The 57,671-nt window shown below is 60.2% G+C and carries 50 protein-coding genes and 2 pseudogenes (2 of these 52 cut by a window edge); 27 read left to right on the forward strand and 25 right to left on the reverse strand.

What is annotated here, in order from left to right:
* The 4 genes from creC to QFW87_RS27120 form a co-directional block, all read right to left on the reverse strand.
* Positions 1-142: the 5' end (the start) of a two-component system sensor histidine kinase CreC gene (creC, locus tag QFW87_RS27105; RefSeq protein WP_283189283.1), read on the reverse strand. Its footprint begins 1,277 nt before the window's first position; only the first 142 of its 1,419 coding nucleotides appear in the window; its start codon is at positions 140-142; the stop codon falls past the left edge of the window.
* Positions 142-822, reverse strand: a complete 681-nt coding sequence (gene creB, locus QFW87_RS27110; RefSeq protein ID WP_150658457.1) for a two-component system response regulator CreB — start codon at positions 820-822, stop codon at positions 142-144. Before creB ends, creC begins: the two co-directional genes overlap by 1 nt.
* 74 nt (positions 823-896) lie before the next feature.
* Positions 897-1,403, reverse strand: a complete 507-nt coding sequence (locus QFW87_RS27115; RefSeq protein ID WP_283189284.1) for an ATP-dependent zinc protease — start codon at positions 1,401-1,403, stop codon at positions 897-899.
* A gap of 176 nt (positions 1,404-1,579) precedes the next feature.
* Positions 1,580-2,137 (reverse strand): DUF2780 domain-containing protein, encoded by a 558-nt coding sequence (locus QFW87_RS27120; RefSeq protein WP_283189285.1) that lies wholly within the window; start codon positions 2,135-2,137, stop codon positions 1,580-1,582.
* 215 nt (positions 2,138-2,352) lie between these two features.
* On the opposite strand from QFW87_RS27120, the gene QFW87_RS27125 reads away from it, so the two are divergent.
* The 4 genes from QFW87_RS27125 (at position 2,353) to QFW87_RS27140 (ending at position 5,645) form a co-directional block, all read left to right on the forward strand.
* Positions 2,353-2,943: a fasciclin domain-containing protein gene (locus QFW87_RS27125; protein WP_283189286.1), complete on the forward strand. Its 591-nt coding sequence runs from the start codon at positions 2,353-2,355 to the stop codon at positions 2,941-2,943.
* Positions 2,944-2,996: 53 nt separating this feature from the next.
* Positions 2,997-3,632, forward strand: coding sequence for a sigma-70 family RNA polymerase sigma factor (locus QFW87_RS27130; protein ID WP_283189287.1), 636 nt, complete (start codon positions 2,997-2,999; stop codon positions 3,630-3,632).
* Positions 3,629-4,303: an anti-sigma factor gene (locus QFW87_RS27135; RefSeq protein WP_283181955.1), complete on the forward strand. Its 675-nt coding sequence runs from the start codon at positions 3,629-3,631 to the stop codon at positions 4,301-4,303. The genes QFW87_RS27130 and QFW87_RS27135 overlap by 4 nt, the downstream gene beginning before the upstream one ends.
* 161 nt (positions 4,304-4,464) lie before the next feature.
* A protein-coding gene (locus QFW87_RS27140) for an IS3 family transposase (protein WP_283180883.1) occupies positions 4,465-5,645 on the forward strand; the annotation gives its coding sequence in 2 pieces (ribosomal slippage) (positions 4,465-4,720 and positions 4,720-5,645; 1,182 coding nt in all).
* Between the two features lie 154 nt (positions 5,646-5,799).
* Here QFW87_RS27140 and fdhA read toward each other — a convergent pair.
* The 9 genes and pseudogenes from fdhA to QFW87_RS27185 form a co-directional block, all read right to left on the reverse strand.
* The gene (fdhA, locus tag QFW87_RS27145; protein ID WP_007947729.1) at positions 5,800-6,999 is read right to left on the reverse strand and encodes a formaldehyde dehydrogenase, glutathione-independent; all 1,200 of its coding nucleotides are present in this window, start codon (positions 6,997-6,999) and stop codon (positions 5,800-5,802) included.
* A 217-nt stretch (positions 7,000-7,216) separates the two neighbouring features.
* Positions 7,217-8,074, reverse strand: a complete 858-nt coding sequence (gene purU, locus QFW87_RS27150) for a formyltetrahydrofolate deformylase (RefSeq protein WP_283181956.1) — start codon at positions 8,072-8,074, stop codon at positions 7,217-7,219.
* Between the two features lie 227 nt (positions 8,075-8,301).
* On the reverse strand, positions 8,302-8,934 hold the full coding sequence (gene soxG / locus QFW87_RS27155; protein WP_134420538.1) for a sarcosine oxidase subunit gamma family protein: 633 nt from the start codon (positions 8,932-8,934) through the stop codon (positions 8,302-8,304).
* Between the two features lie 156 nt (positions 8,935-9,090).
* Positions 9,091-12,108 (reverse strand): sarcosine oxidase subunit alpha, encoded by a 3,018-nt coding sequence (locus QFW87_RS27160; RefSeq protein WP_283189288.1) that lies wholly within the window; start codon positions 12,106-12,108, stop codon positions 9,091-9,093.
* Positions 12,105-12,434 (reverse strand): sarcosine oxidase subunit delta, encoded by a 330-nt coding sequence (locus QFW87_RS27165; protein WP_283189289.1) that lies wholly within the window; start codon positions 12,432-12,434, stop codon positions 12,105-12,107. Before QFW87_RS27165 ends, QFW87_RS27160 begins: the two co-directional genes overlap by 4 nt.
* A gap of 14 nt (positions 12,435-12,448) precedes the next feature.
* Positions 12,449-13,699 carry a sarcosine oxidase subunit beta gene (locus QFW87_RS27170; RefSeq protein ID WP_038981138.1) on the reverse strand — a complete coding sequence of 417 codons (1,251 nt, stop codon included), beginning with the start codon at positions 13,697-13,699 and terminating at the stop codon, positions 12,449-12,451.
* A gap of 23 nt (positions 13,700-13,722) precedes the next feature.
* Positions 13,723-14,976, reverse strand: coding sequence for a serine hydroxymethyltransferase (glyA, locus tag QFW87_RS27175; RefSeq protein ID WP_283189290.1), 1,254 nt, complete (start codon positions 14,974-14,976; stop codon positions 13,723-13,725).
* Between the two features lie 190 nt (positions 14,977-15,166).
* Positions 15,167-15,256: pseudogene (locus QFW87_RS27180) on the reverse strand (metal ABC transporter ATP-binding protein); the annotation flags it as partial.
* A gap of 5 nt (positions 15,257-15,261) precedes the next feature.
* On the reverse strand, positions 15,262-15,978 hold the full coding sequence (locus QFW87_RS27185) for a TraX family protein (RefSeq protein WP_283181959.1): 717 nt from the start codon (positions 15,976-15,978) through the stop codon (positions 15,262-15,264).
* Between the two features lie 131 nt (positions 15,979-16,109).
* On the opposite strand from QFW87_RS27185, the gene QFW87_RS27190 reads away from it, so the two are divergent.
* A complete protein-coding gene (locus tag QFW87_RS27190) occupies positions 16,110-17,150 on the forward strand; it encodes a low specificity L-threonine aldolase (protein WP_283189291.1) in 1,041 nt (346 codons plus the stop codon).
* Between the two features lie 122 nt (positions 17,151-17,272).
* Positions 17,273-18,097, forward strand: a complete 825-nt coding sequence (locus tag QFW87_RS27195; RefSeq protein WP_283181960.1) for an NAD(P)-dependent oxidoreductase — start codon at positions 17,273-17,275, stop codon at positions 18,095-18,097.
* 220 nt (positions 18,098-18,317) lie between these two features.
* On the opposite strand, the gene gbcB is transcribed toward QFW87_RS27195, so the two are convergent.
* On the reverse strand, positions 18,318-19,418 hold the full coding sequence (gene gbcB, locus QFW87_RS27200; RefSeq protein WP_131060653.1) for a glycine-betaine demethylase subunit GbcB: 1,101 nt from the start codon (positions 19,416-19,418) through the stop codon (positions 18,318-18,320).
* 296 nt (positions 19,419-19,714) lie between these two features.
* On the opposite strand from gbcB, the gene gbcA reads away from it, so the two are divergent.
* Positions 19,715-21,010, forward strand: coding sequence for a glycine-betaine demethylase subunit GbcA (gene gbcA / locus QFW87_RS27205; protein WP_283189292.1), 1,296 nt, complete (start codon positions 19,715-19,717; stop codon positions 21,008-21,010).
* Positions 21,011-21,716: 706 nt separating this feature from the next.
* On the opposite strand, the gene QFW87_RS27210 is transcribed toward gbcA, so the two are convergent.
* The 7 genes from QFW87_RS27210 to QFW87_RS27240 form a co-directional block, all read right to left on the reverse strand.
* Positions 21,717-22,283, reverse strand: coding sequence for a GNAT family N-acetyltransferase (locus QFW87_RS27210; protein WP_283181962.1), 567 nt, complete (start codon positions 22,281-22,283; stop codon positions 21,717-21,719).
* Positions 22,284-22,303: 20 nt separating this feature from the next.
* The gene (locus QFW87_RS27215; protein ID WP_283181963.1) at positions 22,304-23,074 is read right to left on the reverse strand and encodes an electron transfer flavoprotein subunit beta; all 771 of its coding nucleotides are present in this window, start codon (positions 23,072-23,074) and stop codon (positions 22,304-22,306) included.
* A 15-nt stretch (positions 23,075-23,089) separates the two neighbouring features.
* Positions 23,090-24,310, reverse strand: a complete 1,221-nt coding sequence (locus QFW87_RS27220) for an electron transfer flavoprotein subunit alpha/FixB family protein (protein WP_283189293.1) — start codon at positions 24,308-24,310, stop codon at positions 23,090-23,092.
* Positions 24,310-26,259, reverse strand: a complete 1,950-nt coding sequence (gene dgcB / locus QFW87_RS27225) for a dimethylglycine demethylation protein DgcB (RefSeq protein ID WP_283181964.1) — start codon at positions 26,257-26,259, stop codon at positions 24,310-24,312. The genes QFW87_RS27220 and dgcB overlap by 1 nt, the downstream gene beginning before the upstream one ends.
* 170 nt (positions 26,260-26,429) lie before the next feature.
* Positions 26,430-28,490 (reverse strand): dimethylglycine demethylation protein DgcA, encoded by a 2,061-nt coding sequence (gene dgcA / locus QFW87_RS27230; protein WP_140674822.1) that lies wholly within the window; start codon positions 28,488-28,490, stop codon positions 26,430-26,432.
* Positions 28,491-28,505: 15 nt separating this feature from the next.
* A complete protein-coding gene (locus tag QFW87_RS27235) occupies positions 28,506-29,036 on the reverse strand; it encodes a DUF5943 domain-containing protein (protein ID WP_003194877.1) in 531 nt (176 codons plus the stop codon).
* Positions 29,037-29,199: 163 nt separating this feature from the next.
* Entirely contained in the window at positions 29,200-30,177 is a 978-nt protein-coding gene (locus QFW87_RS27240) for a dipeptidase (RefSeq protein ID WP_008033250.1), read from the reverse strand.
* A gap of 236 nt (positions 30,178-30,413) precedes the next feature.
* Between QFW87_RS27240 and QFW87_RS27245 the strand changes: the two genes are divergently transcribed.
* The 3 genes and pseudogenes from QFW87_RS27245 to QFW87_RS27255 all read left to right on the forward strand — a co-directional run bounded on the left by QFW87_RS27245 (position 30,414) and on the right by QFW87_RS27255 (position 31,372).
* Complete coding sequence (locus QFW87_RS27245) at positions 30,414-30,815, forward strand: DUF1311 domain-containing protein (RefSeq protein ID WP_283189294.1); 402 nt, start codon at positions 30,414-30,416, stop codon at positions 30,813-30,815.
* A gap of 15 nt (positions 30,816-30,830) precedes the next feature.
* Positions 30,831-30,923, forward strand: a pseudogene (locus QFW87_RS27250) (transcriptional regulator); the annotation flags it as partial.
* A 32-nt stretch (positions 30,924-30,955) separates the two neighbouring features.
* Complete coding sequence (locus tag QFW87_RS27255; protein WP_283181967.1) at positions 30,956-31,372, forward strand: DUF3010 family protein; 417 nt, start codon at positions 30,956-30,958, stop codon at positions 31,370-31,372.
* 138 nt (positions 31,373-31,510) lie between these two features.
* On the opposite strand, the gene QFW87_RS27260 is transcribed toward QFW87_RS27255, so the two are convergent.
* Positions 31,511-32,470, reverse strand: coding sequence for a GlxA family transcriptional regulator (locus QFW87_RS27260; RefSeq protein WP_283184642.1), 960 nt, complete (start codon positions 32,468-32,470; stop codon positions 31,511-31,513).
* Between the two features lie 193 nt (positions 32,471-32,663).
* Here QFW87_RS27260 and choX point away from each other — a divergent pair, with 193 nt between their 5' ends.
* The 7 genes from choX to aac(6') all read left to right on the forward strand — a co-directional run bounded on the left by choX (position 32,664) and on the right by aac(6') (position 38,704).
* Positions 32,664-33,608, forward strand: a complete 945-nt coding sequence (gene choX / locus QFW87_RS27265; protein WP_283189295.1) for a choline ABC transporter substrate-binding protein — start codon at positions 32,664-32,666, stop codon at positions 33,606-33,608.
* A gap of 74 nt (positions 33,609-33,682) precedes the next feature.
* The gene (locus QFW87_RS27270) at positions 33,683-34,570 is read left to right on the forward strand and encodes a 3-keto-5-aminohexanoate cleavage protein (RefSeq protein WP_283189296.1); all 888 of its coding nucleotides are present in this window, start codon (positions 33,683-33,685) and stop codon (positions 34,568-34,570) included.
* Positions 34,571-34,710: 140 nt separating this feature from the next.
* The gene (locus tag QFW87_RS27275; RefSeq protein WP_283181970.1) at positions 34,711-35,676 is read left to right on the forward strand and encodes an L-carnitine dehydrogenase; all 966 of its coding nucleotides are present in this window, start codon (positions 34,711-34,713) and stop codon (positions 35,674-35,676) included.
* A gap of 227 nt (positions 35,677-35,903) precedes the next feature.
* Positions 35,904-36,380 (forward strand): thioesterase family protein, encoded by a 477-nt coding sequence (locus QFW87_RS27280; RefSeq protein WP_283189297.1) that lies wholly within the window; start codon positions 35,904-35,906, stop codon positions 36,378-36,380.
* Positions 36,381-36,394: 14 nt separating this feature from the next.
* Positions 36,395-37,558, forward strand: a complete 1,164-nt coding sequence (locus QFW87_RS27285) for a gamma-butyrobetaine dioxygenase (protein WP_283189298.1) — start codon at positions 36,395-36,397, stop codon at positions 37,556-37,558.
* Between the two features lie 383 nt (positions 37,559-37,941).
* Entirely contained in the window at positions 37,942-38,202 is a 261-nt protein-coding gene (locus QFW87_RS27290) for a hypothetical protein (protein ID WP_283181973.1), read from the forward strand.
* A 55-nt stretch (positions 38,203-38,257) separates the two neighbouring features.
* The gene (aac(6'), locus tag QFW87_RS27295) at positions 38,258-38,704 is read left to right on the forward strand and encodes an aminoglycoside 6'-N-acetyltransferase (protein ID WP_283189299.1); all 447 of its coding nucleotides are present in this window, start codon (positions 38,258-38,260) and stop codon (positions 38,702-38,704) included.
* Here aac(6') and QFW87_RS27300 read toward each other — a convergent pair whose 3' ends face one another.
* Together QFW87_RS27300 and QFW87_RS27305 are read right to left on the reverse strand one after the other, a co-directional pair.
* Entirely contained in the window at positions 38,705-39,808 is a 1,104-nt protein-coding gene (locus QFW87_RS27300) for a GlxA family transcriptional regulator (protein ID WP_046029844.1), read from the reverse strand. It lies immediately after the preceding gene.
* 538 nt (positions 39,809-40,346) lie between these two features.
* Positions 40,347-41,723, reverse strand: a complete 1,377-nt coding sequence (locus tag QFW87_RS27305; RefSeq protein ID WP_283181976.1) for an L-serine ammonia-lyase — start codon at positions 41,721-41,723, stop codon at positions 40,347-40,349.
* Positions 41,724-42,158: 435 nt separating this feature from the next.
* Here QFW87_RS27305 and QFW87_RS27310 point away from each other — a divergent pair, with 435 nt between their 5' ends.
* The 3 genes from QFW87_RS27310 to choV all read left to right on the forward strand — a co-directional run bounded on the left by QFW87_RS27310 (position 42,159) and on the right by choV (position 45,193).
* On the forward strand, positions 42,159-43,106 hold the full coding sequence (locus QFW87_RS27310; protein ID WP_283181977.1) for a choline ABC transporter substrate-binding protein: 948 nt from the start codon (positions 42,159-42,161) through the stop codon (positions 43,104-43,106).
* Between the two features lie 66 nt (positions 43,107-43,172).
* On the forward strand, positions 43,173-44,018 hold the full coding sequence (choW, locus tag QFW87_RS27315) for a choline ABC transporter permease subunit (protein WP_282380591.1): 846 nt from the start codon (positions 43,173-43,175) through the stop codon (positions 44,016-44,018).
* Complete coding sequence (gene choV, locus QFW87_RS27320; protein WP_283181978.1) at positions 44,015-45,193, forward strand: choline ABC transporter ATP-binding protein; 1,179 nt, start codon at positions 44,015-44,017, stop codon at positions 45,191-45,193. Before choW ends, choV begins: the two co-directional genes overlap by 4 nt.
* A gap of 248 nt (positions 45,194-45,441) precedes the next feature.
* Here choV and QFW87_RS27325 read toward each other — a convergent pair whose 3' ends face one another.
* Positions 45,442-47,391, reverse strand: coding sequence for a BCCT family transporter (locus tag QFW87_RS27325; protein WP_283190960.1), 1,950 nt, complete (start codon positions 47,389-47,391; stop codon positions 45,442-45,444).
* A 379-nt stretch (positions 47,392-47,770) separates the two neighbouring features.
* Between QFW87_RS27325 and betI the strand changes: the two genes are divergently transcribed.
* The 7 genes from betI to dbpA form a co-directional block, all read left to right on the forward strand.
* Positions 47,771-48,364, forward strand: coding sequence for a transcriptional regulator BetI (betI, locus tag QFW87_RS27330; protein WP_283181979.1), 594 nt, complete (start codon positions 47,771-47,773; stop codon positions 48,362-48,364).
* A gap of 108 nt (positions 48,365-48,472) precedes the next feature.
* Complete coding sequence (betB, locus tag QFW87_RS27335) at positions 48,473-49,945, forward strand: betaine-aldehyde dehydrogenase (protein ID WP_283181980.1); 1,473 nt, start codon at positions 48,473-48,475, stop codon at positions 49,943-49,945.
* Between the two features lie 156 nt (positions 49,946-50,101).
* On the forward strand, positions 50,102-51,805 hold the full coding sequence (gene betA / locus QFW87_RS27340; RefSeq protein WP_283189300.1) for a choline dehydrogenase: 1,704 nt from the start codon (positions 50,102-50,104) through the stop codon (positions 51,803-51,805).
* 272 nt (positions 51,806-52,077) lie between these two features.
* Complete coding sequence (locus tag QFW87_RS27345) at positions 52,078-53,520, forward strand: TldD/PmbA family protein (protein WP_283189301.1); 1,443 nt, start codon at positions 52,078-52,080, stop codon at positions 53,518-53,520.
* Positions 53,520-54,857, forward strand: a complete 1,338-nt coding sequence (locus QFW87_RS27350) for a TldD/PmbA family protein (protein WP_283189302.1) — start codon at positions 53,520-53,522, stop codon at positions 54,855-54,857. Before QFW87_RS27345 ends, QFW87_RS27350 begins: the two co-directional genes overlap by 1 nt.
* Before the next feature lie 112 nt (positions 54,858-54,969).
* Positions 54,970-56,397, forward strand: a complete 1,428-nt coding sequence (gene mdtD / locus QFW87_RS27355) for a multidrug transporter subunit MdtD (RefSeq protein ID WP_283189303.1) — start codon at positions 54,970-54,972, stop codon at positions 56,395-56,397.
* A 188-nt stretch (positions 56,398-56,585) separates the two neighbouring features.
* On the forward strand, positions 56,586-57,671 hold the 5' portion of the coding sequence (gene dbpA, locus QFW87_RS27360; protein ID WP_283189304.1) for an ATP-dependent RNA helicase DbpA. It continues 300 nt past the right edge of the window; only the first 1,086 of its 1,386 coding nucleotides appear in the window; the start codon lies at positions 56,586-56,588; its stop codon lies beyond the right edge, outside the window.

The raw sequence follows: 57,671 nt of genomic DNA on the forward strand, positions 1-57,671 counted from the left end.
GATTGGCGGTGTCGACCAGCGTTTCTTCGGTGGACTGGCGCACGCCGGGACGGATTTCTTCCATCACGGTGTTCAGCACGAAGTAACCGGTCAGGCCGATGAACAATACGTAGACCAGGAATATCCGGATCCCCAGAGGCATCAGCTACGCCCCGGGCTGTAGCTGTAGCCGAGGCCGCGATGGGTCTGGATCGGTTCCGCGTCGGCTTTCACCTGGCGTAATTTGGCGCGCACGCTCTTGATGTGGCTGTCGATGCTGCGCTCGTACCCGGCATCGGCGGCGACGCCCAACGCATCGAGCAATTGCTCGCGGCTGAAGACGCGTTCGGGTTGGTCCAGCAGGCATTGCAGCAGACGGAATTCATGGCGGGTCAGGGTTAGAAGCTGACCGCGGTAGCTGATCTGCACCCGTTCGCCGTCAATGCGAAACAGCGCCGATGACACCTCGGCGGTCGCTCGCGGCGCCATGCGTTTGAGAATCGCCCGGACCCGTGCCGCCACCTCGCGAGGGCTGAACGGCTTGACCACGTAATCGTCAGCACCGATTTCCAGGCCCACAACGCGATCGATTTCGGCATCACGGGCGCTGAGAAAGATCACCGGCACTTCGCTGAAACGCCGCAATTGCTTGCAGGTCTCGAAGCCGCTGATGTCTGGCAGACCAATGTCGAGAATGATCAGATCGGCAGGAGTCTGGCGCTGATGCTCAAGCGCAGCGGCGCCAAGGCTCAGCCAGGTGGTGGTGAAGCCCTCGCCCTGCAAGGCGAAAATCAGGGTGTCGGCAATCGCCGCTTCGTCTTCGACAATCAGGATATGAGGCATGGCGTCCGAGCCCGGGAGTTAAGTGGGCGAACGGTGCCCCAAGGCTCACGTCACGTCAATGAGACCACTTGAAATCAGCAGTCGGGTTTGTCCGCGGTAAAGCGCCGTGCCGGGTTCACCGCCGCGCCGAACTCACGCAAGGCTTTGGCACCGATCAACAATGGGTAGTTGAAGCTGCTGCGGTCGGTGAGGTTGACCTCCACGGTGCGCTTGACGTTGCCCAGGCACAGTTCCAGATCGACCACCGGACGCTTGGTGGGTTCGACCGCTTCGTTGTCGTCCTCGTCTTCTTCGGAGCGGGTCTTGATCTTGCTGATCCGCGCGACCTTGTGTTCGTAGACCTTGTTGCTCGCGCCTTTGGTGGCGAGGCGGAAACGCACCCACTCGTCACCATCGCGGGTAAAGGTTTCGATGTCTTTGGCCGACAGCGACGCGGTCAGGGCGCCGGTGTCCATCTTGGCCTTGAGGACTTCACCACCGATTTCCGGCAGCGCGATGTATTCGTAGCGCCCGTACAGGGTCGGCTCAGCGGCCAGGACCGGCAGGGCTATGAGGGAAAGCAGTGCAAGGAGGGATTTCACGTAATGGGCTTCCTTGAGGAGTGGGCAGCGGAATTTTAGACCGTTATCAAGTAGATCGTTCCCACGCTCTGCGTGTGTATATGCGGAGTTTCGCGAAACCATCCAGAACCGGGTCAACCAGCTCTGGATCGAGAAGGACCAGCGCATCGACGCGTTGCGCGCCGAGCGCCGCTGAATCAGGTACCGGTGACTGCGCCTGCGCCCCAGATCCCGCCCAGGTTTGTCAGCAGCGACCCGCCGACGCCCTGCTGACCGAAAAATTGCAGAAGCACGGGGGCAAACAGGCCGATCATGCCCGTGTCCATGCCCAACGCGCTGAAGGCACTGTTCAGGTCGTTGGTGTTACTCACGTTGCCCAAGACGTTGCCCAGACCTGCCGCTTGACCGGACGAGCCCAGCAAGCCGCTGAGGAGGCCCAGTTCACCGCCACCGGACAGCAAGTCGATTCCGGGCACGCTTTTGGCCAACTCGGAGTAGTCGGTCGAACTCAATTGATTCTTCGCCAGACCGAGCATCGCCCCGGCACCGCCAATGGCTTGTTCTGGCGTCACGTTTAACTGGCTGAGGGCACTTAGCAGACCGGCCGTCTGCGCGGTCGGCGCGGCTGCGGCGGCGTCATCGCCCTGCGTGCCGGAGATGGCATTGGCCGCATCGAACAGGCTGAACTGAGCAAAGACCGGACTGGCCGCCAGACACATCAGCGAAGCCAGTGCAAAACCGCGTGAAATCTTCATCCAGACATCCTCATGCGCCATAAAAACCGCCCGGCAATGGGCGGCGAAAAACTGTGTGTTGGACTGGCATCCCGGGGGATTGTTCCCAGCCTTGGCGAGCCCCTGACGAACAGTCGAAAAAGAATGTACCGGCGCTGCATCCAGTCTGTCCCCGCCCGCGTATATCAAGCACGGACAGACATTCCTGACCGATTCCCTGCACGAGGATCATCACCATGAAACGCACTTCGATCAAAACGCCGTTGATTGCCAGCTTGCTGACCCTGGCCCTTGGCGGCGGATTCGTCCTGAACACCGTGCAAGCGGCAGACACAAGCCACGCGGTCATCGTCGGCGGCCAGAGCATGATGCCGAGCAAAGACATCATCGATAACGCGGTGAACTCCGCCGACCACACCACCCTGGTCGCCGCCGTGAAAGCCGCTGGCCTGGTGGATACCCTCAAGGGCAAAGGCCCGTTCACCGTGTTCGCCCCGGTCAATTCGGCCTTCGCCGCCCTGCCGGCCGGCACGGTCGATAACCTGCTCAAACCCGCCAACAAGGCGACCCTGACTCACGTCCTCACTTACCACGTGGTCGCCGGGAAACTCGACATGATGACCCTGGCTGAAAAGATCAAGGCTGGTGGCGGCAAGGCTGAACTGACCACCGTCGCGGGCGGCAAGTTGTGGGCGATGATGAACGGCCCGCACAACATCACCATCAAGGATGAAAAAGGTGACGTCGCCGACATCACCACTTATGACGTGTACCAGTCTAACGGCGTGATTCAGGTCATCGACAAAGTACTGATGCCGAAAAGCTGAAGGATGCCGCTGGCCCTGCGCATCAGGGTCGGCGGTTTCCGAGGTGGCCGCCCGTGAATGGAATAACCGCGCCCCGTGAACTAACCTCTGCCTGCAACCGACACCTCACGCAGCCCAACTCGATTGCCTGGAGAACTGCCATTCCCATCGCCGACGCCGATCAGCTCAGGCAGCTTCTGGCCCAGTGCTCACTGGGCGACCGCCGCGCTTTCGAGACGCTTTACCGCAGCGTCGGCCCACGGCTGCATGGCGTAGCGCTGCGCTTCATGGGGCGGCCGGATCTGGCTGAAGAAGTGTTGCAGGAAAGCTTCGTGCGCATCTGGAACAACGCCTCGCGCTATGAGGCGCACCTGTCGGCGCCGCTGACCTGGATGATCAACATCACCCGCAATCAGGCCATCGATCAGTTGCGCAAACACCGCGACCGGCCGTTGAGCGACCTTGAAGAACAGGCGCTGGAGGATGAAAGTCCTTCGGCCCACGAACAGCTCAGCAGTGCCCGTGAGGCCCGCGCCTTGAACCGGTGCCTGGAAAGCCTTGAAGGCATGCAGCGTCAATCGATCACCGTCGCTTACTTTCAGGGGTTGTCGTGTTCCGAACTGGCCGAACACCTGGCCGCGCCGCTGGGCTCGGTGAAATCCTGGATCCGCCGCGGTATGGAGCGACTGCGCAGGTGCCTTGAATCATGAACTATCAAACCCCGACCTTGCGCCGCGCCCTCGCCGCCGATTACGCCATTGGTTTGATGCCTTCTGCCGCTCGTCGGCGTTTCGAACAGTTGTTGCTGGAAGACGCGGCGCTTCGTGCTGAATTGGCTCACTGGCAAGAAAGCCTCGCGAGCCTGACCGACACACTGCCCGAGCAGCCGGTACCGGATCGGGTGTGGCAGGGAATTACGGCGCGGATTGAGCCGCAAGTGCTGCATATGCCAGAAAAACGTCGGTTCTGGAGCTGGTTGCGAGTGACGGCTGCGGTTTGCTCGCTGGTGATCGCCGTGACCTTGGGCGTGTTCTACAACCTCGACAATGCACGTTACAGCGCCACACTGCTGACGGCCGACGCGCAGCCTGCGCTGAAGGTTGAAGCGCATAAGGATTACTTGAACGTTGAGCCGCTGACGCTGGCGGCGGTTGATCCGGGGCGCAGCCTGGAGTTGTGGGCGATTCCAGCGGATGGGAAGCCGATTTCCCTTGGTGTGATTCCGGCAGGCGGGAAGGGCCGTGTAGAGCTGAGTGATTTGCAGAAAGCGCTGATTGGCAAACCGATTGCGTTGGCGGTGAGTCTGGAGCCGCAGGGAGGTTCACCGACGGGGCAACCGACGGGGCCGGTGTTGTATCAAGGGGCGTTGGCGGCGTTGTAAACCACCCCTCACCCTAGCCCTCTCCCAGAGGTAGAGGGGACCGACCGAGGTGTTCTTAGAGCTACATCGACCTGAAATTCCTGAGTCGAACTCAGGTTGCAGTGGTCTAATTTCCCCGGACACCCCGATAGGTGGAAAATGCACCTATTGAGGAGTTCTCCATGACCGACAAACGTAAAGTATTCGACGACAGCTTCAAGCTGGAAGTTGTAAAGATGATCAAGGACCAGGGCCTGAGTGTTTCACAGGTTTGTCGTGATCTTGATATTGGTGATACGGCCGTTCGACGCTGGGTACAACAGTATGAGGCCGAGAAGTTGGGACAAGCCGGGATCGGCAAGCCGTTGACCTCTGAGCAACAGCGTATTCGTCAGTTGGAGCAAGAAAACCGTCAACTCAAGATGGATAACGATGTATTAAAAAAAGCCACCGCCTTCTTTGCCCGCGAGCTGAAGTAACGTACCGCTTGGTTCGGCAGCTGCAACAGAAGGCTTATTCGGTGGCGTATGTGTGTCGTTTGTTGGGGGTTAGTCGATCCGGCTTCTACGAGGCAAACAAGCGCGCTGAGGCTCCTGCATCGATCTGCCCCGTTGCTCTGCAACTCAAGGCGTCGTTTGCTGAAAGTGGCGGCTGCTATGGCAGTCGCCCATTGCGTAAAGCGTTACGTGCAAAGGGTATGGAAGTAGGCATTTACAAGATTCGCCGCATGATGCGCGTCAACGGCCTGCGTTCGGCCTGGAAGCGTAAATTTGTGCACACCACCGACAGCAAACATGACCTGCCGATTGCTGAAAATGTATTGAACCGCCAATTTGAACCCGAGGCGGCGAACAAGGCCTGGGTAGCAGACATTACCTACATCCGAACCCGCAGTGGCTGGCTGTATCTGGCTGTGGTGCTGGACTTGTTCTCACGCAAGGTAGTGGGCTGGTCAATGGCGCCGAACATGCCCGCTGAACTGGTGTGCAGTGCAATGCAGCTGGCGGTTGCTCAACGTCAACCGCCACCCGGCTTGATCGCCCACTCGGATCGCGGCAGCCAGTACGCGAGTGCGAGCTACAGAGCGCTGCTGGCAAGAAGTGACATGCAGCAAAGCATGAGCCGTAAAGGTAACTGCTGGGATAACGCAGTGATGGAGCGCTTCTTCCTGAGCTTGAAAATGGAGCGGGTATGGCGACGTGATTACGCCAACCATGGCGAGGCGATACGCGACATCACTGAGTACATCGTTGGGTTTTACAACAACGAACGGCTGCACTCGAAACTGGGATATCTGCCACCGACAGTTTATGAACGGGCGATGGCATCAAAATCACCTATCGAGGTGTCCGGAATTAGTTGACCACGACAGGTTTGAAAAGCATAGAGATCGGCCCCCTTTCCCCCTCTCCCCTATGGGGAGAGGGCTGGGGTGAGGGGTGGCTCTCAGACTCACCAACAATCTTAGCCAAAAAAAACGGCAACCCTGGGGTTGCCGTTTTGTTTTGCGTGAAGCCTTACGCCGCGCTGAACAGTTTGTGCGGATCGATCACAAACTTCTTCGGCACGCCCGCATCGAACTCGCCATAACCACGTGGCGCGTCATCCAGGCTGATCACCTCAACACCAACTATGTCGGCAATGTGGATACGGTCCCACATGATCGCCTGCATCAGCTGGCGGTTGTACTTCATGACTGGCGTCTGACCAGTGTGGAAGCTGTGGGATTTGGCCCAGCCCAGACCAAAGCGGATGCTCAGGCTACCCATCTTCGCGGCTGCGTCGACTGCACCCGGATCTTCAGTCACGTACAGGCCTGGGATACCGATTTTGCCGGCAACCCGAACCACGCCCATCAGCGAGTTGAGCACGGTGGCCGGAGCCTCGTGTTTCACGCCGTCATGGCCGTGACCGCGCGCTTCGAAGCCTACGGCGTCGACGGCACAATCCACTTCAGGCTCGCCCAGCAGCGCAGCGATCTGTTCGTGCAACGGGGTGTCCAGGGACAGGTCGGCGATTTCGAAACCCTGAGCCTTGGCGTGCGCCAGGCGGACGGTGTTGACGTCACCGATGATCACCACCGCTGCGCCCAACAGGCGAGCGGAAGCGGCAGCAGCCAGACCGACCGGACCGGCACCGGCGATGTACACCGTGCTACCTGGGCCAACGCCGGCCGTCACTGCGCCGTGGTAACCGGTCGGCAGGATGTCGGAGAGGCAGGTCAGGTCGCGGATTTTTTCCATCGCGCGATCGCGATCCGGGAGTTTCAGCAGGTTGAAGTCGGCATACGGCACCATCGCGTATTCAGCCTGACCGCCGGTCCAGTCGCCCATGTCGACATAACCGTAAGCACCGCCCGGACGCGCCGGGTTAACGCTGAGGCAGACGCCGGTGTGCATTTCCTTGCAGGAACGGCAGCGCCCGCACGCTACGTTGAACGGTACGGAAACCAGGTCGCCGATCTGCAGGTTCTCGACGTCGCTGCCCTTCTCGATCACTTCACCGGTGATTTCGTGGCCCAGTACGAGGCCGGTTTGAGCGGTGGTACGGCCGCGCACCATGTGCTGGTCGGAACCACAGATGTTGGTGGACACCACACGCAGGATGACAGCGTGGTTAATCTTCCTGCCGCGCGGGTCCTGCATTTTGGGATAGTCGATTTTCTGTATTTCGACTTTGCCGTTGCCGAGATACACCACACCACGATTGCCAGACATGCTTTCACCTCGCTGTTGTTTTTATGTAGCGGTCGCGTCGCCATGGATCGGCGGCGCGTTGATTGCTCGGGTTATTGCTTGTGTGTCTTGTGTGTCTTGTGTTGTCTGTAAGGGCCTCATCGCGAGCAGGCTCGCTCCCACAATGGATCTTTGGTGTGTCCGAGATCTGTGCACTGACACAAATCCCTGTGGGAGCGAGCCTGCTCGCGATGGCGATCTAAAGAACGACCGTGCGATTGGCGTTCAAAAACACTCGTCGCTCGATGTGATAACCAACGGCCCGCGCCAAGGTCAGCCCTTCGATATCCCGCCCTTTGGCGATCAGGTCTTCGGGGTAGTGACTGTGGTCCACGGCCTCTACGCCTTGGGCAATGATCGGGCCTTCGTCCAGGTCGTTGTTGATGTAATGCGCCGTGGCACCCACTAGCTTCACGCCCTTGTTGTAGGCCTGGTGATAAGGCTTGGCGCCCTTGAAACCCGGCAGCAGGGAGTGATGGATGTTGATCGCCTTGCCGTCGAGTTTGCGGCACAGCTCGGGCGACAGGACTTGCATGTAGCGGGCAAGGATCACCAGTTCGGCGCCGGACTCTTCGATCACCTGCCAGACCTGACGTTCCTGCGACGGCTTGTCGTTCGGGTCCAGCGGGAAGTGGTAATACGGAATCTGATGCCAGTCCGCCAACGGCTTGAGGTCCGGGTGGTTGGAAACCACGGCGGCCACGTCCATTGACAATTGGCCGATGCGCTGGCGGTAGAGCAAATCGTTGAGGCAGTGATCGGCCTTGGAGACCATGATCACCACTTTTGGTCGATGGTGCGGCGGTGTCAGTTCGAAGATCATGCCGAAGGCTTGGCCGCGTTCTTCGAGGCCAGCGCGAAAGGCTTGTTCGTCAAAGCCGTCGGGCTGGCGGAATTCCACGCGAATGAAGAAGCGGCCCGAAAGCCGATCATCGAAGGAATGGTGCTCGGTGACGTAGCAGCCCTGCTCGAACAGAAAGCGGGTCACCGCGTCCACGGTGCCGAGGACGCTTGGGCAGTCGGCGGTCAGAATCCATGTGTCTGGGGCGCGGCTCATAGTGCGGTGACTCCTGTTCTTTGTGCTGGGTGTCAGGGAATTCCACCCCTCACCCTAACCCTCCCGAAACGTCGGACCGCCCCAAAGGGGCGAGGGGACTGAGCGAGGTACTCTTGGAGCTATATCGACCTGAAACATCAAGGTGAACTCAGGTTTTGAAAACGCTAGAGATCGGCTCCCTTTCCCCCTCTCCCCCCTGGGGAGAGGGCTGGGGTGAGGGGTCGATCTCAAGCTTGAACACTAAGCCCATATTCGGCGGCAGCATCCTGCAACCACAACCACCAGTAATCCGAGAAGCTGCGGCGAATCAGCAGTTCCCAGGTGTCTTCGGCGGTATGGCGGATCACCAGTTGCGACTTGGCAAACACCGTGCCGACGGCCTTGCCCACCGGGAAGCTGTTGGGGTGCACGTCGTAGCTGGTGGACTTCATCAGCACCTGGCGCACGTTCGGGCCGCTCAGTTCGAGTAGCTGCTGGCCGCCGCTGACGTTGGTGATCGCAATGTGCAGATCGCCCAGCGCTTCACGCAGCTTTTGCTCGGCGGCGAATTCTTCACCGGTCGGCACGATCAGCAGCCATTCATCCGGCCCCATCCATTGCAGGCTGGTTTCGCCTTTGACGACGACGGTCAGCGCGCCCGGCAATTCGATACCGAGGGCTTTGTGCACACCGGCAGCGAACGCCGCATCATGGCCATCGCCACGAATGGTCAGGTGGCCGAGGAGTTTTTTCTCGCGCACGATCACGCCGGCGCTTTTGCGACCCTTGCCCACCAGGCTGGCGAGGTCGGCGTGATGCAGCGACGACTCGGCCTTGGCCCCAGTGGTTGGGCGTTGTTGGTAAACATTGGCTGCGGTCATAAAGCACCTGTTCCTGAATTCTGTTGGTTCCGGCCCTTGTGGTGGCAGTGCCGCCGCCTTCGCGAGCAGGCTCGCTCCCACATTTGACCCCGTTCCCCTGTGGGAGCGAGCCTGCTCGCGAAGGCAGTAGCAGGCACCCCACAGGACCCGAGGCCATTAAACGTTCTGGCGATCGCCTTTCGGATCGAAGAACACCGAAGAAACGATTTCCGCCTCGATCACGCTGCCATCGGCCAGCGGTGCGAACACGCGCTCACCGATACGCTTCAAGCCACCCTTCACAACACCCATGGCAAACGAATAGCCGAGGGAGTTGTGCAAGTAACTGGAGGTGACGTGACCGACCATCGTCATCGGGATCGCTTGCTTGGTGTTGAACACCAGTTGCGCACCTTCCGGCAGCCATTTGGTCGGATCAATCGGCTTCAGGCCGACCAACTGTTTGCGTTGATCACGCACGCAGTCTTCGCGGTTCATGCCACGCTGGCCGATCCACGAGAACGGTTTGGTGCGACCGACGCACCAGCCCATGTTCAGGTCATCCGGAGTCATCGACCCGTCAGTGTCCTGACCGACGATGATGAAGCCCTTCTCGGCCCGCAGCACGTGCATGGTTTCGGTGCCGTACGGGGTCAGGTTGTACTTTTTGCCGACCTCGACGATTTTCTCGAGCACGCCCATGGCGTAGTCGGCCTGCACGTTGACTTCGTACGACAGTTCACCGGTAAACGAAATCCGGAACACCCGCGCCGGGACACCGCCGACCAGACCTTCTTTCCAGGTCATGAACGGGAAGGCTTCGTTGGTCAGATCGATGTCGGTGACTTCGCTGAGCAGCTTGCGGCTGTTCGGCCCGGACAGGGTCATGGTTGCCCAGTGATCCGTCACGGAAGTGAAGTACACCTTCAGGTCTGGCCATTCGGTCTGGTGGTAGATTTCCAGCCATTGCAGCACGCGTGCAGCGCCGCCGGTGGTGGTGGTCATCACGAAGTGGTTGTCGGCGAGGCAGGCGGTTACGCCGTCGTCGAACACCATGCCGTCTTCTTTGCACATCAGGCCGTAACGGGCCTTGCCCACGTCGAGCTTGGTCCAGGCGTTGGTGTAGATGCGGTTGAGGAACTCCCGCGAATCCGGGCCCTGGATGTCGATTTTGCCCAGGGTCGAAGCGTCCAGCAGGCCGACGCTGTCGCGCACGGCTTTGCATTCGCGCTTCACGGCGGCGTGCAGGCCTTCACCGTTTTTCGGGAAGTACCACGGACGTTTCCACTGACCGACGTCTTCAAACTCTGCGCCGTTCTTCACGTGCCAGTGATGCAGCGCGGTGAAACGCACAGGCTCGAAGATGTGCCCACAGTGACGACCGGCCACAGCGCCGAAAGTCACCGGCGTGTAGTTCGGACGGAACATGGTGGTGCCCATCTGCGGGATGGTCACGTTCAGCGAACGGGCGGCGATGGCCAGACCGTTGACGTTGCCGAGCTTGCCCTGGTCAGTGCCGAAGCCCAGTGCGGTGTAGCGTTTGACGTGCTCGACCGACTCGAAGCCTTCGCGGGTCGCCAGTTCGATGGCGGCCGCGGTGACGTCGTTTTGCAGGTCGACGAATTGCTTCGGCGCACGAGCGGTGTTCTTTTCGTGCGGCACCTGGAACAGCGCCAGTGTTGGCTCTTCCAGACGGCTCAGGGCTTTCGGCAAGGTGCCTTCGACCCCGCTGAAACCGGCTTCGCTGGCTGCGCGAGCACCGCCTTCAAAACCATCGGCCAGGGAATCGCCGAGACCGTACACACCGTTGATGCCACCGACGCATACGCGCTTCTGCGGTGCTTCGCCCGGTACGAAACCGAGGATGTCTTCACGCCAGATCGGCTTGCCACCCAAGTGCGACGCCAGGTGAACCACCGGGCTGTAACCGCCGGAGCTGGCAACCAGGTCACAATCGAGCCACTCACCAGGACTGGTCACGGTGTGCGCTTTGACATCGATCGCGGCAACGCGAGCGGCGGTCACATGCTTGCTGCCACGTGTCTCGATCACGGCGCTGCCGGTCAGGATGCGGATGCCTTTGGCGCGCGCTTCTTCAACCAGCGCACCGCGCGGATTGCTGCGGGCATCGGCGATGGCGACGACTTGCAGGCTGGCATCGAGCCAATCCAGAGCAACGCGATAGGCGTGATCGTTGTTGGTCGACAGCACCAGTTTTTTGCCCGGTGCCACGCCGTAACGACGAACGTAAGTCGACACAGCGCCGGCGAGCATGTTGCCCGGCACGTCGTTGTTGCCGTAAACCAGTGGACGCTCGTGAGCGCCGGTCGCCAGCACTACACGCTTGGCGCGAACGCGGTGGATGCGCTGACGCACCTGGCCAATCGGGGCGCGGTCGCCGAGGTGATCGGTCAGGCGCTCGTGAATGGTCAAGAAGTTATGGTCGTGGTAACCGTTGACCGTGGCGCGCGGCAACAGCAGCACGTCCGGGGTGTCTTTCAGTTCGGCGATGACGCTGGCAACCCACTCGCTGGCTGGCTTGCCGTCGAGGCTTTCGCGGGAATCGAGCAGGCTGCCGCCAAACTCTTCCTGTTCATCGGCGAGGATTACGCGCGCACCGCTGCGGGCTGCTGCCAAAGCAGCGGCCAGGCCAGCAGGGCCACCGCCGACGATCAGCACGTCGCAGTGCTGGTTCATGTAGTCGTAGGTGTCCGGATCGTTCTCGGTCGGCGAGCGGCCAAGACCAGCGGCTTTACGAATGTACTTCTCGTAAGTCATCCAGAACGATTGCGGGTACATGAAGGTTTTGTAGTAGAAGCCCGGCGGCATCAGCTTGCCGCCGACCTTGCCGAGAATCCCCATCATGTCGTTGTTCACGCTCGGCCAGCCGTTGGTGCTGGTGGCGACCAAACCTTGATACAGCGCTTGTTGCGTGGCGCGTACGTTCGGGATCTGCGTGGCTTCGGTCGCGCCGATTTGCAGCACAGCGTTCGGCTCTTCGGCGCCAGCGGCAAAGATGCCGCGCGGACGGGAATACTTGAAGCTGCGACCGATGATATCGACACCGTTGGCCAGCAAGGCCGCGGCCAGGGAATCGCCTTCAAAGCCTTTGTAAGTCTGGCCATTGAAGGTGAAGCTCAGCACTTTGTTGCGGTCGATCCGTCCGCCGTTGGACAGGCGATTGATCTGGCTCATACCTTCTCTCCCAGAGCCGTGGCGGCCGCTTTCGGGCTATCGGTCTTGTCGGTGAACTGCGGCTTGGTGCCGATCTTGTAGGTTTCGAGAATCTCGTAGGTCACGGTGTCACGGGTGGCGTTGAAGTACTGACGGCAACCGGCGACGTGATCCCACAGCTCGTGGTGCAGGCCGCGAGGGTTATCGCGGAAGAACATGTAGTCGCCCCACTCCTCGTCGGTGCAGTTGGTCGGATCCAGTGGACGCGGGATGTGCGCCTGGCCGGATGCGTGGAATTCCTCTTCGGAGCGCAGCTCAAAGCAGTGAGGACAGAAGATATGCAACATGGGGATTTCTCCTGTTAGTGGGCAACCGCAGCAGCGCCGTGTTCGTCGATCAACGCACCGTTGTGGAAACGGTCGATGGAGAAAGGTGCAGCCAATGGGTGCATTTCACCCTTGGCCAGACTCGCGGCAAACACGTTGCCCGAGCCAGGTGTTGCCTTGAAGCCGCCGGTGCCCCAACCGCAGTTGAAGAACATGTTCGGTACAGGTGTTTTCGAAATGATCGGGCACGCATCCGGCGTGGTATCGACGATGCCGCCCCACTGACGGTTCATGCGTACGCGGGACAAGACCGGGAACATCTCGACGATGGCCTGAACGGTGTGCTCGATCACCGGGTACGAACCACGCTGGCCGTAGCCGTTGTAGCCGTCGATACCGGCGCCGATCACCAGGTCGCCCTTGTCGGACTGGCTGATGTAACCGTGTACGGCGTTGGACATGATCACGCTGTCGATAATCGGTTTGATCGGCTCGGACACCAGCGCTTGCAGCGGATGGGATTCGATCGGCAAACGGAAACCGGCAAGTTTGGCCATGTGCCCAGAGTTACCGGCGGTCACTACACCGACGCGTTTGGCGCCGATGAAGCCTTTGTTGGTTTCAACGCCGATGCACACGCCGTTTTCCTTGCGGAAACCGATCACTTCGGTCTGTTGAATCAAATCCACGCCCAGTGCGTCGGCGGCACGGGCAAAGCCCCACGCCACGGCATCGTGACGGGCCACGCCGCCGCGACGCTGGACGGTTGCACCCATCACCGGGTAGCGCGTGTTCTTCGAGCAGTCGAGGTACGGAATCTCGTCGGCCACTTGTTTGGCGTCGAGCAATTCGCCGTCCACGCCGTTGAGGCGGTTGGCGCTGACCCGACGCTCGGAATCACGAATGTCCTGCAGGGTGTGGCACAGGTTGTAAACGCCGCGCTGGGAGAACATCACGTTGTAGTTCAGGTCCTGGGACAGGCCTTCCCACAATTTCATCGCGTGTTCGTACAGGTGCGCCGACTCATCCCACAGGTAGTTGGAGCGAACGATGGTGGTGTTGCGCGCGGTGTTACCGCCGCCCAGCCAGCCTTTCTCGACCACGGCCACGTTGGTGATGCCGTGCTCTTTGGCCAGGTAGTAGGCGGTCGCCAGACCATGCCCGCCACCGCCGACGATGACCACGTCATAGACCTTTTTAGGGGTCGGCGTGCGCCACATTTTCTGCCAGTTTTCGTGATGGCTGAGGGAGTGTTTGAAGAGGCCGAAGCCCGAGTAGCGTTGCATAGTCATTTACTCCAAAACCGCGCTCAGCGATAAACCGGGAAGTCCGCGCACAGGGCCGAAACTTGCTGCGCGACATTGGCCTCGACATCGGCGTCGCCGAGGTTGTCGAGGATGTCGCAGATCCAGCCGGCAAGCGTAACGCACTGGGTAACCTTGAAGCCGCGAGTGGTCACCGCCGGGGTGCCGATGCGCAGGCCGGAGGTCACGAACGGCGACTGTGGATCGTTCGGGACAGCGTTCTTGTTCACGGTGATGTGGGCGCGACCGAGTGCTGCATCCGCCTCTTTGCCGGTGAGGCCCTGACGGATCAGGCTGACCAGGAACAGGTGGTTATCGGTGCCGCCGGACACTACATCGTAGCCGCGTTTGATAAATACGCCGGCCATGGCCTGGGCGTTGTCGATCACTTGTTGCTGGTAAGCCTTGAAACCTGACTCCAGCGCTTCCTTGAAGCACACCGCTTTACCAGCGATGACGTGCATCAGCGGGCCGCCCTGGGCACCGGGGAAGACTGCGGCGTTGAGCTTCTTCTCGATTTCTTCGTTGGACTTGGCCAGGATCAGGCCGCCACGCGGACCGCGCAGGGTCTTGTGGGTGGTGGTGGTCACAACGTCGGCGTAAGGCAGCGGGTTCGGGTACAGGCCGGCAGCGACCAGACCTGCGACGTGGGCCATGTCGACGAACAGCAGGGCACCAACTTTGTCGGCAATCTGACGGAAGCGCGGGAAGTCGAGGGTCTTGGAATAGGCCGAGAAGCCAGCGACGATCATCTTCGGCTTGCATTCGACGGCCAGCCGCTCGACTTCGTCGTAGTCGATCAGACCGGTTTTGGTGTCGATGCCGTACTGCACGGCGTTGTACAGCTTGCCCGAGGACGACACTTTGGCGCCGTGGGTCAGGTGACCGCCGTGGGCCAGGCTCATGCCCAGAATGGTGTCGCCAGGCTGGATCAGGGCCAGATACACGGCGCTGTTGGCCGAAGAGCCGGAGTGCGGCTGCACGTTGGCGTAGTCGGCACCGAACAGCTGCTTGGCGCGTTCGATGGCCAGCGCTTCAACCTTGTCGACGTGCTCGCAGCCGCCGTAGTAGCGCTTGCCCGGATAGCCTTCGGCGTATTTGTTGGTCAGGCCACTGCCTTGCGCTTCCATGACGCGTTTGCTGGTGTAGTTCTCTGACGCGATCAGCTCGATGTGATCTTCCTGGCGTTGCTCCTCGGCATTCATCGCCGCCAGCAGTGCATCGTCGTAACCCTGGATCTGGTCTTGCTTGCTGAACATCGCGTCTCTCCCAGCGGCGGCGGTGCGCCATTCGTCTCGGTGAGGCACTGGTATTTCGACAGTGCCCTTTGAATGCGATGGTATGACCGGCGCAGACAGGCCAAATGCCTACGGACGCCACGCAAAGGTGCGTTTACGACATGAACCGAAATGGCTGACGGAACACTGTCCTTGAAGTAGCCAGGATCCCCTGTGGGAGCGGGCTTGCTCGCGAATGCGGTGTGTCATCCACCACTGATGCTGACTGACCTGACGCATTCGCGAGCAAGCCCGCTCCCACGGGGGTTAGGCGATTGTCTGTCGCACTGCGAGCAACAACAGAAAATGCAGCGGATACAACGCATACGCCCAACGGCGCATCGGCGGCGGCTTGAGACGCCCGGCATGTCGCAACAAGACCAGCCCCAGCAATGGCGCGATCAGACAAGCGGCGATGCCGAGGATGGCTTCAACATTGTGAAACCGCGCGGAGGAATACAGCACTGGCCACTGATTGGCTGCCAGACAGACTAATCCCGGCAACAGGCTGAAGTACCAGGAACGCTTGATCACCAGCAACATCGCCAGTGGCAACAACACACCGAAGAAGCCGAACATCAGCCGTTCCGGGAACAGCGCCGCCAGCAGCAAGGCGCCTGCCGCCAACAGTCGCGTTTGCAGAGTTCGATCCTGCCAGCCACGGGCCACCAGCAATCCCAGCGCCAATGTGGGCAGCACGTTCAAGGTGACGGGATCAGGAATGTACATCCGGTAGGGAATTTCGCTGATGGCGCTAAACAGCAGCAACCAGCCCAGATACCGCCACTGACCATCGGTCGTCACGGCGCGTGCCCGCGCCAGGTTTGCGGCCATCGCCAGACAGAACCACGGAAAGGCCAGCCTGCCCGGAACATACAGAATATCGACGGAATAACCGATATATCGCAGGTGATCGAGCACCATGCTCAACAGCGCCAGCCACTTGAGCAGGTCCAGTGCCCCATCCCTTTGCGTCATGTGCATAATTGCCCGGCGTCTTTGTATTTTTCTGACAGCATCATCGCGTGTGCTCTCCTGACGATCTTGGGTAAAGTGCGCACCATCATTGACCACGAAGCTCTTCACCATAAGAGCCTCGACCACGGAAGCCGGCCATGACCGATAAGAGCCAACAATTCGCCAGCGACAACTATTCCGGTATCTGCCCTGAAGCCTGGGCCGCCATGGAACAGGCCAACCACGGCCACCAACGCGCCTATGGCGACGACGAGTGGACCGCACGCGCGTCCGACGATTTCCGCAAACTGTTCGAAACCGACTGCGAAGTATTCTTCGCTTTCAACGGCACCGCGGCCAACTCCCTGGCCCTGTCGTCGCTGTGCCAGAGTTACCACAGCGTGATCTGTTCGGAAACCGCCCACGTCGAAACCGACGAATGCGGCGCACCGGAATTCTTTTCCAACGGTTCCAAGCTGCTCATCGCCCGCACTGAAAACGGCAAGCTGACCCCGGAATCGATCCGCGAAATCGCGCTCAAGCGCCAGGACATCCACTACCCGAAACCGCGCGTCGTGACCCTGACTCAGGCCACCGAAGTCGGCAGCGTCTACACCCCGGAAGAAATCCGCGCCATCAGCGCCACCTGCAAAGAGCTCGGCCTGAACCTGCACATGGACGGCGCGCGCTTCTCCAACGCCTGCGCTTTCCTTGGCTGCTCGCCGGCCGACCTGACCTGGAAGGCCGGCGTCGACGTGTTGTGCTTCGGCGGCACGAAAAACGGCATGGCGGTGGGGGAAGCGATTCTGTTTTTCAACCACAAACTGGCCGAAGACTTCGATTACCGCTGCAAACAGGCCGGGCAACTGGCCTCGAAGATGCGTTTCCTGTCGGCGCCGTGGGTCGGGATTCTGGAAAACGACGCCTGGCTCAAATACGCCCGCCACGCCAACCACTGCGCCCAACTGTTGGCTGAACTGGTGAGCGATATTCCTGGCGTGGAACTGATGTTCCCGGTGCAGGCCAACGGCGTGTTCCTGCAACTCTCGGAACCAGCCATCGCTGCACTGACGACCAAGGGCTGGCGCTTCTACACCTTCATCGGCAACGGCGGCGCACGCTTCATGTGCTCGTGGGACACCGAAGAAGAACGCGTACGGGAATTGGCGACGGATATTCGCGAAGTCATGTCCCGGTAACCTCACCGACATGATCGTTCCCACCCTCTGCGGGGGAACGATCAGTGGAGGCTGGAGAGTTGGTCTACATTGACTGCGAGCTGTTTTGATCCGCCCAGATAACAACAATCAGGAGCGCACGCATGTCATTGAAAGGCAAAACCCTGTTCATCACCGGCGCCAGCCGAGGGATTGGTCGTGAGATCGCGCTGCGGGCTGCGCGGGACGGGGCCAACATTGTGATTGCTGCCAAAAGCGCCGAGCCGCACCCCAAGTTGCCGGGCACGATTTTCAGCGTGGCGAAGGAAGTCGAAGCCGCGGGCGGAAAGGCGCTGGCCTTGCAGGTGGATGTGCGTGATGAAGTCGCGGTGCGTGAGGCACTGGCCCAGGCCCATGAACATTTCGGCGCCATTGATGCACTGATCAACAACGCCGGGGCAATCAAGTTGACCGGAGTCCAGCACATCGAACTCAAGCGCTTCGACCTGATGCACCAGATCAACACCCGCGCCGTACTCCTGTGCAGCCAGGCCGCCCTGCCCTATCTGAAGAAAAGCGGCGGACATATCCTGAGCATTTCCCCGCCACTGAATCTGGCGAGCAAATGGTTTGCCCAGTACAGCCCCTACACGGTGACCAAATACGGCATGAGCATGCTGACATTGGGCATGAGCGAGGAATTCAAAAACTACGGCATCAGCGTCAATTCGTTGTGGCCGCAAACCATGATCGCCACTGCCGCCATTGAATTTCAGTTGGGGTCACGGGAGTCGTTCAAGCATGCGCGTACGCCCGCGATCATGGCGGATGCCGCCCATGTGATTCTGAGCAGCAGCGGTCGCAGCATTACTGGGCGATTGCTGATTGATGAGGAAATTCTGGGTGAACACGGGGTGACGGATTTTGAACAGTATCGGTTCGCGCCTGACACCACCGACCCGCTGATGCCGGACCTGTTTGTCGACTGAGTGGTTTAGGGTGTCAGTAAGATCCGCCCCTCACCCTAACCCTCTCCCAAAGGGCGAGGGGACTGACCGAGGCGCTCATTCGAGTTACATCGACCTGAAATATCGAGTCGAGCTCAGGTTTGAAAAGCTTGAAGATCTGCCCCCTTTCCCCCTCTCCCCACTGGGGAGAGGGCTGGGGTGAGGGGTGGATCTTGAAGTTAATTAACCTTCCAGCCTCACATCAAAACTCGATGCGCACATCACCCTTCGGCACGCTGCAGCACGAAAGAATGAACCCTTCCGCTTCGTCTTCCTCGGTGATCCCGCCGTTGTGGTCCATCTCGACCTCGCCACCCAGCTTCATCACCTTGCACGTCCCGCAGATCCCCATCCCGCAAGCCTTCGGAATCAACAGCCCCAACTTGGCAGCGGCGGCGTGAACGGTTTCACCCGGAGCAACTCGAATGCTTTTCCCGGACGCGGTGAATTCCACCTGGTGCAGGTCCGCCACGTCGATGTCCGGTGCGTCTGCGGCGATTTCGGCTTGTTCCACCGCATCGGCACGGGCTTCCGGTGGTGTAGCACCGAAGGATTCCTCGTGATAACGCGACATGTCGAAGCCAACCGCTTCCAGCATGCGCTTGACCGCAGTCATATACGGCGTCGGGCCACAGCAGAAAACTTCCCGTTCAAGGAAGTCCGGCGCCATCAGCTCCAGCATCTTGTGGTTCAGGTAACCGCGATAACCGGCCCACGGCTCACCCAGACCATGCTTCTCGCAGATCAGGTGCAGGCTGAAGTTATCGATCCGCGACGCCATGTGTTCCAGCTCGCGGTGGTAAATGATGTCTTTGGGCGAACGGGCGCTGTGGATAAACACCATGTCGACGTTGCCGTTGGTGTCATAGAACCAGCGAGCCATCGACATGACTGGCGTTATACCGACGCCACCGCTGAGGTACAGCACCTTCGGCGCGGTGAAGTCCATGGCGTTGAACAACCCGACCGGCCCGTGCACCGCCAGCTCCTGGCCTTCATGCAGGGTGTCGTGCAGCCAGTTGGAGACCTTGCCGCCCGGTACGCGCTTGATGGTCACCGAAAAGCTGTAGGGCACCGACGGCGAGCTGGAAATGGTGTAGGAGCGCATGATCGGCACGCCTTCGATTTCCAGTTCCAGGGTGACGAATTGCCCCGGCTTGAAGAAGAACAGGATTGGCTGGTCGGCCATAAAGCAGAAGGTGCGCACGTCCCAGGTTTCCTGGATGACTTTGACGCAACGGACGATGTGTCGACCATTGGCCCAGGTCTGGGTGGTTACCGGATTCAGGAAGCTGTTGGACATGCTGTTCTCCACCGCCGATGGTCGGCCTTATGTTGGCGATTCTGCGTAACGTGCGAACCACCCATTTACCTATCTGCGACATTCACATACTTATCGCGACCAGCCTGCATCTACCGGGGGTTGCGCGTCGGGAACAGAGTGGGCCATGTCGCTCGTGGATAAGGTTCTGGGCAGCGCCGGCCCCACACTCGCCCCATACCAATACACAATCTTTACACCTTGCGTAGCAACCCTGAGCAGCACACCTGATTAGCCACTTTCGCCGGCCACACAGAATGGCCTTGAGGATCAAATCGATGGACGTCACCGCAAAAATCAGCCTGGGCGATCCGCTGGAACCCGCACGCAAGGCCACCGCGCAGATGCTGCAAGAGCGCGAGCGCACTTTCTCGCTGCCGCAGCCGTTTTACTCTGACGAGCGGCTGTTTGAAATCGACATGCAGGAAATCTTCCAGAAAGAGTGGTTGATCGCCGGCATGGCCTGCGAAATCCCGACCAAGGGCAACTACCTGACCCTGCAAGTCGGCAAGAACCCGATCATCGTGATTCGCGGCGCCGAAGGCGTGATCCATGCGTTCCACAACGTCTGCCGTCACCGTGGTTCGCGGCTGTGCACCAGTGAAAAAGGCAAGGTCGCCAAACTGGTCTGCCACTACCACCAGTGGACGTACGAACTGGACGGCCGCCTGCTGTTTGCCGGCACCGAGATGGGCGCCGACTTCGACATGAAGCAGTACGGCCTCAAACCGGTAAACGTGAAGACTGCCGGCGGCTACATCTTCATCAGCCTGTCGGAGAACCCGCCGGCCATTGATGACTTCCTGTCGACGCTGAACCATTACATGGAACCGTACGACATGGAGAACACCAAGGTGGCGATCACCACCACCTTGATTGAAAAGGCCAACTGGAAACTGGTGCTGGAAAACAATCGCGAGTGCTACCACTGCAACGCGTCGCACCCGGAACTGCTGAAATCCCTGCTGGAATGGGACGACGTTACCGACCCGCGCGCCGACCAGGCTTTCAAGGACCACGTCGCCGCCTCCGCCGCTGCCTGGGAAGCCGAGAAGATCCCTTACGCCCACGCCAGCTTCGGCCTGCGTAACCGCATCGTGCGCATGCCGCTGCTCAAGGGCACCGTGTCGATGACCCTGGACGGCAAACAGGGCTGCGCCAAACTCATGGGCCGGATCAAAAACCCGGACCTGGGCTCGATGCGCATCCTGCACCTGCCGCACTCCTGGAACCACTGCATGGGCGACCACATCATCGTGTTCACCGTGTGGCCGATCAGCGCGCAGGAAACCATGGTCACCACCAAGTGGATCGTCCACAAGGACGCGGTCGAAGGCGTGGACTACGACGTGGAGCGCATGCGCCAGGTCTGGGATGCGACCAACGACCAGGACCGTCGCCTGGCCGAAGAGAACCAGCGCGGCATCAACTCCACGGCTTACCAGCCAGGCCCTTACTCCAAGACCTATGAGTTTGGCGTGGTGAACTTCGTGGACTGGTACAGCGAGCGTTTGCTGAACAATCTGGGCGCGGAACCTGCGCCTTACCTCAAAGGGGTTCCGGTTCAAGGCTGACCGATCCGCTGAGACAAAAAACCGCGAACATGCTTCGCGGTTTTTTATTGTTCAAATGTCGATCAATCGCTTTAGAGCTGCCGCTGGTATGGGGCTGTAGAGGTTCGCGAACAAGTTATCCACACCTTCGCCCACAGCAAATGGGGACAAGTGCGGATTTACGGAAAACTTTCTCCACAGAAACTGAAGAAAATCCGTGACTTATCCAGAAGCAGGGTTTTTAGCAGCGATTGGTTGCTTTTTGATCGAAAGCTTGTAAGGCACGTTATACGTGGCTTGCAGAGGATGGCGAACACCTTATCCACAGAAGCGCCAACAGACTTTGGGGGCAACTTGGGCCGATCTGTGGAAAACCGTTGGAAGCCGCGATAAATCGGGGTTTGCGCGAAGTTTCTTGACCTAAAACGACGATTTGATCGTTTTTTGATCAGCAGCCTGATAAGCCCGTTTTATATGGCCTGTAGAGGACAGCGAACATCTTATCCACAGATGCGCTAACAGAGATTGGGGGCAAGTATTGGTTCGCGCCCAAAGTTATCCTCAGGAAAAAGCCTGAAAAAACCGCAAGTTAGGCTGGTTGTTTTTTGTACGAAGGGTTTCAGGGCTTGATTTGTATGGGGTGTAGCGATGGGCGAACACGTTATCCACAGAAGCGCTAACAGGGATTGTGGATAAACACATCACCCTGTGGGATTGGGTTCGTGCCTTAAGGCCGATACATCAAATAGGCCTCACCCGTGACCCGAATCATTGGATGCGGTGTGATCTGGCAGGTATCGACGATACGAAAGCCATGCCGCTCATAAAACCGACGGGCGCCGGTATTCACCGCGTAGTCGATCAGGCTCAAGCCATTGAGCCCCAGCTGGTTGGCACGGTCGTAGGCGTAGGCGAGGAATTGCTTGCCAAGGCCCTGGTTTCGCCAGCCTTCATGCAGCGCCAGGCTGGAAATATAGAGGGTGTCGGGGATTTCCATCCTGGCGTACGGCGCCAGAACCGGATCGGTCACTGGAGGTGCCAGCGGATCGTGACGCATCACGTAGCTGTGCATCATGCCAATGACGTTTCCCTGTGCCTCGGCAATGAGGCAGTTCTGCCAGGAAAAATCCACGTCTTCACGGGCATACCGACTGGCGCCCACGTCCAGTAAATCCTGACCGGGTTGCGCCAGTTGGCTCCAGATGTAGTCCGCAGCACCTTCTGACGAAATCTGGAACAAGCGAGCAATCTCCCGCGCATCCGCGCGCAGGGCCGAACGAAATTCAACTGCCATTTACCGCCCCCACAGGATCGCTAGCGGACCACGCCTTCTTCGATCAGTAACTTGAGAATCGCCTCAGCCCCCGCCTCGGCACTCAACCCTTTAAGCACTTGTCCGCCTCCACCGCTGGCCTTGGCCGTCGCGGCTTTCATCCGGTCCGCGCCGCTCTTGGCCTTGATCACCTTCAAGCGTTTAGGCCGTGGCTTGGCCGGTTGCAGCGTGGCGACCGCCAGCAGTTCATCGTCGATCACTTCGACTTCATCCGCCTGCAACACCCCGCGTCGGGCGGGGCCGTAGGCGCTCTGCCGAGGCTTCGGCGCGGCGTTATCCACAGTCGCGAGAAACGGCAGCCGTACTTTCAGGCGACGGCGCTGACCGCGCGGCAAAGCTTGCAGCACCAGCGCCGAACTGCCGTCGATGGATTCAACTTGAGCCAGCCCCACGACCAGCGGCCAGCCCAGGCTTTCCGCCAGCAGGAACGGCAACATGCCCGAGCCTTCGCCGGTTTCCGCCTGGCTACCGGTCAGCACGACCTGAGCCCCGGCGTCACGCAAATACGCGGTCAATGCCGGCAGTGCGTCGGCGCCTTCCGGCTGCTCAAGCACGTGCAGCTGTTCCAGGCCCATGCCCAGATAAGCGCGCAACGCCGGTTCCGCAACGTCGCCGGCATGCAGCACTTGCAGGTTATCCCCAGCGAGTTGCAGGCCCAGCTCCACCGCCCGCGCATCCTGCTCCGCGCGACGTGGCCGGCCGGAGGTCGGATGGGCGCCGATGGACACCAGGCTGATGATTTTCGTGCTCATAACCCTTTCCTTTCCTTAAGCCGCATCGCGCTTGGCTTCGTTGCGGTAAGCCTCTACCGCGTCGATCAACGCTTGAAGAATCTCGGCGCTCTCGCCGATCACCGACAGGTCGGCCCGTTTGATCATGTCGCAGCCAGGGTCGATGTTGATCGCCACCACCTTGTCGCAGGCACCGATGCCTTGCAGGTGCTGGATCGCCCCGGAAATCCCTACCGCCACGTAAACCCGCGCGGTGACCCAGGTGCCGGACGCACCGACTTGGCGATCGCGCGCCATGAAGCCATCGTCCACCGCCACACGGGACGCGCCTTCGGTAGCGCCCAACGCTTCGGCCGTCCTGTGGAAAAGTCCCCAGTCCTTGACCCCGTTGCCGCCGGAGAAGATGAATTCGGCTTCGGCCATCGGAATCGCCGCCGGGTCCACTGCCACTGCGCCCAAATCTTCGATGCGCGAGAGACTGCGCGCCACCGCTGTGGATAACTCCACCGGCAAGGCTTCGTGACGGGTTTCGCTGACCGGTTCGGCGCATTCGACGGCGGCCAGAATCAAGCGAGCGACCGGGCGCGCAAGGTCTTGCAAACCAGCACCGGCGCGGCCGATGCATTCCTGATCCTTGACCTGCCAGACCCGCGTGGCCGGACGTTCGCCCAGTGCGGCGGCAAAGCGTCGACCCAATTCACCACCGCCGCTGCGGCTGTCCGGCAGCAGCCAGTGACGCGGGCTGAACTGGTTATCCACAGCCCGCAGGCCCTGGACCCGTTGTTCCGGTGCATAACCGCTGAATTCGTCGCCTTCCAGCACCAGCAAGCGATCGACGCCAGCGGTGGCAAAGGCGTTTTCTTTGTGTTCGCCGAAGACCACGGCCAATACCGCGCCGTCCTTGCCGGCCAATTGGTGCGCCAGGCCGAGCAGGTCGCGGTCGTGGCTGCTCAAGCGGCCGCCGACCATGTCCGGCACCACGCTTATGTAGAACGCCGGTGCAGGCACTTGATGCAGCGGCAATTGCACTTCAACGGCGGCCGAGCGTTTGGTCGCCCCGCCCTGTTGAGCGCCGCTGCGGTCGATTCGTTTGATGCCATTGGGACCGATAAAACCGATGCCATGGGGATTCTTGCGGATGACGCCGTTAGGCCCCATCCAGCTGTGTTGCGCCGGCTGCATGGCTGCGTGCAGCGGGTGCAAACGGTTACGGGCGATCCATTCGGCGCGTGGGTCGCGGCGGATAATGTCGCTCATCAGTGGGCCTCCGCAGGTTCACGTTGGGCCGGTGTGGTCGGCTTGCTCGGGGCAGCGTCTTCGAGCAACGCGTCCGCCACCAGTTCGGCGATGTCCTTGATCAGCGGCCGGGGTTCGACCACGCCTTCGAGCATCGCGGTGCACTGTGGACAACCCACGGCCACCAGTTCGGCGCCGGTTTCGCGGATGTCTTCCATGCGCATGTCGGGGATCCGTTGCTTGCCCGGAATGTCGGTGATCGGCGCACCGCCACCACCGCCGCAGCAGCGAGAGCGGAAACCGGAGCGTTGCATTTCCTTGATCTCGATACCCAGGGCGCGCAGCACTTCACGCGGTGCCTCGTATTCGCCGTTGTAGCGGCCGAGGTAGCACGGATCGTGATAAGTCACGCTGCTGCCTTTGTGCTGGCCGAGGTTCAGGGCGCCGGCGCCGATAATTTCCGCCATGTAGGTGCTGTGGTGCTGCACGAGGTAGTTGCCGTCGAAGGCGCCGTACTCGTTTTTCAGCACGTGGAAGCTGTGCGGGTCGCAGGTGACGATGCGGTTGAAACTGTATTTGGCCAGGGTCTGGATGTTGCGTTTGGCCAACAACTGAAAGGTGGCTTCGTCGCCCAGACGTCGGGCTACGTCACCGCTGTCACGCTCTTCGAGGCCCAGCACCGCGAAGTCGACCTTGGCCGCTTTCAGCACTTTGACGAAGGCGCGCAAGGTGCGCTGGTTGCGCATGTCGAAGGCACCGTCGCCGACCCAGAACAGCACGTCGACTGATTTCTTCTCGCTCATCAGATTGAGGTTCAAATCCGCCGCCCAGTTCATCCGCCCACCCGGGGCGAAGCCGCCAGGGTTGTCGGTGGCGATCAGGTTTTCCAGAACTTCGGCACCCTTGTTCGGGGTCGCGCCTTTTTCCAGGGTCAGATGGCGGCGCATGTCGACGATGGCGTCGACGTGCTCGATCATCATCGGGCACTCCTCGACACAGGCGCGGCAGGTGGTGCAGGACCACAGGGTTTCAGCGTCCACCAGACCGTTGACGATTGGTTGATGCGGGTTACCGGCGTGTTCGCCAATTGCCTTGCCTGGATACGCGCTGCCGGCGAATTTGGCATCGGTGCCACCGGCCAGGCCAACGACCATATCCTGAATCAGTTTTTTCGGGTTCAGCGGCTGGCCGGCGGCGAACGCCGGGCACGCGGCTTCGCACTTACCGCACTGCACGCAGGCGTCGAAGCCGAGCAGTTGGTTCCAGGTGAAATCCTTGGGTTTTTCCACACCCAGTGGCGCGTTTGGATCGTTCAGGTCCAGCGGTTTCAAACCGGTGGAACGGCCGCCACCAAAGCGTTCGGCGCGACGGTGCCAGGCCAGGTGCAAAGCACCGGCGAAGGCGTGCTTCATCGGCCCGCCCCAGGTCATGCCGAAGAACAGTTCGCTAACGCCCCACAGCACACCGACGCCGAGGATCGCCGCCACCACCCAGCCGCCGAAGTTTTCCGGGAGGATGCCGGCGACCGGCAGGGTCAACAGGAAGAAGCTCGCAGAGAACGCCAACAGGCTTTTCGGCAGACGCATCCATGGCCCTTTGGAAAGGCGAGCCGGTGGGTTGCGACGACGCAGGAACATGAAAATCGCACCGACGAACATCACCGCCGAGGCAATCAACAGGGCAACACCGAGAATGCGATTGTGCAGGCCGATACCGTGAACCAGGATCGCCAGCACAATGGACGCCACCGCACCGCCAGCCGTAGCGACGTGTGTGTTGGCGATGTATTTGTCCCGCGCGACGACATGGTGCAAATCGACCATGTAGCGTTTAGGCATGGCGAACAGGCCGCCGATCAGGTCGACTTTCGAAGCCCGGCCTCGGCGCCACATAGCCACCCGCCGCAACGCGCCGAGGACAGCGAGGCCCAGGGCAGCGAACAACAGGATTGGAAGAAGGGTGTTCAACATGGTGGAGCTCCCAAAGACCTCGGGTCTTGCAGGCTTAACAAGCTGGATGCCTTGCTCGATTCCTGTGGGAGCGAGCCTGCTCGCGAAAGCGGTGGGTCAGTCGACATCAATGGCGGCTGACAGATTGCATTCGCGAGCAGGCTCGCTCCCACAGGGTTATCCACAAGCTCTTAGAAATCCTTGCACAACCTCAGGGCGTCGTAGATCGCCGCGTGGGTGTTGCGCTGCGCCACGCAGTCGCCGATGCGGAACAGCAAATAGCCGTCGCCCGGTTGGCTCAGCGAAGGTTGCGGCTTGATAGCGAACAGGGCTTCGATGTCCATCTGGCCTTTGTTGCGCGAACCTTCCTTCAGGGCGTAGTAGATTTCTTCGTCCGGACGTACGCCGTTTTCGACGACGACCTGGTCCACCACCCGCTCCTCTTTGGCGCCGGTGTATTCGTTTTCCAGCACCGCCACCAGCTTGTCGCCTTCGCGGTAAACCTTCTCCAGCATCATGTCGCCGGTCATGATCACTTCTTTGGGGTACATGCTGCGGTAGTAAGTCGGGAACGACGTACCGCCGATGGCCACGCCCGGTTTGATGTCGTCGGTGACGATCTCGACCTGGCTGCCCTTGTCGGCGAGAAAGTCGGCCGTCGACATCCCGGTGAACTCGCAAATGGTGTCGTAGACCAGCACGTTCTTGCCTGGCGCCACCTTGCCGTCGAGGATGTCCCAGCTGCTGACCACCAGGCCTTCAGCCGCGCCCCAGTGCTCGTTCTGCTCCAGGAATGGATGGCCGCCGACGGCGAGCACCACCACGTCCGGACGCAGGTCGAGAATGGTTGCCGCATCGGCCGCCACGCCCAGGCGCAGGTCAACTTTCAAACGCGCCAGTTCCAGTTGGAACCAGCGGGTGATACCGGCGATCTGGTCCCGTTGCGGAGCTTTCGAGGCGGTCGTGATCTGGCCGCCGATAAATTCTTTCTTCTCGAACAGGGTCACGTCGTGGCCACGTTCGGCCGACACACGCGCAGCTTCCATCCCGGCAGGACCGGCACCGACCACCACAACCTTGCGCTTCACACCGGTCGACTTCTCGATGATGTGCGGCACGCCCATGTATTCACGGGAGGTCGCAGCGTTCTGGATGCACAACACGTCCAGGCCCTGGTATTGACGGTCGATACAGTAGTTGGCGCCGACGCATTGTTTGATCTGGTCGACCTGACCCATTTTGATCTTGGCGATCAGGTGCGGGTCGGCGATGTGGGCGCGGGTCATACCGACCATGTCCACGTAGCCGCCTTCCAGAATACGGGTTGCCTGGTTCGGGTCCTTGATGTTCTGCGCGTGCAGAACCGGGGCCTTCACCACTTCCTTGATACCGGCCGCCAAGTGCAGGAACGGCTCCGGTGGATAACTCATGTTCGGAATAACGTTGGCCAGGGTGTTGTGGGTGTCGCAACCCGAACCCACCACACCAATGAAGTCGATCATGCCGGTGTCGTCGTAGTACTTGGCGATCTGCTTCATGTCCTCGTGGGACAAGCCGTCCGGGTGGAACTCGTCACCGCACAGACGGATGCCGACGCAGAAATCCGGGCCGACTTCAGCCCGCACAGCCTTGATCACTTCCAGGCCGAAACGCATGCGGTTTTCGAAGCTGCCGCCCCATTCGTCGGTACGCTTGTTGACCCGCGGGCTCCAGAACTGGTCGATCATGTGCTGGTGCACAGCCGACAATTCGACGCCGTCCAGGCCACCGGCCTTGGCGCGGCCAGCCGCAGTGGCGTAGTTGCCGATTACCCGCCAGATTTCTTCCGGCTCGATGGTTTTACAGGTCGCACGGTGCACCGGCTCACGGATGCCCGACGGCGACAGCAGGGTTGGCCAATGCTCGCCGTCCCAACGCGAGCGTCGGCCCATGTGAGTAATCTGGATCATGATCTTGGCGCCATGCTTGTGCATGGCATCGGCCAGGTTCTGGAAGTGCGGAATGATCCGGTCGTCGGCTAGGTTGACCGACTTCCACCAGCCTTGCGGGCTGTCGATGGCCACGCTGGAGGAACCGCCGCAAATCGCCAGGCCGATCCCGCCCTTGGCTTTCTCTTCGTAATACTTGACGTACCGGTCGGTGGTCATGCCGCCGTCGGTGGCGTAGACCTCGGCGTGCGCGGTGCTGAGCACACGGTTACGGATGGTCAGTTTGCCGATCTGGATCGGCTGGAACATTGCTTCGAAAGCCATGGCGGGGTCCTCGACTTACAACGGCTTGACGGTGAACAAACCGTCGTCGTGGCCTTCTTCGGAGCCACCGTAGACTTGTTCGGCAACCGTGCGAATGTTGCTGCCGCGGGCTTGCAGAATCTGGTCCATGGCACCGGCAAACCAGCCAGTGAACATGTAGTCGACCTTGCGCCCGACCTTGCCGTACACGTAGACGAACGCCGAGTGTTCGAGCTTGACGCTGGCAGTGCCCTTGTCGAGGTCGATGTCCTGGATCTTGAACAGACCCCAGCCGCGCTGCGACAGGCGCTTCATGTAGTGCTCGAACACCGCAACGCCTTCCAGGCCGTGGCATTCAGCTTCTTTCTCACACCAGTGCCAGGCGGATTTGTAGCCGGCCTTGTAGAGGATTTCGGCGTAGGCGTCGGCGCCCAGCACTTCCTCGATGCCCATGTGGTTGTTGACGAAGAAATGACGCGGCACATACAGCATTGGCAGGGCGTCGGAGGTCCAGACACCGGTTTCGCTGTCGACTTCGATTGGCAATTGCGGGGCGATCTTGGCCATGGAAACTTAACTCCAGAAAAATTCGTTGTGTGTTTTGCGTAGCAGCTGCCGAGGTACGAGGCTGCGTTGCGTGTCCGTAGGACCGCCCTCGGGGGCCGCTTCGCAGCCCGACGCAGCCTCGTACCTCGGCAGCTGCTACAAGGGATCGTTGTTCAAAGTGGGCTTATTCGCCCCAAACGTCTTTCAAGACGTTGACCCAGTTCTCGCCCATGATCTTGCGCACCACGCGCTCGGAATGGCCGCGCTTGAGCAGGGTTTCGGTCAGGTTAGGGAACTCGCCGACGGTGCGGATGCCCAGCGGGTTGATGATCTTGCCGAAGCTGGTCAGGCGGCGGGCGTAGCCCTTGTCATGGGTCAGGTATTCGAAGAAGTCCTGGCCATGGCCCTGGGTGAAGTCGGTGCCGATGCCGATGGCGTCTTCGCCGACGATGTTCATGGTGTATTCGATGGCTTCGGCGTAATCGTCGATGGTCGAATCGATGCCCTTGGCCAGGAACGGCGCGAACATGGTCACGCCGACGAAGCCGCCGTGATCGGCGATGAACTTCAGTTCTTCATCGGATTTGTTGCGCGGGTGAATTTTCAGACCCGACGGCAGGCAGTGGGAGTAGCAGACCGGCTTCTTGGATTCGAGGATGACTTCTTCGGAGGTTTTCGAACCCACGTGGGACAGGTCGCACATGACGCCGACGCGGTTCATCTCGGCCACGATTTCACGACCGAAACCCGACAGGCCGCCATCACGCTCGTAGCAACCGGTGCCAACCAGGTTCTGGGTGTTGTAGCACATCTGCACGATACCGACGCCCAACTGCTTGAACACCTCGACGTAGCCGATCTGGTCCTCAAAGGCGTGAGCATTCTGGAAGCCGAACAGGATGCCGGTCTTGCCCTGCTCCTTGGCCTTGCGGATATCGGCGGTGGTGCGCACTGGAATCACCAGGTCGCTGTTTTCGCGGATCAGCTTCTGGCTGGCGGCGATGTTGTTGACAGTGGCCTGGAAGCCCTCCCACACCGACACGGTGCAGTTGGCCGCGGTCAGACCGCCCTTGCGCATGTCTTCGAACAGCTCACGGTTCCACTTGGCAATAATCAGACCGTCGATAACGATGCTGTCGGCGTGCAATTCGGCTGGGCTCATCAGGCTGTCCCCTATTAGCGATTCATGCGCCGAATCGTGTGTCGGCGCTTTGGGGCCAGCATATGCCTGAGGGAGGGGGCAGCCGGGTGCAAAAACGACAGGGGGTTTGCCGAAAGCGTCAATCCGCGACAAAGGGTCGTCGCCGGACGTCATGAGCCACCTGTTCAAGGGCCTGCGCATGGGCCAGAATTCGCGGCATTACTGGATGCTTTACTGGAATAAGGGGTGGCGGCGCAATGAAATCGATCTTCCTGGCTTTGGCACTGATAGCGACCGGCGCACACGCGGCTGAAGAGTCCGACGACAACCCCTGCGACAAAGTCGAAAACGAAGTCCAGACCCTGGAATGCTCGACCTACAGCAGAACCACCGCCGAAGACCTGCTGAAAGAGAACTACAACAGCCTGACCGATCGCATGCAATTGGCCTACGGCAAGAACCCGGCGCAACTGGCCGACTTCACCGCCAAGCTCAAGGCTGCTCAACAGCAGTGGCTGAAGACCCGGGATGCGGATTGCGCGGTTGAGGCGTTTCCGGCGACGGCCGGTAGCAAGGCGTTCACCATTGCGCAAAATGATTGTGTCGCGCGGATGAGCGATGAGCGGTCGGAGTTTTTGGAGTCGATTGGGCAGGAGTAAAAACATACATATGTCGCCCAGCAGGAGACTGTTGCCAAACCCCGCAAGGCCACTCGCGAAAAAATCGCCGTAGCTTTTGGCATCAAGCCCAATCAACTCGAGCTGTAAGCTGTACTCCACCAACAAGGAAAGGGATTTACATGAAAATCTGCGGCATCGAAATCAAAGGCAGCGAAGCCATCATCGCCGTGGCCTCTCTCGACGGTCAGGTGCTGAGCCACGTCGCCCTGGCCACCAAGAAAATCGCCCTCGACGATGACGATGAAGCCGCGAACGTCAAAGTCTTTGCCGCTCAGGTAGCGTCGTTTGTACGCGAGAACTCCATCGATAGGATTGCGATCAAGAAACGCAGCAAGAAAGGCGAGTTCGCCGGTGGGCCGACCACGTTCAAGATCGAGGGCGTTTTTCAGTTGCTGGAAAATTGCGAGGTCACGCTGCTGTCGCCACAAACCATCAATGCGCAGAACAAGAAATTCGACTTCGAACTGCCGGCCACGCTGAACAAGTATCAGCATGAAGCGTTCAAAGCGGCCTGCTCGGCGTTGATGAAAAAGTAAGGCCCACAGCAGATCAAAACTGTGGAAGCGAGCCTGCTCGCGATAGCGGTGGATCAGTCGACATCAACTTGAATGACAGACCGCCATCGCGAGCAGGCTCGCTCCCACAGGGTTCTCTGGTGTTGTCAAAACTTAAGTTCAGACCAGCTCCCGCCCATCCCCCAACCGCCTGCGGTCTTCCCGCGGACACCGGGCATATTTGGCCCGATAGCTTCGGGTGAAATACGACGGTGATTCAAACCCGCACGCGATACTCACTTCCAGCACGCTCATATCGGTTTGGCGCAGCAACTGCCGGGCTTTCTCCAGCCGCAAGCGCAGGTAGAAATTGCTTGGCGTGTCGTTCAAATGCAGGCGAAACAATCGCTCCAGTTGCCGCCGAGTCACCTTGATCGATTCAGCCAACTCAAGCGTGCTCAGCGGCGGTTCGCTGTGCTGCTCCATCTCCCCAATCACCTGCACCAGTTTTTTGTTGCTGATGCCATAACGCGTGGCGACTTCCATGCGCTGGTGGTCTTTGCGTGGGCGGATGCGGCCGAGTACGAATTGTTCGCTGACCTGGATCGCCAGTTCCGGGCCGTGGGCCTGACCGATGAGGTCGAGCATCAGGTCGATGGAAGCGGTGCCGCCGGCGGAGGTAATGCGTCGGCGGTCGATCTCGAACAACTCCTGGGTGACGCTGAGCTGCGGATAGGATTCCTTGAACGCGTCGATGGCTTCCCAGTGCAGGGTCAGGCGATGACCGTCGAGCAGGCCGGTTTCGGCGAGCACGAAACTGCCGGTGTCGATGGCGCCGAGGGTCACGCCTTCGTTGTCCAGGCGGCGCAGCCAGTGCTCCAACGCCGGGGTGGCGAATTTCAGCGGTTCGAAACCGGCGACCACCAGCAGGGTTGCACCTTTCTTCAGCGGTTCCAGCGCCGCATCGGCGTTGACCGACATGCCGTTGCTGGCCAGCACCGCCCCGCCGTCCGCGCTGAGCACATGCCAGCGGTACAGCTCGCCCCGAAAGCGATTGGCGACCCGCAGCGGCTCGATGGCCGAGATAAAACCGATGGCCGAGAAACCCGGCATCAACATGAAGTAGAAATCCTGGGACATGGAGCGCACTCGGTTGGCGGGTAGCGTGTTGACGTTGATACGCCAGTTGTCGATGGCATTCAAGAGGACAGGTCGCTGCTGTGCAAGAGCTGGTCGCCGTAGTGCGCTTTAGCGGGCCTTAAGCTGCGTAACTTGGCATCACCGGCGCACAAAGATGCCGGAACCCACAATAACGTCTGCCGAGGAACCTGAGATGAAACGACTGATCAGCAGCTGTGTTCTTGCACTCAGCGGTACCGCTTTCCTGAGCGCCAGCGTCATGGCGGCCGAACCTGCTTCATGCCAGAACGTGCGCATGGGCGTCGTGAACTGGACCGACGTGATCGCCACCAGTGCCATGACCCAAGTCCTGCTCGATGGCCTCGGCTACAACACCAAACAAACCAGCGCATCCCAGCAAATCATCTTCGCCGGGATCCGCGACCAGCGCCTGGACTTGTTCCTGGGCTACTGGAACCCGCTGATGACCCAGACCATCACCCCGTTCGTCGCGGCCAATCAGGTCAAAGTGCTTGAGGCGCCAAGCCTGAAAGACGCCCGCGCCACCCTCGCCGTACCGACTTACCTCGCCGACAAGGGCCTGAAAACCTTTGCCGAAATCGCCAAGTTTGAAAAGGAACTGGGCGGCAAAATCTACGGCATCGAGCCAGGTTCGGGTGCCAACACCCAGATCAAGGCGATGATCGCCAAGAACCAGTTTGGCCTCGGCAAGTTCCAGTTGGTCGAGTCCAGTGAGGCCGGCATGCTCGCGGCGGTGGATCGCGCCGTGCGGCGCAACGAGGCCGTGGTGTTCTTCGGCTGGGCGCCGCATCCGATGAACGTCAACGTGCAGATGACCTACCTCACTGGCAGCGAAGACGCTCTGGGCCCGAACGAAGGCATGGCCACGGTCTGGACCGTCACCGCGCCGAAATACGCCGAGCAATGCCCGAACATCGGTCGCTTGCTGAGCAACCTGACGTACACCGCCGAAGACGAGAGCCGGATGATGCAGCCGCTGCTGGATCACAAGGACGCCTTCGAATCGGCCAAACAATGGCTGAAAGATCACCCGCAAGACAAGCAACGCTGGCTTGAAGGCGTGACCACCTTCGATGGCAAACCCGCCGCTAAAAACCTGCAACTGACGACCAAATAAACCCGATTGAACCACCGACTCGCAGCCCGACCGGGCTGCGAACGGAATCATCACGCTTGCAAGGAACCCGCCTCATGAACCACGACGTCATCATCACCTGCGCACTCACCGGTGCTGGCGACACGACCAGCAAGAGCCCACACGTGCCGGTCACCCCGAAACAAATCGCCGCTGCCGCCGTGGAAGCCGCCAAGGCCGGCGCCACTGTCGTTCACTGCCACGTTCGCAACCCCGAAACCGGCAAATTCAGCCGTGATGTAGCGTTGTATCGCGAAGTGATGGAGCGCATCCGCGAGGCGGACGTCGACATCATCGTCAACCTCACCGCCGGCATGGGCGGCGACCTGGAAATCGGCGCGGGCGAGAACCCGATGGAGTTCGGCCCGAACACCGACCTGGTCGGACCGCTGACCCGTCTGGCTCACGTTGAAGAACTACTGCCGGAAATTTGCACCCTCGATTGCGGCACCCTGAACTTCGGCGACGGCGACACCATTTACGTGTCCACCCCGGCGCAACTTCGTTCCGGCGCGAAGCGAATTCAAGAGCTGGGCGTGAAGGCCGAGCTGGAAATTTTCGACACCGGCCACCTGTGGTTCGCCAAACAGTTGATCAAGGAAGGCCTGCTTGACGACCCGCTGTTCCAACTCTGCCTGGGCATCCCGTGGGGCGCGCCGGCCGACACCACCACCATGAAAGCCATGGTCGACAACCTGCCTGCCAATGCGGTCTGGGCCGGGTTCGGCATCGGTCGCATGCAAATGCCGATGGCTGCACAAGCGGTGCTGCTCGGCGGCAACGTACGGGTCGGTCTGGAAGACAACATCTGGCTGGACAAGGGCGTACTGGCGACCAACGGCCAACTGGTCGAACGCGCCTCGGAAATCCTCAGCCGTCTCGGCGCCCGTGTTCTGACGCCGGCGGAAGGCCGGGCAAAAATGGGCCTGACCAAGCGCGGTTGACCCTCCACACACAAGCCTGTAGGAGCGAGGCTTGCCCGCGAAGAGGCCGGTACATCCGGTGGATTTCTTGCGCCAGGAAAGCCGTCTTCGCGAGCAAGCTTCGCTCCTACAAGATCACCAAATTCTTTTAGGACGTCGCCATGAGCTTTATCACTGAAATCAAAACCTTCGCAGCCCTGGGCAGCGGTGTCATCGGCAGCGGTTGGGTGTCTCGCGCCCTCGCCCACGGCCTCGACGTGGTGGCCTGGGACCCCGCGCCCGGTGCCGAAGCCACGCTGCGCAAACGTGTCGCCAATACCTGGGGCGCGTTGGAGAAACAGGGCCTTGCGCCGGGTGCATCGCAGGATCGGCTGCGCTTTGTCGCAACCATTGAAGAATGCGTTCGCGACGCGGATTTCATTCAGGAAAGCGCCCCTGAGCGTCTGGACCTGAAACTGGAACTGCACAGCAAAATCAGCGCGGCAGCCAAGCCCAATGCCTTGATCGGTTCCAGTACTTCCGGCCTGTTGCCGAGCGAGTTCTACGAGAGTTCGACGCACCCGGAACGCTGCGTCGTCGGGCACCCGTTCAACCCGGTTTACCTGCTGCCGCTGGTGGAAGTGGTTGGCGGCAAAAACACCGCGCCGGAAGCCGTTCAAGCGGCAATGAAAGTCTACGAATCCTTGGGCATGCGTCCGCTGCATGTGCGCAAGGAAGTACCCGGTTTTATCGCTGACCGCTTGCTCGAAGCGTTGTGGCGTGAGGCGCTGCACTTGGTCAACGACGGTGTGGCGACCACCGGTGAGATCGACGATGCGATTCGCTTTGGCGCGGGTCTGCGCTGGTCGTTCATGGGCACGTTCTTGACGTACACCCTGGCGGGTGGCGATGCGGGGATGCGGCACTTCATGGCGCAATTCGGGCCGGCGTTGCAGTTGCCATGGACGTATCTGCCGGCACCGGAGCTGACCGAGAAGTTGATCGATGATGTGGTAGATGGCACCAGCGATCAATTGGGTACGCACAGCATTTCGGCGCTGGAGCGCTATCGTGATGATTGCTTGCTGGCGGTGCTGGAGGCGGTGAAAACTACCAAAGAGAAGCATGGGATGGCGTTTAGCGAATAGTTGCGGTCGGCTTGAGGTTGACCCCTCACCCTAACCCTCTTCCCCAGAGGGTAGAGGGGACTGACCGAGGTGTTTAGTCGAAATACTGCGACCTGCGATATCGGGTCGAACTCAGGATTGAAAAGTACGAAAATCTGCTCCCTTTCCCCTCTCCCCACTGGGGAGAGGGCTGGGGCGAGGGATGGATCTTCAATCAAACACATTCCCACCTGCCGGAACCAAAAATCATGCCTGCCCTAACCACCTACCAAACCAAAATCATCTCCGACTGGGTCGACTACAACGGCCACCTGCGCGATGCCTTTTACCTGCTGATTTTCAGCTACGCCACCGACGCGCTGATGGATCGTCTGGGCATGGACAGCAGCAACCGCGAAGCCAGCGGCAACTCGCTGTTCACCCTCGAACTGCACCTCAATTACCTGCACGAAGTGAAGCTCGACGCCGACGTCGAAGTGCACACCCAAATCATCGGTCACGACAGTAAACGCCTGCACCTCTATCACAGCCTGCATCTGGCGGGGGATGAGAAGGAATTGGCGGGCAACGAGCAAATGCTGCTGCACGTCGACCTCGCCGGGCCGCGCTCCGCACCGTTCAGCGAAGACACCTTGAGCAAGCTGCAAGCCATCGTCGCCGAGCAAACCGACCTTCCCGCCCCCGACTACATTGGCCGAGTGGTCGCGTTACCCCCTAAAAAATAACAAGGAGATCGCCATTGAACACCGCCGCCGCTTTTGCCGACTTCCGTACCTACCCGTTGATCAGCGCGTTGACCGCCGTACACACCCTGGCGGACCGAATTCAAGTGAAGTGGGCCGATGACCGTGTCAGCCCGTTTCATCATCAGTGGTTGCGGGACAACTGCCCGTGCCCGCTGTGCGTCTACACCGTCACCCGCGAGCAAGTGCTGGAAATCGTCGACGTCGCCGAAAACCTAAAGCCTTCGGACGTCAGCATTGATGCCGAAGGCTGCCTGCGTGTGGACTGGCAAGACGGCCATCTCAGCCGCTTCAATCCTGGCTGGTTACGGGCCCACGCCTACGATGACGAGTCCCGCGCCGAACGCCGGGCATCCAAGCCAAAAAGCCAGCTCTGGAACAGCAACCTGAAGCTGCCGGTGTTCGACTACCAAGCGTTAATGAACGACAACGACGCCTTGCTGCAATGGCTGCTGGCCGTGCGCGATGTCGGCCTGACTCAGGTCCGCGGTGTGCCCACCGAGCCGGGCTCGTTGAAGTTGATTGCCCAGCGGATTTCCTTCATCCGCGAGAGCAATTTTGGCGTGCTGTTCAACGTGCAATCCAAGGCCGATGCCGACAGCAATGCCTACACCGCTTTCAACCTGCCGCTGCACAGCGATTTGCCGACCCGGGAGTTGCAACCGGGGCTGCAATTTCTGCATTGCCTAGTGAATGACGCCGAGGGTGGCGAGAGTATTTTCGTCGACGGTTTTGCCATTGCCGAAGCCTTGCGCGATGAAGATCCCGAGGCGTTCAAAAGCCTTTGCGAAATCCCTGTGGAGTTCCGCAACAAAGACCGCCACAGCGACTACCGCCGTCTCGCGCCGATCATCGCGCTGGATGCCTTTGGGCAGGTTTCGGAAATCCGCTTGGCGAATTTTCTGCGCGGTCCGTTCGATGCGTCGGTCGAGCAGATGCCCGCTCTCTATCACGCGTACCGCCACTTTATTGCAATGACCCGGGAACCGCGATTCCGGGTGATGACGCGGTTAAATCCCGGCGAAATGTGGTGTTTCGACAACCGCCGCACCCTCCACGCCCGCAACGCCTTCGACCCCGCCACCGGCGCCCGGCATTTGCAGGGTTGCTATGTCGACCGTGATGAATTGTTGTCGCGCATCCTCGTGTTGCAGCGTTAAACCGCGTCATCGTTCATCGCGAGCAGGCTCGCTCCCACATTGGTTTTGCGTCGTGCACAAATCAACTGTGGGAGCGAGCCTGCTCGCGATGGCGCGTCTGCACAGGCAACACAAAAAACCCTGATTCACAGGCAAAAAAAGCCCCAATCAAGCCGTGACAGGATCGGGGCAGAGGTGGGTACTGTTGAGGAGCCGTTGCGCGAGGGTGACCAAACCTTCGTGAAGCCAGCTGACTCCAGTGTGCCCACTCTCCCCTCTGGCAAGTTAGCCGAAAACGACCTGTTCATAGGTATCGCGGCCATTGCGACAAATCGTCCTTGCCGCCACTCCGTACCCCTACGAGAATCGAACCACGACACCGTTCCCTGAAGAAGGATTGCGTCATGATGTACGCCGATTTGATTGACCAGGAAGACCTGTTGGGCCAGCTCAAGGCGTTGGGATTTGCAGTGCCCCCTGGCGCAACCGCTGAGCAGGCCTGCGAATGTGCGGTACGGGGTTTGAACAACGAACGGGCAACGGAACTGCGCACGATGGTCAAGCAGATGTACACCAGCAGCGCGACCATCCTGCCCGCCGTGCGCCAGGCCATTGATAAGCAGTTGTTACCGGCATTGGCGGAGTATCAGCAGAGTCGCGTCTGAGGTGTCGGGGGTTTGCTAGAGTAGTGGCCTTCCTGCCCACCACGAGCGAGCGCTGATGTTCCGTATCCAACACTGCCAGTCCGACGAACAAGCGGGCTGGCTGCCTTTGCGCCAGGCGCTCTGGCCCGATGCTTCGGAAAAGGAGCATCGGGACGAAATCGCCCAGCAGCTAAGCGAGCCGCAACGCTATATCAACTTTGTCGCCTACGACAGCCAGGAGCACCCCGTCGGTCTGGCCGAAGCCTCGTTGCGTCGCGACTACGTCAATGGCACCGACAGCTCGCCGGTGATGTATCTGGAAGGTATCTACGTGGTGCCGCAGCAGCGCCGGCATGGAGTGGCCGCACGACTGATCGAACAGGTGGCGCACTGGGGACGAGCACAGGGCTGCCTGGAGATGGCCTCCGACACGAGCCTCGACAATCTGCCGAGCCAGGAGACGCACAAGGCGCTTGGCTTCGAGGAAACCGAGCGCGTCGTATTTTTCAAACGCCCGCTATGACTAGAGACGAACGCTGGCGAACGTCGACTCGTTACGCGCCTGACTCAACGCCGACAACGGCCCGGACAACGGCGACAGCACCAGTGCTTGCGGCAGCGGCATCATCGCCACTTGTTGCGTGGTGTTGGAACCTACGCGTTCGTCACGCGGCGGAATGCCGAAGTATTCGCGGTAGCACTTGGAGAAGTGCGGCGTAGACACGAATCCACACACCGACGCCACTTCGATGATCGACATCGGCGTTTGCTTGAGCAACTGCCGGGCGCGAATCAAGCGCAGTTTCAGGTAGTAACGCGATGGCGAGCAGTGCAGGTATTTCTGGAACAGCCGCTCCAGCTGACGACGCGACACGGCGACATACACCGCCAGCTCGTCGAGGTCGATCGGCTCTTCGAGGTTGGCCTCCATCAGCGCGACGATTTCCTGCAACTTCGGCTGGTTGGTGCCGAGCATGTGCTTGAGCGGCACGCGCTGGTGATCCTGCTCGTTGCGGATGCGCTCGTAGACGAACATTTCCGAGATCGCGGCCGACAGTTCACGGCCATGATCGCGACTGATCAGGTGCAGCATCATGTCCAGCGGCGCGGTGCCTCCGGAGCTGGTGAAACGGTTACGGTCGAGGGTGAACAGACGGGTACTCATGGCCACACGCGGGAAAGCTTCCTGCATCGAGGCCAGGCATTCCCAGTGCACGCTGCAATCGAAACCATCCAGCAGGCCGGCGCACGCCAGGGCCCAGCTGCCGGTGCAGACTGCGCCGAGACGACGTGACTGACGCGCCTGGCTTTGCAGCCACGAAACGTGTTCACGGGTAACAGTGCGCTGGATGCCGATACCGCCGCAGACAATGATGGTGTCCAGGGCAGGTGCTTTGTGCATGGAGCAGTCGGGAGTGATCTGCAGGCCATCACTGGCCCAGACCTGACCGCCGTCGACTGTGATCGTGGTCCAGCGATACAGCTCACGACCGGACAACTGGTTGGCCATGCGCAGGGGTTCTACTGCGGAGGCCAGAGAAATAAGCGTGAAATTGTCCAGCAGCAAAAAGCCGATGGATTGAGGCGCACGGTTCTGGGGTTGAGCCCCGGAGTTGAACGTCGTCATCGCGGTATCTCCTCACACAAAGCGGGTGATGGCCTCAGGCGGAGGCTCTTGTTATTGCCATCGTTCTCGCGTGGGAGACGGGCTTTGTAATGACAGAGCAAATGCCATGCCTAAAGTTGAATGGCCGTTCAATAACTCCTGAAAACGACGTCGCGCCGCGTCTATATAAGCCGCGCCGCGAGTGGGGGTTATAAGTGCCATTATCGGCGGGAGGCGCTCTGCCCCGTTGGGCGTGAGCAAATCGGTAGCACTTGTGGGAACAGGGCTACAGCGACCTGGTGAAGAGTGTCACCGCAAGCGCAGGTGACAGGCGGTAATGGCCAACCTGGATCCCGGATCTCGGGCAAGTCGCTTATCTGTAAGCGACGCGCCAAAACGTGGCGCGTTTTGAATCGAGTGTTCACTTAGTGCGCAGTTTTGACTGGTCTGACGTTATCGCGAGCAAGCTTGCTCCTACAGAAGCTCGGCGTGCCCATATTTCGTGATCGACATTAAACCTGTAGGAGCAAAGCTTGCTCGCGATGGGATCAACTCGGTCTCAGCACTCAACCGCGCTAACCGCCAACCCACCGCGCGATGTCTCTTTATATTTGTCATGCATATCGGCGCCAGTATCACGCATCGTGCGGATCACCCGATCCAGCGAGATAAAGTGCTGACCATCGCCACGCAGCGCCATCTGCGCCGCGTTGATCGCTTTCACCGCGGCAATCGCGTTGCGCTCGATGCACGGCACTTGCACCAGCCCGCCCACCGGGTCGCAGGTCAGGCCGAGGTTGTGTTCCAGACCGATTTCCGCCGCGTTGCACAGCTGCTCCGGTGTGGCGCCGAGGATCTCCGCCAACCCGGCCGCCGCCATGGCACAGGCCGAACCGACTTCGCCCTGGCAACCGACTTCGGCACCGGAAATCGAAGCGTTTTTCTTGCACAGAATCCCTACCGCCGCCGCACTGAGGAAATAGTCGACGACGTTGGCGTCAGTCACCACCTCGCTGAACTTCATAAAGTAGTGCAGCACCGCCGGAATGATCCCCGCCGCGCCATTGGTCGGTGCAGTCACCATGCGCCCGCCAGCGGCGTTTTCTTCGTTGACCGCCAGGGCGAACAGGTTGACCCACTCCATGGCACTTAATGTCGAACCGATGACATTGGGTTTACCCAATTCTTGCAGGCTGCGATGCAACTTGGCTGCGCGACGGCGCACATTCAGTCCGCCGGGCAAGATGCCTTCGTGCTTGAGGCCTTGTTCGACGCAATCCTGCATGGCGCGCCAGAGTGTCATCAGGCCAGCGCGGATTTCCTCTTCGCTGCGCCAGACCTTCTCGTTGGCCATCATCAACTCTGCAACGCGCAAGTTGTGCTGCTTGCAGAGGCTAAGCAGTTCGACGGCGCTGGAAAAATCGTACGGCAGCACGGTGCGGTCCAGATCGACCACGCCGCTGGAAGCCTGTGCCTCATCAACGACAAAACCGCCGCCGATGGAATAGTAGGTGTCGCGATGCAGCTCGCCGTCATCGCCTTCGACGATCAGCGTCATGGCGTTGGGGTGGAACGGCAGGTTCTCGTCGATCAGGCGCATGTCCCGGGCCCAGATGAACGGGACCGACAAACGACCGTCGAGCAACAGCGTGTGGGTTTCGCGCAGGGTTTCGATGCGAATGCCGATTTGCGACGGATCGATCGCGTCCGGCCACTCGCCCATCAGGCCCATGATCACCGCGTTGTCGCTGCCGTGACCGATGCCGGTGGCCGACAACGAACCATAGAGCTGAACTTCGACGCGCCGTACTTGTTCCAAAAGACCCTGCTCACGCAAACCTTGCACGAACAACGCCGCGGCGCGCATCGGTCCCACGGTGTGCGAACTGGAAGGGCCGATGCCGATTTTGAACAGGTCGAAAACACTGATAGCCATTACTGCCGAACTCCTGGATGTGCCAACTCCAGACGCCAAAGCGCCCAGTGACGGAGCTGCTACGCTCAAGCTGCAATCCGCCGAGATGGCCGCATCATCAGGCTTTTGTCATGTCGTTCGACGTCTCACACCGACGCACTCATGCCCACCAACGCCGCGAGCCATCAGCGCTACGTTTTCACGTTTTTTTTACGGTCAGAAGGAGCATAAAACGCTGAAAATAGCTGTAAGCGACGTCAGCGACACTGGATGCGACCATCCCTGTACTGGTTACGACGCACCCTGTAGGCGTCAGATTTTCACTGGTACATGATCGTATCGACTCGATTGCAAGGCGCCGTGGTAGAGATGTCTCCAAAACGCCATCCAACCGCAACCTATAAGTGCGGTGGTCCAGTCGGAACACTGCCAAAAAAAACACCAAGGAGTCCATCCATGAAAGGTTCCCCGTCGTTGTTGTTGGCCGCCATGCTGAGTCTGCCGTTTCTGGCTCAAGCCGCCGAACCGGCTCAATGCAGCACCGTAAACTTCTCCGATGTCGGCTGGACTGACATTACTGTCACCACCGCCACCACCAGCGTCGTCCTCGATGCCCTCGGCTACAAGACCAAAACCACGATGATTTCCGTACCGGTGACCTACAAGTCCCTGGCCGACGGCAAGAACATGGACGTATTTCTGGGTAACTGGATGCCGACCATGGAAAACGACATCAAGGCCTACCGCGATGCCGGCACCGTGGACACCCTGCGCGCCAACCTGGAAAACGCAAAATACACACTCGCCGTCCCGGAAGAGTTGTATAACAAAGGTCTTAAAGATTTCGCCGACATCGCCAAGTTCAAGAAAGAACTCGACGGCAAGATCTATGGCATCGAACCAGGCAACGACGGCAACCGCCTGATCCAGAGCATGATCGACAAGAACGCCTTCGGCTTGAAAGACGCCGGCTTCAAGGTGGTCGAGTCCAGCGAGGCAGGCATGCTCTCGCAAGTCGATCGCGCCCAGCGCCGCAACACCGCCGTGGTGTTCCTGGGCTGGGAACCACACCCGATGAACACGCGTTTCAAGATGAAGTACCTGACCGGCGGTGACGACTATTTCGGCCCGAACTTCGGCCAGGCAACCATCTACACCAACACCCGCAAGGGCTATGCGCAGGAATGCAGCAACGTCGGTCAGTTGCTGAAAAACCTGCAGTTCACGCTGGACATGGAAAGCACCCTGATGGGCAACGTCCTGGACGACAAAATGAAGCCTGACGCGGCCGCCAAGGCCTGGCTGAAAAAGAATCCACAGGTCCTCGATACCTGGCTCGCTGGCGTGACCACCATTGACGGTAAACCAGGCCTGGAGGCCGTGAAAGCCAAGCTCGCGCAGTAATCGCTTACGCCGGGCGATCCAGGTCGCCCGGGCTGTTAATTTCCTTGCATGCGGACGTTCACTACCATGCTGATTGATCAGAAAATACCTTTAGGCCAGTACATCGCGGGCTTCGTTGAATGGTTGACGCAACACGGCGCCAACACCTTCGACGCAATCGCCGTGTCGCTGGAAACGATGATCCACGGCGTGACTTTTGCGCTGACCTGGTTCAACCCGCTGGCATTGATCGGCCTCATCGCGCTACTGGCACACTTCATTCAACGAAAATGGGGCCTGACCGTTTTTGTCATCGCCTCCTTCCTGCTGATCCTCAATCTGGGGTACTGGCAGGAAACCATGGAAACCCTTGCCCAGGTGTTGTTCGCCACCCTGGTCTGCGTGGTCATCGGCGTGCCGTTGGGCATCGTCGCCGCGCATAAACCGATGTTTTACACACTGATGCGTCCGGTGCTCGATCTGATGCAGACCGTGCCGACCTTCGTGTACCTCATTCCTACCCTGACCCTCTTCGGTCTGGGTGTGGTCCCGGGCCTGATTTCTACGGTGGTGTTCGCGATTGCCGCACCTATCCGCCTGACTTACCTGGGTATCCGTGATGTTCCCGCAGAATTGATGGACGCCGGCAAAGCCTTCGGCTGCTCGCGCCGTCAACTGCTCGCACGCATCGAACTGCCCTACGCCATGCCAAGCATCGCGGCCGGTATCACCCAGTGCATCATGCTGTCGTTGTCGATGGTGGTGATCGCGGCACTGGTGGGCGCCGACGGCTTGGGCAAACCCGTGGTCAACGCACTGAACACTGCTGATATCGCCCTGGGCTTCGAAGCCGGCCTGGCGATCGTATTGCTGGCGATCATGCTCGACCGTATCTGCAAACAACCCGAAGCCAAAGTAGGGGGTGACGCATGAGCATTATTCGCTTCGAAGACGTCGACGTAATCTTCTCCAAAGACCCGCGCGAGGCCTTGAAACTTCTCGATCAGGGCATGACCCGCGACCAGATCCTGAAAAAGACCGGACAGATTGTCGGCGTCGAAAAGGCCAGCCTGGACGTCGAAAAGGGTGAAATCTGCGTGCTGATGGGCCTGTCCGGCTCCGGCAAGTCCAGCCTGCTGCGCTGCATCAACGGCCTCAACACCGTCAGCCGCGGCAAGCTGTTCGTCGAGCACGAAGGCAAGCAGATCGACATCGCTTCCTGCACCCCGGCGGAACTGAAAATGATGCGCACCAAGCGCATTGCGATGGTGTTCCAGAAGTTCGCCCTGATGCCTTGGCTGACCGTTCGCGAGAACATCAGCTTCGGTCTTGAAATGCAGGGTCGTCCGGAGAAGGAACGGAAAAAACTGGTCGATGAAAAACTTGAGCTGGTGGGCCTGACCCAGTGGCGCAACAAGAAGCCGGACGAGCTCTCCGGTGGTATGCAGCAACGTGTGGGCCTGGCCCGCGCGCTGGCGATGGATGCCGACATTCTGCTGATGGACGAACCGTTCTCGGCGCTCGATCCGCTGATCCGCCAGGGCCTGCAAGACGAACTGCTGGAACTGCAAAGCAAGCTGAACAAAACCATCGTGTTCGTGAGCCACGACCTCGATGAAGCCCTGAAGCTCGGCAGCCGTATCGCGATCATGAAAGACGGCCGGATCGTCCAGTACAGCAAGCCGGAAGAGATCGTGTTGAACCCTGCGGACGATTACGTGCGGACCTTCGTCGCCCACACCAATCCGCTGAACGTACTGTGCGGTCGCAGCCTGATGCGCACCCTGGACAACTGCAAACGCATCAACGGTTCGGTATGCCTCGATCCGGGCGGCGACTCCTGGCTGGACCTGGCCGAAGGCAACACCATCAAAGGCGCACGCCAGAACGGCGCGAGCCTGGACCTGCAGAACTGGATTCCCGGGCAAGCGGTTGAAGGGTTGGGTCGTCGGCCGACACTGGTGGACTCGAACATCGGCATGCGCGACGCGCTGCAGATTCGATATCAGACGGGTAATAAGCTGGTGCTGCACGACAACAACAAAGTTGTCGGGATTCTGGGGGACAGTGAGCTGTATCACGCACTGCTCGGCAAGAATCTGGGGTAAGGCAACACACACAAAAACGCCGCGAGAGGATCGCGGCGTTTTTGTTAGTGCAAATATTCAGCTGTAAACGCGGACCACGGTGGTTAGGGGATTCTGTGGCGAGGGGATTTATCCCCGTTCGGCTGCGCAGCAGTCGTAAAGATTTTGGGGCCGCTGCGCGACCCAACGGGGATAAATCCCCTCACCACAGAATCCCCTCACCACAGTGAGAGCTGCGGTGCAGCTACTTGCACCGCAGACCTCAAGTTTTAGCTATAAACCCGGCCAAGGAGCTGCCGATGGCTTTCAAACTGATCGAGCACGTCACGGGTGATCTGATCCTGAGTGAAGCCCATCAAGTCGTAGTCCTGACTGCCGTTGTGCAAGTACACCTCGGCGCGGTAGTAACGTGCGCGGGGTTCATCGGCGCTTTCAGCCGACACCGTCTCGCTCGCCGCGGCCAGGTAGCCGTCCAGGCTCACTTCGTAGACAAAAGGGTTGCCCTCTTCCATCTCGATCCGCACGCCCATGCAACGCTTCGACTTGCCCAGCAACGTTTGCACGTCCAGGCCTTGGGCACGCAATTGCACCGCCGCATCTTCCAGCGCCGGGCTGACTTGCTTGTCCATGAAACGCTGAACAATCGACTGGTTCGGCTGCAAGTCCAGCTGCGTCAAACGCTCGCTGAAACCACGACGACCGCGGGCTGCGAGCTCCGCTTGCTCCTGTTCGATCTGCACGTCCTGGCGCATCGCCTTGTGCAGGCCGAACATGAAGAACACCAGCACCACCGAGAACGGCAGCCCGGCCAGCACCACCATGGTTTGCATGGCTTCGAAGTTACCGGCGAACAGCAGGCCGATGGTCACCAGCGTGATCACCGCCGACCAGAAGATCCGCAGCCAGTGCGGGGCGTCTTCGTCGACGTTACCGCCCTTGCAGGAAAGGTTGGCCATCATCACCGCGCCGGAATCCGCCGGGGTCAGGAACAGCACGAAACCGACAAAGATCGACACCCCGATCACGATTTTCGACGCTGGGTAGTGCTCAAGCAGTTGGTAGATCGCCATCGACGGCTGTTCCAGCGCCGTCTTGCCGAGCTCCACCGCCCCATGGTTCATCACCAGGTCCAGGGCCGAGTTACCGAAGATCGACAACCATGCCAGGGTGAAACCCAGTGGAATCAGCAACACACCGGCTACCAGTTCACGCACCGTGCGACCACGGGAAATACGCGCGATGAACATGCCCACAAATGGCGCCCAGGAAATCCACCAGGCCCAGTAGAACAGGGTCCACAGACCCAACCAGCGCTCGGATTTGGCGTTGTCGGCTTCGTACACATAAAGGTCGAAAGTCTTCAGCACCACGCCGTTCAGGTAGTCGCCGATGTTTTGCACGAAGCCGTTGAGCAAGTGCAGGGTCGGGCCGAACAACAACACAAAAATCAGCAGGCCGCTGAACAGCACGATGTTCAGGTTGGACAGACGGCGAATACCGTTTTCCACGCCGGACACGGCAGCGATGGTCGCCACGGTGCTCATCACGATGATCACGATCATCAGGTTGGTGTTGCTGTGTTCCATGCCGAACAGGTTTTCAAGCCCCGACGACACTTGCAGCGAACCAATCCCCAGGTTTGTCACCAGACCCAGCAGGGTCACGAACATGCCGAAGCCGTCCACCGCATGACCGGCGGCGCCTTTGACCCAACGCTCGCCCACCAGCGGATACAGCGCCGAACGCAACGCCAGCGGCTGGTTATGACGGTAAGCAAAATAGGCCACGGCCAGACCGACCAATGCGTAGATCGCCCAGCCATGCAGACCCCAGTGCAGGAACGTCAGCTGAACCGCCTGACGTGCCGCCATGTTGCTGGCGGCCACGCCTTCCGGCGGATTGAAGTAGTGGTCCAGCGGCTCGGAAGCACCGAAGTACAGCAGCGAGATGCCGATACCCGACGAGAACAACATCCCCGCCCAGGCGCCGTAGCTGAAATCCGGCGTGTCGTCCTTACTGCCCAGCTTGAGTTTGCCGTAGGACGAAAACGCCAGGCCGACCACAAAGACCAGATAAGCGGCGATCACCACCATGTAGTACCAGCCGAAGCTGCGGGACAACCAGGCCTGGGCAATACCAAGCACTCTGCCGGCCTCTTGCGGGGCGATGATCAGAATGGCGGTCAACAACAGGATCAACGCGGTAGAGGTGTAGAACACCCAACCGTTGACCGTCACCTTCTCGGGTGGGGTCTTTATTAGAGAGGCAGAACTCATGGCACAGATGCTCCAGGCAGTGCGAGAGAAGAACACAAGGCAACGCGTTACCCGACCAATCGGTTAGTTGGCAGCCGACCGGCGGGTGATATAAAGACAGCCCGAAAAAAGCCCGAAGCCCGGGAGCGCCAGTGCGCGGGGGTTTCGAGCGTTTTCAGACGTCGTTTTTCCGCCAACTACGTGTAGGAAAAACCTGTAGGCAGCGACGAATTGTCGCAGATCTTATTCTTTGTTGATTGAACGTTCAATCAAAACAAAATAGACTGGCCTTCAATCCGATAGACGTTTTACGTCCGCCGGAAGGCCTAAGGAGATGTGCAAGATGCCCAAGGTCGGTATGCAACCCATCCGCCGCCAGCAGTTGATCGAAGCCACATTGCAGGCGGTAGATCAGGTCGGAATGGGGGACGCCAGCATTGCGCTGATCGCCCGTTTGGCCGGTGTCTCGAATGGCATCATCAGTCATTACTTTCAGGACAAGAACGGCCTGATCGCTGCCACGGCGCAGTATCTGATGAGTGTCCTCAGCGAGAACGTCACCGCGCGTCGTCAGGCGCTGGAGGACAGCAGCCCACGGGCTCACCTCCAGGTGATTATCGAAGGCAACTTCGACGCCAGCCAGGTCAATGGCCCGGCAATGAAAACCTGGCTGGCCTTCTGGGCCACCAGCATGCACCACCCGTCTTTGCACAGGTTGCAGCGGATCAACGATCACCGTCTGTATTCCAACCTGTGCTGCCAGTTCCGCCGTGTATTGCCGCTCGAAGACGCGCGCAGTGCAGCCCGCGGTCTGGCAGCCCTCATCGACGGTTTGTGGTTGCGCGGTGCGCTGTCGGGAGATGCTTTCGACACCGGGCAAGCGCACCAGATCGCTTACGAATACATGGATTTCCAACTGGCCAAGCAGGTGAGTTAGAGCACACAGAACCGCTCAGCACCTGAACTGCCACTGACCAGCGTTGCCCAAGCTATAAGGCACGCCCGGTGGTTACCGCCAACCAACTTATGCTCTTGCGAGGACTATATGGCCCGTTTCGAACTGCAAAAACTCTACATCGATGGCGGCTACAGTGACGCCAGCAGCGACGCCACCTTCGAAGCCATCAACCCGGCTAACGGTGAAGTCCTCGCAACCGTACAACGTGCGACCCAGTCAGACGTTGAGCGCGCCGTCGTCAGCGCCGAAAAGGGCCAGAAAATCTGGGCCGCAATGACCGCCATGGAGCGTTCGCGCATCCTGCGTCGTGCCGTCGACATCCTGCGCGAGCGCAACGATGAACTGGCTGCCCTGGAAACCCTGGACACCGGCAAGTCGTTCTCCGAAACCAAGTACGTCGACATCGTCACCGGCGCTGACGTGCTGGAGTACTACGCAGGTCTGGTGCCGGCCATCGAAGGCGAGCAGATTCCGCTGCGCACCACTTCGTTCGTCTACACCCGTCGCGAGCCGCTGGGCGTCGTGGCCGGTATCGGCGCGTGGAACTACCCGATCCAGATCGCCTTGTGGAAATCCGCACCTGCCTTGGCGGCCGGTAACGCGATGATCTTCAAGCCAAGCGAAGTCACTTCCCTGACCACGCTGAAACTGGCCGAGATCTACACCGAAGCTGGCGTTCCGGCTGGCGTGTTCAACGTGCTGACCGGCAGCGGCCGTGAAGTCGGTACCTGGTTGACCGAGCACCCACGCATCGAAAAAATCTCCTTCACCGGCGGCACCGACACCGGCAAGAAGGTGATGGCCAGCGCTTCTGCTTCGTCGCTGAAAGACGTGACCATGGAATTGGGTGGCAAGTCCCCGCTGATCATCTTCGACGACGCCGACCTCGATCGCGCCGCCGACACCGCGATGATGGCCAACTTCTACAGCTCCGGTCAGGTCTGCACCAACGGCACTCGCGTGTTCGTGCCAAGCCACCTGAAAGCCGCTTTCGAAGCCAAGATCGTTGAACGCGTTGCGCGCATCCGCGTCGGCAACCCGGAAGACGAGAACACCAACTTCGGTCCTCTGGTCAGCTTCGCCCACATGGAAAGCGTGCTGGGTTACATCGCCAAAGGTAAGGAAGAAGGCGCTCGCGTGCTGTGCGGCGGCAGCCGTCTGACCGAAGGCGAATTCGCCAAAGGCGCGTTCGTGGCACCGACCGTGTTCACCGACTGCACCGACGAGATGACCATCGTTCGCGAAGAAATCTTCGGCCCGGTGATGAGCATCCTGACCTACGAAACCGAAGAAGAAGTGATCCGTCGCGCCAACGACACCGACTTCGGCCTGGCGGCTGGCATCGTCACCAAAGACCTGAACCGCGCTCACCGCGTGATTCATCAACTGGAAGCCGGTATCTGCTGGATCAACGCCTGGGGCGAGTCCGACGCCAAGATGCCGGTCGGCGGCTACAAGCAGTCGGGCGTGGGCCGTGAGAACGGCATCAGCTCGCTGAACAACTTCACACGCATCAAATCGGTACAGGTCGAACTGGGCGATTACGCCTCGGTTTTCTAAGCCCCGGCTGAAAACCCTGTAGCAGCTGCCGAGGCGCGAGGCTGCGTTGCGTGTCCGCAGGACCGCCCTCAGAGGGTCGCTGCGCGACCCAACGCAGCCTCGTGCCTCGGCAGCTGCTACAGGCGACCTGAACCAACTTCAAAGAGGGTGCATTTAATGTCCCAAGAATTCGATTACATCATCATCGGTGCCGGCTCGGCCGGTAACACCCTGGCGACCCGTCTGACTGAAGACGAAGGCGTCACCGTCCTGCTGCTCGAAGCAGGCGGCCCGGACTACCGTTTAGACTTCCGCACGCAAATGCCAGCCGCTTTGGCGTTCCCGCTGCAAGGTCGTCGCTATAACTGGGGCTACGAAACCGATCCAGAACCACACATGGACGGTCGCCGGATGGAATGCGGTCGCGGTAAGGGCCTGGGTGGTTCTTCGCTGATCAACGGCATGTGCTACATCCGCGGCAACGCGATGGACTACGACAACTGGGCCAAACTGCCAGGTCTGGAAGACTGGGATTACCTGAACTGCCTGCCGTATTTCCGCAAGGCTGAAACTCGGGACATCGGCGCGAACGACTACCACGGTAGCGACGGCCCGGTCAGCGTGACCACGCCGAAAGCCGGCAACAACCCGCTGTTCCACGCGATGGTCGAAGCGGGCGTGCAAGCCGGTTACCCGCGCACCGAAGACCTCAACGGTTACCAGCAAGAAGGCTTCGGCCCGATGGACCGCACCGTGACGCCGAACGGCCGTCGCGCCAGCACCGCTCGCGGTTACCTGGACATCGCCAAGAAGCGCTCGACCCTGACCATCGTCACCCACGCCCTGACCGACAAGATTCTGTTCGAAGGCAAGCGTGCAGTCGGCGTGCGTTACTTGATCGGCGCCGCTGAAGAGCGTGTTGAAGCCCGCGCCCGCAAAGAAGTGCTGCTGTGCTCTGGCGCCATCGCTTCGCCGCAGATTCTGCAACGCTCTGGTGTCGGCCCGGCCGAACTGCTGAACAAGCTCGACATTCCGGTGGTCCATGACCTGCCAGGCGTCGGCGAAAACCTGCAGGATCACCTCGAGTTGTACCTGCAATACGCGTGCACCCAACCGGTCTCGCTGTACCCGTCGCTGCTTTGGTACAACCAACCGGCCATCGGCGCCGAGTGGCTGTTTAACGGCACCGGCATCGGCGCCAGCAACCAGTTCGAAGCCGGCGGTTTTATCCGTACCCGCGAAGAATTCGATTGGCCGAACATCCAGTACCACTTCCTGCCAGTTGCCATTAACTACAACGGCAGCAACGGCGTGAAAGAGCACGGTTTCCAGGCGCACATGGGTTCCATGCGTTCGCCGAGCCGTGGTCGGATTCAGGCCAAGTCGAAGGATCCGCGCGAGTACCCGAGCATCCTGTTCAACTACATGGCCACCGAGCAGGACTGGCAGGAATTCCGCGACGGCATCCGCCTGACCCGTGAAATCATGCAGCAGCCTGCACTGGACGCTTTCCGTGGCCGCGAGATCAGCCCGGGCATCGACGTGCAAACCGATGAGCAGTTGGACAAGTTCATCCGCGAACACGCCGAAACCGCGTTCCACCCGTCCTGCTCGTGCAAGATGGGCACCGACGAAATGGCGGTGGTTGACGCTGAAGGTCGTGTGCACGGCATGCAGAGCCTGCGTGTGGTTGATGCCTCGATCATGCCGATCATCACCACCGGCAACCTGAACGCGCCGACGATCATGATCGCCGAGAAAATCGCCGACAAGATCCGTGGTCGCAAGCCATTGCCGCGTAGCAAGGCTGCCTACTTCGTGGCCGGCGATGCGCCGGTGCGTGGCAAGCCGTTGCGGGATGTGAGCCTGACTGCTCAGTAAGACCGTTATACCGAGGCGCGGCCTTCGCGAGCAGGCTCGCTCCCACAGGGGATCTTCAGTGAACACAGATTCTGTGAACACCAAAGACCAAATGTGGGAGCGAGCCTGCTCGCGAAGGGGCCCTACGAAACACAGCACCTCTCCTGGTAATCACTTCCTACACCGCTCCGCGCTTGATCCTACCCCCCACGCAGGCCTAATCTAGCGCCACGCAAACGTTTCCCCCCTCGCGACATCGATACACCGCCACTCCATACCAAGGAGGTTCCCGAATGTTCGATTTCCACCCCCAGCTCAAGCAGCGTTTCGCGGCCTTGCGCACGGGCGCTGAATTCTTTTCGCTGCGTTATGTGCGCGAGTCCGGCCAGTACCTGTCGGTGCGCAAGAATGTCGCCGAACCTCCGAGCCTGAGCCGTGACGAAGGCGCGATGCTGACCGTTCGGGTCAACGGCGTCGAAGCCTATGCCGCGACCAATGACCTGTCGCAATCCGGCCTGCAAGCCGCGCTGGAGCGAGCCGAGCAGCAAGCCCGCCGACTCAAGCCCCACGCCCTGCTCGACCTGCGCGAGCAAGCCGTTTCCAGCGACCGCGCCGATTACTTTTCGCCGAACCTCGACCAGCCCTTCCCGTCCCTGAGTGATTGCTACCAACTGCTCGGCGCCGAATCCGCATCCGTGCCCAAGGACGAGCGACTGGTGAACTGGGAAGTGAGCATCGGCATCACCAATGTCGAACAGATCTACCTCAGCAATGCCGGCGCCGAACTGCGCCAGGCCCAGCGTTTCGTCTACCCGAGCGTGGACGTCACCGCCTACGACGGCAATGACAGCCAGACCCGTACCCTGGGCCGCGAAAATTTCGGCCAACAAGGCGGCTTTGATGTGATCAGCCGCTGCGGCCTGGTTGGTGCCGGCCCGAAAATCGCCGATCAGGCGCTGCAATTGCTGCTGGCGCCGAACACCCCGAAAGGCCCGCGTGACCTGCTGTTGATGCCGGACCAGATGATGCTGCAGATCCACGAGTCCATCGGTCACCCGCTGGAACTGGACCGCATCCTCGGTGACGAGCGCAATTACGCCGGCACCAGTTTCGTCAAGGCCGAAGACTTTGGCAGCCTGCAGTACGGATCCAAACTGCTCAACGTGACCTTCGACCCGGACATTCCCGAACAACTCGCCAGCTACGGACATGACGACGACGGCACCGCGGCGAGCAAACAATTCCTGATCCGCGAAGGTTTGCTGCTGCGTCCACTGGGCGGCGCGCTGTCGCAATTCCGTGCCGGCATGGACGGTGTTGCCAACAGCCGCGCCTGCGGCTGGAACCGTCCGCCTATCGACCGCATGGCCAACCTGAACATCGAACCCGGTGATCAACCGCTGGAACAGCTGATCGGTAACATCGAGCACGGGATTTTGATGAGTACCAACCGCTCGTGGTCCATCGACGATGCGCGCAACAAATTCCAGTTCGGTTGCGAATGGGCTCAGTTGATCGAAAACGGCGAACTCAAAGGCGTGGTGAAGAACCCCAACTACCGGGCGATTTCCGCTCAGTTCTGGAAAAGCCTCAGCGCCGTCGGCGATGCGAACACCGTAAAGGTCCTGGGCACACCGAACTGCGGCAAGGGCGAACCGAACCAGGTGATCCGCGTCGGCCATGCGTCACCGGCCTGTGTGTTCAGCAACGTTGATGTGTTTGGGGGGGATGCCTGATGAGTACTTCAAAAAGTCAGGCCGATGCGTTCAAGGCCTTGGTCAACTGGCTGCGCGACGCGATTCGCGAGCCGGAACAGTTCACCCTCAGTTACGCCGCGGAATCGTCGGCCTTCGTGCGCTTCAACCACGCCAAGGTGCGTCAGGCCGGTCAGGTGCAGCAGGCGAGCGTCGGTTTCAAGTTGATCAAAGACGGTCGCCATGCCGACCTGAACATCACCCTTTCCGGTGATGCTGAAGTCGATACTCAGCGCCTGGCCGAAGGTCTGCAACAGCTGCGCGAAACCTTGCCGTTGCTGCCGCAGGATCCCTACCTGCTGCTCAACCACAACGGCTGGCAGAGCAAGAATGTTCAAGATCATCCGCTGCCGGACACCGAGCAAGTGGTCGCTGAAATCACCCAGGCCGCCGAAGGGCTGGACCTGGTGGGTTTCTACGCCGCCGGCCCGATCAGTCGCGGCTTCGCCAGTTCTTCGGGCGCGTTCGGCTGGCATCAGGCCAACAGCTTCAACTTTGATTTCAGTCTGGTCCATGAAAACGGCCAAGCGGTTAAAGCCTGTTACGCCGGGCACGACTGGAAAAGCGAAGGTTTTGCCAAGCGCTTTGCGCAGGCGCGCGAGCAGTTGGCGTTTCTCGGCAGACCGCAACACACCCTGGCGCCGGGTCAGTACCGCGCCTATCTGGCACCGGCAGCCCTGGGAGAAATCATGGACATGCTGGGCTGGGGCGGTTTCTCGGCGCAGTCGATTGCCAGCAAAAACAGCCCGCTGCAGAAGCTTTACGCGGGCGACAGTGCGTTCAGCCCGTTGGTGTCGGTCGATGAAAAGGTCAGCGGTTCGTTGAGCCCGGCATTCTCCGGCGAAGGTTATCCGCGCAGCGATCTGGGGTTGATCGTCAACGGCAAGGCTGGCGCACAGATGGTCAGTTCACGCAGTGCGGCCGAGTACGGCCTGACCGCCAATGGCGCCAGCGGTGGTGAAATGCCAAGCGCAGTGAACATGGCGGCCGGTACGCTGCCTGATGCAGAGATTCTCAAGCAATTGGGCACGGGGCTGTACATCAGCAACCTGTGGTACCTGAACTACTCGGACCAATCGGCGGCACGTCTGACCGGCATGACGCGGTTTGCGACCTTCTGGGTCGAGAACGGCGAGATTCAGGCGCCGGTGAGCACCATGCGGTTTGATGACAGTGCTTACAGTTTGCTGGGTTCGCAGCTGGAAGCGTTGACCGAGGAGCGCGAGCTGATGTTGTCGGCCAGTACCTACAGCCAGCGGGCCACAGCGTCGGCGTTGTTGCCGGGGGCACTGATCAGCAAACTCACGCTGACCCTGTAAAAAGCTTCGCGAGCAGGCTCGCTTCCACATGGACAGCGAACACCCTGTGGGAGCGAGCCTGCTCGCGAAGAGGTCACCACGGACTACCTGATTCTCACTGACAAGAGGTCCCATGCCCAACCGCCCGCCTCTCGACGCTGTCACCGCCCGCTGGGTGCCGTGGGTCGTCGCCATCGCGTTCTTCATGCAATCCCTCGACGGGACCATCCTCAACACCGCCCTGCCCGCCATGGCCCGAGACCTGGCCGAAGACCCGCTGCGCATGCAAGGTGTGATCATCGCCTACATGCTCACCGTCGCCTTGCTGATCCCTGCCTCGGGCTGGATTGCCGACCGTTTCGGCACCAGGAAAATCTTCTTCGGCGCGATCCTGCTGTTCAGCCTCGGCTCGTTGCTCTGCGCACTGTCGAGCACCCTGAGCCTGTTGATTGGTGCCCGAGTGATTCAAGGCCTGGGCGGTGCGCTGATGTTGCCGGTCGGGCGGCTTGTGGTGTTGCGCGCCTACCCTCGCTCGGAACTGGTGCGGATCATGGGCTTCATCACCATTCCCGGATTGCTCGGCCCGTTGATCGGCCCGACCATGGGCGGCTGGATGGTGGAATACCTGACCTGGCACTGGATCTTCCTGATCAACCTGCCGGTGGGCGCCGTCGGTTGTTACGCGGTGTGGAAATTCATCCCCGACCTGCGCGGCACCGAACGTACCCGCTTCGATAGCCTGGGCTTTTTACTGTTCGGCGCAGCGATGGTGCTGATCACCATCGCCATGGAAGGTCTCGGCGAAATGCACCTGCCGCACTTGCGGGTGATGTTGCTGCTGTTCGCCGGCATGGCCTGTCTGGCGGCGTACTGGTTGCGGGCCGGGCACATCGAAAATCCGCTGTTCGCACCGTCGTTGTTCAAGACCCGGACGTTTGCCGTGGGCATCCTCGGCAACCTGTTCGCCCGACTGGGCAGCGGCGCCTTGCCGTTTCTCGTGCCGTTGCTGCTGCAAGTGGCGCTGGGTTACTCGCCGTCCCAGGCCGGGATGAGCATGTTGCCGCTGGCGGCGGCAGCGATGGTCGCCAAGTCGGTGGCGCGACCGCTGATCGAACGTTTGGGCTATCGCATCGTGCTGACCGGCAATACGTTGGCGCTGGGGCTAATGCTGGCGAGCATGGGCCTGGTCAGCGAGCAAACGCCGTACTGGCTGCTGTTGGTGATGCTATCGATTCTGGGGGCGATCAACTCCTTGCAGTTCACCGCAATGAACACCGTAACCCTGATCGACCTCGACGACGCCAGCGCCAGTAGCGGCAACAGCTTGCTGTCGGTGGTCGCGCAATTGTCCCTGAGCCTTGGCGTTGCCTGTGCCGGCGCCTTGCTCGGCGGGTTCACCGCAGAAGTCGGCAATGATGGCGTGGACACGGTTTTGGGCGCGTTCCAGCTGACCTTTGTAACGGTCGGGATCATGGCGATGTTGGCCGCAACGATCTTTTCTCAGCTTTCACCAACGGATGGCCGACGGATGGTCAGCCGCGAGCACGATATAGAACACTGATCTGTAGCAGCTGCCGAGGCACGAGGCTGCGTTGCGTGTCCGCAGGACCGCCCCCGGTCCTCGGAGCCGCTTCGCTGCCCAACGCAGCCTCGTGCCTCGACAGCTGCTACGACTATTCGTCCAGAATTTGCAGGTGAAGAGAGCGAGACTGGTACACTGCGCGACATTTTGTTTTGCAGGCCAGTCCCGTGACCACCATCGCCACCGCTTTTAATACTTTGCCGCTGTCCGCCGCCATGCTGGCTAACCTCGACTCCCTCGGTTATGCCCAGATGACGCCGATCCAGGCGCAAAGCTTGCCGGTGATCCTCAAGGGGATGGACCTGATCGCCCAGGCCAAGACCGGCAGCGGCAAGACCGCCGCCTTCGGTATCGGCCTGCTGAACCCGATCAATCCGCGCTTCTTCGGCTGCCAGGCGCTGGTCATTTGCCCGACGCGCGAACTGGCCGACCAGGTTGCCAAGGAAATCCGTCGCCTGGCCCGTTCCGAAGACAACATCAAGGTCCTGACCCTGTGTGGCGGCGTGTCCTTCGGCCCGCAGATCGGCTCTCTGGAACATGGCGCGCACATCATCGTCGGCACCCCGGGCCGCCTTCAGCAGCATTTGCGCAAAGGTTCGCTGGTGCTCCATGGCCTGAACACGCTGATCCTCGACGAAGCCGACCGCATGCTCGACATGGGTTTCTACGACTCCATCGAAGAAATCATTGCCCAGACCCCAGAGCGTCGCCAGACCCTGCTGTTCTCCGCCACGTACCCGACGGGTATCAAGCAGTTGGCGGCGAAATTCATGCGCACTCCTCAGATAGTGAAGGCCGAGGCGTTCCACGACGACACGCAGATCGAGCAGCGCTTCTACGAGATTTCCCCGGAAGAGCGCATGGACGCCGTGGTCAAAGTCCTCGCGCATCATCGTCCGGCGTCCACCGTGGCCTTCTGCTTCACCAAGCAGCAGGTTCAGGAAACCGTCGATCACCTGACCTCCAAAGGCATCTCTGCCGTCGGCCTGCACGGCGATCTGGAACAACGTGACCGTGACCAGGTACTGGCCATGTTCGCCAATCGCAGCACCTCGGTGCTGGTTGCTACCGACGTCGCCGCGCGCGGTCTGGACATCGATGCGCTGGACATGGTGATCAACGTCGAACTGGCCCGTGATTCGGAAATCCATATCCACCGTGTTGGCCGTACAGGCCGCGCCGGTGAGAAAGGTATTGCGATCAGCCTGGTCGCACCGTCCGAAGCGCACCGCGCCCAAGCCATCGAGCAACTG

Origin of the sequence: Pseudomonas sp. PMCC200344 (assembly GCF_030053095.1) — a bacterium.
GTDB classification, from domain to species: Bacteria; Pseudomonadota; Gammaproteobacteria; order Pseudomonadales; family Pseudomonadaceae; genus Aquipseudomonas; species Aquipseudomonas svalbardensis.

What these genes read in the sequence shown, in the direction of transcription:
- creB (WP_150658457.1), bottom strand. Translation starts at nt 822, where the DNA reads ATGCCTCATATCCTGATTGTCGAAGACGAAGCGGCGATTGCCGACACC.
- QFW87_RS27120 (WP_283189285.1), bottom strand. Translation starts at nt 2,137, where the DNA reads ATGAAGATTTCACGCGGTTTTGCACTGGCTTCGCTGATGTGTCTGGCG.
- QFW87_RS27125 (WP_283189286.1), top strand. Translation starts at nt 2,353, where the DNA reads ATGAAACGCACTTCGATCAAAACGCCGTTGATTGCCAGCTTGCTGACC.
- QFW87_RS27135 (WP_283181955.1), top strand. Translation starts at nt 3,629, where the DNA reads ATGAACTATCAAACCCCGACCTTGCGCCGCGCCCTCGCCGCCGATTAC.
- fdhA (WP_007947729.1), bottom strand. Translation starts at nt 6,999, where the DNA reads ATGTCTGGCAATCGTGGTGTGGTGTATCTCGGCAACGGCAAAGTCGAA.
- purU (WP_283181956.1), bottom strand. Translation starts at nt 8,074, where the DNA reads ATGAGCCGCGCCCCAGACACATGGATTCTGACCGCCGACTGCCCAAGC.
- soxG (WP_134420538.1), bottom strand. Translation starts at nt 8,934, where the DNA reads ATGACCGCAGCCAATGTTTACCAACAACGCCCAACCACTGGGGCCAAG.
- QFW87_RS27160 (WP_283189288.1), bottom strand. Translation starts at nt 12,108, where the DNA reads ATGAGCCAGATCAATCGCCTGTCCAACGGCGGACGGATCGACCGCAAC.
- QFW87_RS27165 (WP_283189289.1), bottom strand. Translation starts at nt 12,434, where the DNA reads ATGTTGCATATCTTCTGTCCTCACTGCTTTGAGCTGCGCTCCGAAGAG.
- QFW87_RS27170 (WP_038981138.1), bottom strand. Translation starts at nt 13,699, where the DNA reads ATGCAACGCTACTCGGGCTTCGGCCTCTTCAAACACTCCCTCAGCCAT.
- glyA (WP_283189290.1), bottom strand. Translation starts at nt 14,976, where the DNA reads ATGTTCAGCAAGCAAGACCAGATCCAGGGTTACGACGATGCACTGCTG.
- QFW87_RS27185 (WP_283181959.1), bottom strand. Translation starts at nt 15,978, where the DNA reads ATGCACATGACGCAAAGGGATGGGGCACTGGACCTGCTCAAGTGGCTG.
- QFW87_RS27190 (WP_283189291.1), top strand. Translation starts at nt 16,110, where the DNA reads ATGACCGATAAGAGCCAACAATTCGCCAGCGACAACTATTCCGGTATC.
- QFW87_RS27195 (WP_283181960.1), top strand. Translation starts at nt 17,273, where the DNA reads ATGTCATTGAAAGGCAAAACCCTGTTCATCACCGGCGCCAGCCGAGGG.
- gbcB (WP_131060653.1), bottom strand. Translation starts at nt 19,418, where the DNA reads ATGTCCAACAGCTTCCTGAATCCGGTAACCACCCAGACCTGGGCCAAT.
- gbcA (WP_283189292.1), top strand. Translation starts at nt 19,715, where the DNA reads ATGGACGTCACCGCAAAAATCAGCCTGGGCGATCCGCTGGAACCCGCA.
- QFW87_RS27210 (WP_283181962.1), bottom strand. Translation starts at nt 22,283, where the DNA reads ATGGCAGTTGAATTTCGTTCGGCCCTGCGCGCGGATGCGCGGGAGATT.
- QFW87_RS27215 (WP_283181963.1), bottom strand. Translation starts at nt 23,074, where the DNA reads ATGAGCACGAAAATCATCAGCCTGGTGTCCATCGGCGCCCATCCGACC.
- QFW87_RS27220 (WP_283189293.1), bottom strand. Translation starts at nt 24,310, where the DNA reads ATGAGCGACATTATCCGCCGCGACCCACGCGCCGAATGGATCGCCCGT.
- dgcB (WP_283181964.1), bottom strand. Translation starts at nt 26,259, where the DNA reads ATGTTGAACACCCTTCTTCCAATCCTGTTGTTCGCTGCCCTGGGCCTC.
- dgcA (WP_140674822.1), bottom strand. Translation starts at nt 28,490, where the DNA reads ATGGCTTTCGAAGCAATGTTCCAGCCGATCCAGATCGGCAAACTGACC.
- QFW87_RS27235 (WP_003194877.1), bottom strand. Translation starts at nt 29,036, where the DNA reads ATGGCCAAGATCGCCCCGCAATTGCCAATCGAAGTCGACAGCGAAACC.
- QFW87_RS27240 (WP_008033250.1), bottom strand. Translation starts at nt 30,177, where the DNA reads ATGAGCCCAGCCGAATTGCACGCCGACAGCATCGTTATCGACGGTCTG.
- QFW87_RS27245 (WP_283189294.1), top strand. Translation starts at nt 30,414, where the DNA reads ATGAAATCGATCTTCCTGGCTTTGGCACTGATAGCGACCGGCGCACAC.
- QFW87_RS27255 (WP_283181967.1), top strand. Translation starts at nt 30,956, where the DNA reads ATGAAAATCTGCGGCATCGAAATCAAAGGCAGCGAAGCCATCATCGCC.
- QFW87_RS27260 (WP_283184642.1), bottom strand. Translation starts at nt 32,470, where the DNA reads ATGTCCCAGGATTTCTACTTCATGTTGATGCCGGGTTTCTCGGCCATC.
- choX (WP_283189295.1), top strand. Translation starts at nt 32,664, where the DNA reads ATGAAACGACTGATCAGCAGCTGTGTTCTTGCACTCAGCGGTACCGCT.
- QFW87_RS27270 (WP_283189296.1), top strand. Translation starts at nt 33,683, where the DNA reads ATGAACCACGACGTCATCATCACCTGCGCACTCACCGGTGCTGGCGAC.
- QFW87_RS27275 (WP_283181970.1), top strand. Translation starts at nt 34,711, where the DNA reads ATGAGCTTTATCACTGAAATCAAAACCTTCGCAGCCCTGGGCAGCGGT.
- QFW87_RS27280 (WP_283189297.1), top strand. Translation starts at nt 35,904, where the DNA reads ATGCCTGCCCTAACCACCTACCAAACCAAAATCATCTCCGACTGGGTC.
- QFW87_RS27290 (WP_283181973.1), top strand. Translation starts at nt 37,942, where the DNA reads ATGATGTACGCCGATTTGATTGACCAGGAAGACCTGTTGGGCCAGCTC.
- QFW87_RS27300 (WP_046029844.1), bottom strand. Translation starts at nt 39,808, where the DNA reads ATGACGACGTTCAACTCCGGGGCTCAACCCCAGAACCGTGCGCCTCAA.
- QFW87_RS27305 (WP_283181976.1), bottom strand. Translation starts at nt 41,723, where the DNA reads ATGGCTATCAGTGTTTTCGACCTGTTCAAAATCGGCATCGGCCCTTCC.
- QFW87_RS27310 (WP_283181977.1), top strand. Translation starts at nt 42,159, where the DNA reads ATGAAAGGTTCCCCGTCGTTGTTGTTGGCCGCCATGCTGAGTCTGCCG.
- choW (WP_282380591.1), top strand. Translation starts at nt 43,173, where the DNA reads ATGCTGATTGATCAGAAAATACCTTTAGGCCAGTACATCGCGGGCTTC.
- choV (WP_283181978.1), top strand. Translation starts at nt 44,015, where the DNA reads ATGAGCATTATTCGCTTCGAAGACGTCGACGTAATCTTCTCCAAAGAC.
- betI (WP_283181979.1), top strand. Translation starts at nt 47,771, where the DNA reads ATGCCCAAGGTCGGTATGCAACCCATCCGCCGCCAGCAGTTGATCGAA.
- betB (WP_283181980.1), top strand. Translation starts at nt 48,473, where the DNA reads ATGGCCCGTTTCGAACTGCAAAAACTCTACATCGATGGCGGCTACAGT.
- betA (WP_283189300.1), top strand. Translation starts at nt 50,102, where the DNA reads ATGTCCCAAGAATTCGATTACATCATCATCGGTGCCGGCTCGGCCGGT.
- QFW87_RS27345 (WP_283189301.1), top strand. Translation starts at nt 52,078, where the DNA reads ATGTTCGATTTCCACCCCCAGCTCAAGCAGCGTTTCGCGGCCTTGCGC.
- QFW87_RS27350 (WP_283189302.1), top strand. Translation starts at nt 53,520, where the DNA reads ATGAGTACTTCAAAAAGTCAGGCCGATGCGTTCAAGGCCTTGGTCAAC.
- mdtD (WP_283189303.1), top strand. Translation starts at nt 54,970, where the DNA reads ATGCCCAACCGCCCGCCTCTCGACGCTGTCACCGCCCGCTGGGTGCCG.